Origin of the sequence: Serratia sp. AXJ-M (assembly GCF_046531865.1) — a bacterium.
In the GTDB taxonomy this organism is placed as follows: Bacteria; Pseudomonadota; Gammaproteobacteria; order Enterobacterales; family Enterobacteriaceae; genus Serratia; species Serratia liquefaciens.
This window is the reverse complement of record NZ_CP059394.1, coordinates 2,935,563-2,992,063: the sequence shown is the minus strand read 5'-3', so window position 1 is coordinate 2,992,063 and position 56,501 is coordinate 2,935,563. Positions and strand designations below refer to the sequence as shown.

General features: G+C 54.9%; 56 protein-coding genes and 1 riboswitch (2 of these 57 cut by a window edge). Of the genes, 29 read left to right on the top strand and 27 right to left on the bottom strand.

What is annotated here, in order from left to right:
- A riboswitch (yybP-ykoY riboswitch) is annotated at positions 1-70 on the bottom strand; it reaches 118 nt to the left of the window's first position.
- Positions 71-291: 221 nt separating this feature from the next.
- Genes H0S68_RS14010 through manX form a run of 4 tightly spaced genes read right to left on the bottom strand, consistent with a single transcriptional unit; the run spans position 292 to position 3,490 of the window.
- Positions 292-750, bottom strand: coding sequence for a DUF986 family protein (locus H0S68_RS14010; protein WP_020827301.1), 459 nt, complete (start codon positions 748-750; stop codon positions 292-294).
- Positions 751-804: 54 nt separating this feature from the next.
- Positions 805-1,647, bottom strand: coding sequence for a PTS mannose transporter subunit IID (locus tag H0S68_RS14005; RefSeq protein WP_012145539.1), 843 nt, complete (start codon positions 1,645-1,647; stop codon positions 805-807).
- Positions 1,648-1,662: 15 nt separating this feature from the next.
- Complete coding sequence (locus H0S68_RS14000) at positions 1,663-2,463, bottom strand: PTS mannose/fructose/sorbose transporter subunit IIC (protein ID WP_017893113.1); 801 nt, start codon at positions 2,461-2,463, stop codon at positions 1,663-1,665.
- Positions 2,464-2,518: 55 nt separating this feature from the next.
- Positions 2,519-3,490 (bottom strand): PTS mannose transporter subunit IIAB, encoded by a 972-nt coding sequence (manX, locus tag H0S68_RS13995; RefSeq protein ID WP_046373327.1) that lies wholly within the window; start codon positions 3,488-3,490, stop codon positions 2,519-2,521.
- Positions 3,491-4,065: 575 nt separating this feature from the next.
- Here manX and H0S68_RS13990 point away from each other — a divergent pair.
- Positions 4,066-5,610, top strand: a complete 1,545-nt coding sequence (locus tag H0S68_RS13990) for a TerC family protein (RefSeq protein ID WP_046373328.1) — start codon at positions 4,066-4,068, stop codon at positions 5,608-5,610.
- A gap of 15 nt (positions 5,611-5,625) precedes the next feature.
- Here H0S68_RS13990 and H0S68_RS13985 read toward each other — a convergent pair whose 3' ends face one another.
- The 4 genes from H0S68_RS13985 to pabB all read right to left on the bottom strand — a co-directional run bounded on the left by H0S68_RS13985 (position 5,626) and on the right by pabB (position 11,282).
- Positions 5,626-7,242, bottom strand: a complete 1,617-nt coding sequence (locus H0S68_RS13985; RefSeq protein WP_128864722.1) for an EAL domain-containing protein — start codon at positions 7,240-7,242, stop codon at positions 5,626-5,628.
- A 281-nt stretch (positions 7,243-7,523) separates the two neighbouring features.
- On the bottom strand, positions 7,524-8,888 hold the full coding sequence (sdaA, locus tag H0S68_RS13980) for an L-serine ammonia-lyase (protein WP_041414647.1): 1,365 nt from the start codon (positions 8,886-8,888) through the stop codon (positions 7,524-7,526).
- A 445-nt stretch (positions 8,889-9,333) separates the two neighbouring features.
- A complete protein-coding gene (locus H0S68_RS13975; RefSeq protein WP_046373330.1) occupies positions 9,334-9,912 on the bottom strand; it encodes a CoA pyrophosphatase in 579 nt (192 codons plus the stop codon).
- Positions 9,909-11,282 carry an aminodeoxychorismate synthase component 1 gene (gene pabB / locus H0S68_RS13970; protein WP_259217543.1) on the bottom strand — a complete coding sequence of 458 codons (1,374 nt, stop codon included), beginning with the start codon at positions 11,280-11,282 and terminating at the stop codon, positions 9,909-9,911. The genes H0S68_RS13975 and pabB overlap by 4 nt, the downstream gene beginning before the upstream one ends.
- A 500-nt stretch (positions 11,283-11,782) precedes the next feature.
- Here pabB and H0S68_RS13965 point away from each other — a divergent pair, with 500 nt between their 5' ends.
- Positions 11,783-12,790 carry a glycosyltransferase gene (locus tag H0S68_RS13965; RefSeq protein WP_410528778.1) on the top strand — a complete coding sequence of 336 codons (1,008 nt, stop codon included), beginning with the start codon at positions 11,783-11,785 and terminating at the stop codon, positions 12,788-12,790.
- 63 nt (positions 12,791-12,853) lie between these two features.
- Positions 12,854-13,099: a YoaH family protein gene (locus tag H0S68_RS13960; protein ID WP_020827293.1), complete on the top strand. Its 246-nt coding sequence runs from the start codon at positions 12,854-12,856 to the stop codon at positions 13,097-13,099.
- A gap of 33 nt (positions 13,100-13,132) precedes the next feature.
- Here the strand turns inward: H0S68_RS13960 and purT are convergent, their stop codons facing one another.
- The gene (gene purT, locus H0S68_RS13955; RefSeq protein ID WP_410528777.1) at positions 13,133-14,311 is read right to left on the bottom strand and encodes a formate-dependent phosphoribosylglycinamide formyltransferase; all 1,179 of its coding nucleotides are present in this window, start codon (positions 14,309-14,311) and stop codon (positions 13,133-13,135) included.
- Between the two features lie 241 nt (positions 14,312-14,552).
- Here purT and dbpA point away from each other — a divergent pair, with 241 nt between their 5' ends.
- The 4 genes from dbpA (at position 14,553) to yebF (ending at position 17,125) form a co-directional block, all read left to right on the top strand.
- Entirely contained in the window at positions 14,553-15,935 is a 1,383-nt protein-coding gene (gene dbpA / locus H0S68_RS13950) for an ATP-dependent RNA helicase DbpA (RefSeq protein WP_048760146.1), read from the top strand.
- Positions 15,936-16,023: 88 nt separating this feature from the next.
- Entirely contained in the window at positions 16,024-16,347 is a 324-nt protein-coding gene (locus tag H0S68_RS13945) for a YebG family protein (RefSeq protein WP_115058644.1), read from the top strand.
- Between the two features lie 39 nt (positions 16,348-16,386).
- Positions 16,387-16,695, top strand: a complete 309-nt coding sequence (gene yqfB / locus H0S68_RS13940; protein ID WP_020827289.1) for a N(4)-acetylcytidine aminohydrolase — start codon at positions 16,387-16,389, stop codon at positions 16,693-16,695.
- 70 nt (positions 16,696-16,765) lie between these two features.
- Entirely contained in the window at positions 16,766-17,125 is a 360-nt protein-coding gene (gene yebF / locus H0S68_RS13935) for a protein YebF (RefSeq protein ID WP_197821050.1), read from the top strand.
- An 83-nt stretch (positions 17,126-17,208) separates the two neighbouring features.
- On the opposite strand, the gene H0S68_RS13930 is transcribed toward yebF, so the two are convergent.
- The 5 genes from H0S68_RS13930 to mdtH all read right to left on the bottom strand — a co-directional run bounded on the left by H0S68_RS13930 (position 17,209) and on the right by mdtH (position 21,912).
- Entirely contained in the window at positions 17,209-17,772 is a 564-nt protein-coding gene (locus tag H0S68_RS13930; RefSeq protein WP_020827287.1) for a lipoprotein, read from the bottom strand.
- Positions 17,773-17,926: 154 nt separating this feature from the next.
- A complete protein-coding gene (locus H0S68_RS13925) occupies positions 17,927-19,567 on the bottom strand; it encodes an ABC1 kinase family protein (RefSeq protein ID WP_410528776.1) in 1,641 nt (546 codons plus the stop codon).
- Positions 19,568-19,594: 27 nt separating this feature from the next.
- Positions 19,595-20,242, bottom strand: coding sequence for a glutaredoxin 2 (gene grxB / locus H0S68_RS13920; RefSeq protein ID WP_142815081.1), 648 nt, complete (start codon positions 20,240-20,242; stop codon positions 19,595-19,597).
- Positions 20,243-20,371: 129 nt separating this feature from the next.
- Complete coding sequence (locus H0S68_RS13915; RefSeq protein WP_020827284.1) at positions 20,372-20,620, bottom strand: hypothetical protein; 249 nt, start codon at positions 20,618-20,620, stop codon at positions 20,372-20,374.
- Positions 20,621-20,706: 86 nt separating this feature from the next.
- A complete protein-coding gene (gene mdtH, locus H0S68_RS13910; RefSeq protein WP_128864716.1) occupies positions 20,707-21,912 on the bottom strand; it encodes a multidrug efflux MFS transporter MdtH in 1,206 nt (401 codons plus the stop codon).
- Between the two features lie 345 nt (positions 21,913-22,257).
- On the opposite strand from mdtH, the gene rimJ reads away from it, so the two are divergent.
- The 4 genes from rimJ to murJ all read left to right on the top strand — a co-directional run bounded on the left by rimJ (position 22,258) and on the right by murJ (position 26,066).
- Positions 22,258-22,842 (top strand): ribosomal protein S5-alanine N-acetyltransferase, encoded by a 585-nt coding sequence (gene rimJ, locus H0S68_RS13905; RefSeq protein ID WP_020827282.1) that lies wholly within the window; start codon positions 22,258-22,260, stop codon positions 22,840-22,842.
- Positions 22,843-22,851: 9 nt separating this feature from the next.
- Entirely contained in the window at positions 22,852-23,496 is a 645-nt protein-coding gene (locus H0S68_RS13900; RefSeq protein ID WP_046373339.1) for a YceH family protein, read from the top strand.
- Positions 23,489-24,409, top strand: coding sequence for a Gfo/Idh/MocA family protein (locus H0S68_RS13895; RefSeq protein WP_046373340.1), 921 nt, complete (start codon positions 23,489-23,491; stop codon positions 24,407-24,409). The genes H0S68_RS13900 and H0S68_RS13895 overlap by 8 nt, the downstream gene beginning before the upstream one ends.
- A gap of 121 nt (positions 24,410-24,530) precedes the next feature.
- On the top strand, positions 24,531-26,066 hold the full coding sequence (gene murJ, locus H0S68_RS13890; RefSeq protein ID WP_115058649.1) for a murein biosynthesis integral membrane protein MurJ: 1,536 nt from the start codon (positions 24,531-24,533) through the stop codon (positions 26,064-26,066).
- Positions 26,067-26,137: 71 nt separating this feature from the next.
- Here the strand turns inward: murJ and argS are convergent, their stop codons facing one another.
- On the bottom strand, positions 26,138-27,868 hold the full coding sequence (gene argS, locus H0S68_RS13885; RefSeq protein WP_020827278.1) for an arginine--tRNA ligase: 1,731 nt from the start codon (positions 27,866-27,868) through the stop codon (positions 26,138-26,140).
- 918 nt (positions 27,869-28,786) lie between these two features.
- Here argS and H0S68_RS13880 point away from each other — a divergent pair.
- Complete coding sequence (locus H0S68_RS13880; RefSeq protein ID WP_122079624.1) at positions 28,787-29,350, top strand: VOC family protein; 564 nt, start codon at positions 28,787-28,789, stop codon at positions 29,348-29,350.
- Here H0S68_RS13880 and H0S68_RS13875 read toward each other — a convergent pair.
- The gene (locus tag H0S68_RS13875; RefSeq protein ID WP_410528775.1) at positions 29,347-30,498 is read right to left on the bottom strand and encodes a MalY/PatB family protein; all 1,152 of its coding nucleotides are present in this window, start codon (positions 30,496-30,498) and stop codon (positions 29,347-29,349) included. The genes H0S68_RS13880 and H0S68_RS13875 overlap by 4 nt on opposite strands.
- A 100-nt stretch (positions 30,499-30,598) precedes the next feature.
- Between H0S68_RS13875 and cutC the strand changes: the two genes are divergently transcribed.
- Together cutC and H0S68_RS13865 are read left to right on the top strand one after the other, a co-directional pair.
- On the top strand, positions 30,599-31,357 hold the full coding sequence (cutC, locus tag H0S68_RS13870; RefSeq protein WP_020827274.1) for a copper homeostasis protein CutC: 759 nt from the start codon (positions 30,599-30,601) through the stop codon (positions 31,355-31,357).
- A 356-nt stretch (positions 31,358-31,713) separates the two neighbouring features.
- Entirely contained in the window at positions 31,714-32,211 is a 498-nt protein-coding gene (locus H0S68_RS13865; protein ID WP_232807799.1) for a hypothetical protein, read from the top strand.
- Positions 32,212-32,262: 51 nt separating this feature from the next.
- On the opposite strand, the gene cmoB is transcribed toward H0S68_RS13865, so the two are convergent.
- The 5 genes from cmoB to H0S68_RS13840 form a co-directional block, all read right to left on the bottom strand.
- Positions 32,263-33,234 carry a tRNA 5-methoxyuridine(34)/uridine 5-oxyacetic acid(34) synthase CmoB gene (gene cmoB / locus H0S68_RS13860; protein WP_128864711.1) on the bottom strand — a complete coding sequence of 324 codons (972 nt, stop codon included), beginning with the start codon at positions 33,232-33,234 and terminating at the stop codon, positions 32,263-32,265.
- The gene (gene cmoA / locus H0S68_RS13855) at positions 33,231-33,974 is read right to left on the bottom strand and encodes a carboxy-S-adenosyl-L-methionine synthase CmoA (protein WP_046373343.1); all 744 of its coding nucleotides are present in this window, start codon (positions 33,972-33,974) and stop codon (positions 33,231-33,233) included. Before cmoA ends, cmoB begins: the two co-directional genes overlap by 4 nt.
- 102 nt (positions 33,975-34,076) lie before the next feature.
- On the bottom strand, positions 34,077-34,472 hold the full coding sequence (locus H0S68_RS13850; RefSeq protein WP_020827270.1) for an MAPEG family protein: 396 nt from the start codon (positions 34,470-34,472) through the stop codon (positions 34,077-34,079).
- A gap of 102 nt (positions 34,473-34,574) precedes the next feature.
- Positions 34,575-35,390 carry a DUF72 domain-containing protein gene (locus tag H0S68_RS13845; RefSeq protein ID WP_046373344.1) on the bottom strand — a complete coding sequence of 272 codons (816 nt, stop codon included), beginning with the start codon at positions 35,388-35,390 and terminating at the stop codon, positions 34,575-34,577.
- Between the two features lie 74 nt (positions 35,391-35,464).
- Positions 35,465-36,043, bottom strand: coding sequence for a hydrolase (locus H0S68_RS13840; protein ID WP_116690313.1), 579 nt, complete (start codon positions 36,041-36,043; stop codon positions 35,465-35,467).
- A 202-nt stretch (positions 36,044-36,245) separates the two neighbouring features.
- Between H0S68_RS13840 and H0S68_RS13835 the strand changes: the two genes are divergently transcribed.
- From H0S68_RS13835 to ruvB, 7 genes are all read left to right on the top strand, one after another.
- Positions 36,246-36,473, top strand: coding sequence for an FmdB family zinc ribbon protein (locus H0S68_RS13835; protein ID WP_020827267.1), 228 nt, complete (start codon positions 36,246-36,248; stop codon positions 36,471-36,473).
- A 202-nt stretch (positions 36,474-36,675) separates the two neighbouring features.
- Positions 36,676-38,466: an aspartate--tRNA ligase gene (gene aspS / locus H0S68_RS13830; protein WP_410528774.1), complete on the top strand. Its 1,791-nt coding sequence runs from the start codon at positions 36,676-36,678 to the stop codon at positions 38,464-38,466.
- Positions 38,466-38,912: a dihydroneopterin triphosphate diphosphatase gene (nudB, locus tag H0S68_RS13825; protein WP_020827265.1), complete on the top strand. Its 447-nt coding sequence runs from the start codon at positions 38,466-38,468 to the stop codon at positions 38,910-38,912. The genes aspS and nudB overlap by 1 nt, the downstream gene beginning before the upstream one ends.
- Positions 38,913-38,931: 19 nt before the next feature.
- Positions 38,932-39,675: a YebC/PmpR family DNA-binding transcriptional regulator gene (locus tag H0S68_RS13820; RefSeq protein ID WP_020827264.1), complete on the top strand. Its 744-nt coding sequence runs from the start codon at positions 38,932-38,934 to the stop codon at positions 39,673-39,675.
- Between the two features lie 73 nt (positions 39,676-39,748).
- Complete coding sequence (ruvC, locus tag H0S68_RS13815) at positions 39,749-40,270, top strand: crossover junction endodeoxyribonuclease RuvC (RefSeq protein ID WP_020827263.1); 522 nt, start codon at positions 39,749-39,751, stop codon at positions 40,268-40,270.
- Between the two features lie 259 nt (positions 40,271-40,529).
- Positions 40,530-41,144, top strand: coding sequence for a Holliday junction branch migration protein RuvA (ruvA, locus tag H0S68_RS13810; RefSeq protein ID WP_020827262.1), 615 nt, complete (start codon positions 40,530-40,532; stop codon positions 41,142-41,144).
- Between the two features lie 20 nt (positions 41,145-41,164).
- On the top strand, positions 41,165-42,169 hold the full coding sequence (gene ruvB / locus H0S68_RS13805) for a Holliday junction branch migration DNA helicase RuvB (protein ID WP_020827261.1): 1,005 nt from the start codon (positions 41,165-41,167) through the stop codon (positions 42,167-42,169).
- A 69-nt stretch (positions 42,170-42,238) separates the two neighbouring features.
- Here the strand turns inward: ruvB and znuB are convergent, their stop codons facing one another.
- Both znuB and znuC read right to left on the bottom strand, forming a co-directional pair.
- Entirely contained in the window at positions 42,239-43,024 is a 786-nt protein-coding gene (gene znuB / locus H0S68_RS13800) for a zinc ABC transporter permease subunit ZnuB (protein ID WP_020827260.1), read from the bottom strand.
- A complete protein-coding gene (gene znuC, locus H0S68_RS13795) occupies positions 43,021-43,779 on the bottom strand; it encodes a zinc ABC transporter ATP-binding protein ZnuC (protein ID WP_020827259.1) in 759 nt (252 codons plus the stop codon). The genes znuB and znuC overlap by 4 nt, the downstream gene beginning before the upstream one ends.
- A gap of 78 nt (positions 43,780-43,857) precedes the next feature.
- On the opposite strand from znuC, the gene znuA reads away from it, so the two are divergent.
- From znuA to lpxM, 3 genes are all read left to right on the top strand, one after another.
- Positions 43,858-44,823, top strand: a complete 966-nt coding sequence (gene znuA / locus H0S68_RS13790; protein ID WP_046373347.1) for a zinc ABC transporter substrate-binding protein ZnuA — start codon at positions 43,858-43,860, stop codon at positions 44,821-44,823.
- A gap of 21 nt (positions 44,824-44,844) precedes the next feature.
- Entirely contained in the window at positions 44,845-46,167 is a 1,323-nt protein-coding gene (gene mepM / locus H0S68_RS13785; RefSeq protein ID WP_041414635.1) for a murein DD-endopeptidase MepM, read from the top strand.
- A gap of 149 nt (positions 46,168-46,316) precedes the next feature.
- The gene (gene lpxM, locus H0S68_RS13780; RefSeq protein ID WP_020827256.1) at positions 46,317-47,285 is read left to right on the top strand and encodes a lauroyl-Kdo(2)-lipid IV(A) myristoyltransferase; all 969 of its coding nucleotides are present in this window, start codon (positions 46,317-46,319) and stop codon (positions 47,283-47,285) included.
- Between the two features lie 68 nt (positions 47,286-47,353).
- Here the strand turns inward: lpxM and H0S68_RS13775 are convergent, their stop codons facing one another.
- The 3 genes from H0S68_RS13775 to H0S68_RS13765 all read right to left on the bottom strand — a co-directional run bounded on the left by H0S68_RS13775 (position 47,354) and on the right by H0S68_RS13765 (position 50,849).
- Entirely contained in the window at positions 47,354-48,238 is an 885-nt protein-coding gene (locus tag H0S68_RS13775; RefSeq protein WP_410528773.1) for a leucine-rich repeat domain-containing protein, read from the bottom strand.
- A 107-nt stretch (positions 48,239-48,345) separates the two neighbouring features.
- Positions 48,346-49,788, bottom strand: coding sequence for a pyruvate kinase (gene pyk, locus H0S68_RS13770; RefSeq protein ID WP_020827254.1), 1,443 nt, complete (start codon positions 49,786-49,788; stop codon positions 48,346-48,348).
- Between the two features lie 188 nt (positions 49,789-49,976).
- On the bottom strand, positions 49,977-50,849 hold the full coding sequence (locus H0S68_RS13765; RefSeq protein WP_020827253.1) for a MurR/RpiR family transcriptional regulator: 873 nt from the start codon (positions 50,847-50,849) through the stop codon (positions 49,977-49,979).
- Positions 50,850-51,266: 417 nt separating this feature from the next.
- Between H0S68_RS13765 and zwf the strand changes: the two genes are divergently transcribed.
- From zwf to mdtI, 4 genes are all read left to right on the top strand, one after another.
- Complete coding sequence (gene zwf, locus H0S68_RS13760; protein WP_020827252.1) at positions 51,267-52,742, top strand: glucose-6-phosphate dehydrogenase; 1,476 nt, start codon at positions 51,267-51,269, stop codon at positions 52,740-52,742.
- 154 nt (positions 52,743-52,896) lie between these two features.
- Positions 52,897-53,538 carry a bifunctional 4-hydroxy-2-oxoglutarate aldolase/2-dehydro-3-deoxy-phosphogluconate aldolase gene (locus H0S68_RS13755; protein ID WP_046373349.1) on the top strand — a complete coding sequence of 214 codons (642 nt, stop codon included), beginning with the start codon at positions 52,897-52,899 and terminating at the stop codon, positions 53,536-53,538.
- Between the two features lie 566 nt (positions 53,539-54,104).
- The gene (gene mdtJ, locus H0S68_RS13750; protein WP_046373350.1) at positions 54,105-54,473 is read left to right on the top strand and encodes a multidrug/spermidine efflux SMR transporter subunit MdtJ; all 369 of its coding nucleotides are present in this window, start codon (positions 54,105-54,107) and stop codon (positions 54,471-54,473) included.
- Complete coding sequence (mdtI, locus tag H0S68_RS13745; RefSeq protein ID WP_020827249.1) at positions 54,460-54,789, top strand: multidrug/spermidine efflux SMR transporter subunit MdtI; 330 nt, start codon at positions 54,460-54,462, stop codon at positions 54,787-54,789. The genes mdtJ and mdtI overlap by 14 nt, the downstream gene beginning before the upstream one ends.
- A 50-nt stretch (positions 54,790-54,839) precedes the next feature.
- On the opposite strand, the gene H0S68_RS13740 is transcribed toward mdtI, so the two are convergent.
- The gene (locus H0S68_RS13740) at positions 54,840-55,184 is read right to left on the bottom strand and encodes a RidA family protein (protein ID WP_020827248.1); all 345 of its coding nucleotides are present in this window, start codon (positions 55,182-55,184) and stop codon (positions 54,840-54,842) included.
- Between the two features lie 133 nt (positions 55,185-55,317).
- Here H0S68_RS13740 and H0S68_RS13735 point away from each other — a divergent pair, with 133 nt between their 5' ends.
- Positions 55,318-56,501 carry the 5' portion of an ATP-dependent DNA helicase gene (locus H0S68_RS13735; RefSeq protein WP_046373351.1) on the top strand. It continues 721 nt past the right edge of the window, so 1,184 of the gene's 1,905 nt are visible here — the first part of the coding sequence; the start codon lies at positions 55,318-55,320; its stop codon lies beyond the right edge, outside the window.

Here is a 56,501-nt window from a genome sequence, read left to right as displayed (position 1 = left end):
CGAGTATGTTGATACGGGCGTTTCTGGCGTTTAATTGTCCAGAAACCGGCTACTCCCCAATGACGGCGCAACCATACCATATTATTTCCGTTGGCAACAACCCTTATTCCCCATGGATATTTATTTGGAATTGATAATTATTTTCATTAATGAAATATGCAAGACGGAATATAATGTAGGCGAGTGCAATAATGTTGCATAAATAATAATCAGGTAGCCTTATGCGCTGGTGATTAATTATCCACATTCAGCGCATGGCGAGAACAGAGGTTCTGTTGGGGTTATTTTTAATCACTGATTTTCAACAAAAAAGTGATATATTTTTTCCAGATCGTCTAATTGCGTGACCTGAATCAGCAGTCTGCGCCGCTCCAGATCGATGACCAGAATGCCATCCTCGGATAAATTCATGGCCTTAATGCGGTTATATTCGATAAACGCATTGGCATAAAAGAAACCCTGCGCTTTAAACAACATCTTGGGCCAGCGAATATAGGATATGTAGACGGCGATCAGTGCTAAAGAAATAAGCAGATAGGTGGTTAATGCAGCACCCTGTGTCGTGACATTACGATAAATCAGAATGGCAATCAGACCGACAAAGATCAGACAATCAATCCGGTTACGTCGTTTTAGCTGTACCTTGAGCAGCGTTTTGCCCTTCAGCAGGTTCATCCCGAATTCGTCGTAAATCGCATACACCAGCATCAGCGCGGTGAAAATCAGTAATACGCCATCGGTCAGCGACATCTTTCAACTCCACAAATAAAAAAACCGGGGGTTTCCCCCCGGCTGATAATCGTCTTACAGGCCCAGCAGGCCAACCCAGTAACCAAAGATACCGATGGCGAAGAAGCCGATGATGATCCACAGCGCATTCACTTTCCTGCGCAGCAGCCACATACAGCCAAAGGTCAGCAGTAACGGCACCAGGCCCGGCATCAACTGGTCGAGGATAGTCTGCACCGTGGTCACCGTGGTATGCCCGGTCTGGTCGGTGATTTTAGACACCACCAGCGGGATATTCACGTGCGTCCACTTGTTAACCAATGCCCCCATGACAAACAGGCCGAGAATCGACGCTCCTTCCGTCAGTTTTTGCAGGAAGCCGCCGCCCATGTCGTTAACGATATCCACCCCTTTGCGGTAGCCGTAGGCCACGCCGTAATAGCGGGTCAACAGGCGCACCAGGTTGAACAGGACGAAGAATAAAATCGGACCCAGCAGGCTGCCGCTCATGGCGATACCGGCACCAAGCGCGGCGAATACCGGACGAACGGTCCCCCAGAAAATCGGGTCGCCTACGCCGGCCAGAGGCCCCATCAAGCCGACCTTGATGCCGTTGATTGCCGCATCGTCGATCGGCGCGCCGTTAGCGCGTTGCTCTTCCATTGCCATGGTCACGCCAAGCACCGGCGCCGCCACGTAAGGGTGGGTGTTGAAGAACTCCAGATGGCGTTTAATCGCTTGTTTGCGATCGTCGTTATTTTCCGGGTAAAGGCGACGGATCACCGGCACCATGGAGAAGCAAAAACCCAGCGCCTGCATACGTTCGAAGTTCCATGAACCCTGGAACAGGTTCGAACGCATAAACACACCGCGAATATCGGCTGGCGTGAGTTTCTTTTGAGCTGTTGTATCAACCATTTCTCTCACCTATTCCTAGTCCAGTTCGTTATCGAGGTCGTTGGCGTTAGCCGGGCCGGCTTGCACAACTTGTGACTTGTTGTATTTCGGGCTGAGCTGGATATACAGCACGGCCATCACCACGCCGATAACGCCGAGCGCGACCAGGTTAAAGTTGGTGAAGGCGGCGGTAACGAAGCCGAGGTAGAAGAATGGCATCAGATAACCGGCACGCATCATGTTGATCACCATGGCGTAACCGACCACCACGATCATCCCGCCGGCGATGTTCAGGCCGCTGGTGACGACTTCCGGGATCGAGTTAAGCAGCGCGTGAACGCCAGAAGTGCCGACCGAGATAGCGACGATAACCGCCGGGATAGCGATACGCATCGCCTGCAACAGCAGGGCGGAAATATGCAACCAGGTGATGGCGCGTAAACTGCCGCGTTCTGCCGCGCTGTCCGCAGCGTGCTGGAAGGCGACGGTCAGGGTACGCACGATGATGGTCAGAACTTGTCCGGCTGCCGCCAGCGGGATGGCCAGGGCGATACCGGCACCGACGCTTTGTCCGCCGGCAATAACCAAAATGGTGGAAATAATGGACGCCAATGCCGCATCTGGCGCAACCGCCGCACCGATGTTCATCCAGCCCAGGGCGATCATCTCCAGCGTACCGCCGATGATGATACCGGTTTTCATGTCACCGAGGATAAAACCGATCAGGGTACAGGCGACCAGCGGACGGTGAAATTGAAACTCGTCGAGAACGGAACCCATCCCGGCGATACAGGCAACGATAAATATCAGTACAATCTGAAGAGTGGTAATCTCCATTGCACTTCTCCTATGACCAAAGATCTCTGAGTAAAATAATTACTGGCTGTCGCCATTAATTGAGTTTGTTAATCAGGTCCATCATTTTTAACCGGCTGTCGGACGAGACTTTACGCACTTCCAATTCAATACCGCGCTCGTTTAATTTCTTAAACGCTTCGATATCTTTTTCGTCAACCGACACGGCATTGTTCACCTGCGTTTTGCCCTGGCGGAACGCCATGCCACCGATATTCACCGACTTGATATCCACACCGGCTTCCACCAGGCGCCAGACGTCGGTCGGATTGGTAAACAGCAACATCACGCGATCGCCGGCGTATTTCGGGTTGTTCCACACGCGAATGGCTTTCGCTACGTCAACCACGTGTGCGGTGACGCCCGGCGGGGCAACCTGGGTCAGCAAGGTTTTGCGAACGTGGTCGGCGGCAACTTCGTCGCTGACCACGATAATGCGGCTGACGTCGGTTTCCTTGGTCCAGCGGGTCGCTACCTGGCCGTGGATCAGGCGGTCATCGATACGGGCCAGGCCGATTTTCATATGGTCATTGGGCCCCAGCGGCGCTTGTGGGGCAGCGGGTTTGGCGGCGGGAGAACTCTGCGGTGCCGCGGGCTTAACACTCTCTTCTGCCGGTTTTTTCAGCGCTTTCACGCCCTCACGGCCGGTTTCCAACGCCAGGGCGACCAATTCGTCGAAGCTGGGGTTGTCGTCTCGTGCCATGAAGGTTTCCACCAGCATGGGAATGTTAACCCCGGTGACGACCTCATAATTTTCTTTATCGACGGCGATGCGGCTGGCCGCATTGAACGGGCTGCCGCCCCAGGTATCGACCAGGAACAGGACGCCACCGCTGGTGTCGAGTCCGCTGATTTTCCCGTTGTATTTCTCGATTAACGTTTCGGCATTTTCTCCGGGGACGAAATCTATAAAAGCGACGTTGTCCTGTTCGCCCAATAGCATCTCCGTCGTTTTCAGCAATTGTTCCGCTGCGGTCCCGTGTGTGCCGATGATAATAGCTATTGCCACTCGCTACCTCCTCATTGAACTTCGTGCACGGATTGTGTCGGTCTTTAGTTCATTTGCTTCCTGGCAGTCACTTCCGCGGTTCAGATACATTATGGTAGAAATCTGGAAACCCGCTCTTAACATTTCTCGCGCAGTTTCAAATGCCTGTGCGCGTTGTTCCACGTTAGCGCCATTTATTTTAGTGAGTGAAAAAATAAATTTTGTGACGTTGCTCTGTTATTGAGCGCTCGGATAAGTCCTAACGCAGCGTTTGAGGAATTAAACAACAGAGCTGTTACAAGAGAATGCAGAAGGTAAAAAAGCTTCTTTGCCGGCTAAAAATTTCCTGCTAGAGTATTTCCTCTTTCATATTTAGGAGTGAAGGGCCTCAGCCCACCCTATGGACTGTCACCGAAGTTACTGTTTTTCAAGGTTCCACCCGCCACCTGCTGGCGTTGCAAACATCACACGGCCGCTCGGCCATTCCCCGGTACTACAATCCCGTTATCTTGCTGTTGTTGTCAGCGCTAATCCTGCGTCGGCATTCTCACGCCTGAGCACCGCTCGGCAATCCTGTCTTTTTTTCGGAGTCTGATATGGAATTTTTAATGGACCCCTCAATTTGGGCTGGGTTACTGACACTTGTCGTGTTGGAAATTGTACTGGGTATCGACAACCTGGTGTTTATCGCCATTTTGGCCGATAAGCTGCCGCCGAAGCAGCGTGATAAAGCGCGTATCCTCGGATTGTCGCTGGCGCTGTTTATGCGTCTGGGCCTGTTGTCGGTGATTTCCTGGATGGTTACGCTGACCACGCCGCTGTTTAGCGTCGCGGACTTCAGCTTCTCCGGCCGCGATCTGATCCTGCTGTTCGGTGGTGTTTTCCTGTTGTTCAAGGCCACCATGGAATTGCACGAACGGCTGGAAGGGCAGACGCATCAGGATGGTGCCAACCGCGGTTACGCCAAGTTCTGGGCGGTGGTGGTGCAAATTGTGATCCTTGACGCAGTGTTCTCGCTCGACGCGGTGATTACCGCCGTGGGGATGGTGAACGACCTGCCGGTGATGATGACCGCCGTGGTTATCGCTATGGTGGTGATGTTGGTGGCCTCCAAACCGCTGACTAACTTCGTGAATGCGCACCCGACTATTGTGGTGCTGTGTCTGAGCTTCCTGTTGATGATCGGCTTGAGCCTGATCGCCGAAGGCTTTGGCATGCATATTCCGAAAGGCTATCTGTACGCTGCGATTGGCTTCTCGATCCTGATTGAGCTGTTTAACCAAATCGCGCGACGTAACTTTATCAAGCACCAGGCCCATCGCCCGATGCGTGAACGCACCGCCGAGGCGATTATGCGTCTGATGGGGCAACAGCGTGCGCAGCAGACGGATGAAGCGGCACCGTTGCCGGTGAATGAAACCTTCGCGGAAGAAGAGCGCTATATGATCAGCGGCGTGTTGACGCTGGCCTCGCGTTCACTGCGTAGCGTGATGACACCGCGTACCGAAATTTCATGGGTGGATTGCGATCGTTCCCGTGAAGAGGTGCGCGAACAGCTGTTGGATACTCCACACAGCCTGTTCCCGGTTTGTCGTGACTCGTTGGATGAAATTATCGGCGTGGTGCGTGCCAAGGATCTGCTGGTGGCGGTAGAACGGGGCGAAGACATCGCCGAGTTTGCCGCGCGCACACCGCCGATCGTGGTGCCGGAAACCATGGACGTGATTAATCTGTTGGCAGTGCTGCGTCGCGCCAAGGGGCGACTGGTGGTGGTCACCAATGAGTTCGGCGTCGTGCAGGGGCTGGTGACGCCTTTGGACGTGCTGGAAGCCATTGCCGGTGAGTTCCCCGATGAGGATGAGACGCCGGATATCGTGGTGGAAGCCGACAGCTGGCTGGTAAAAGGCGGTGCCGATATGCACTCGCTGGAGCAGGCGCTAAACTGCGAAGATCTGGTCAGCCCGACGGCAGATTACGCCACCTTGGCTGGGTTCCTGCTGGCCCATTACGGCCAAATGCCGGTGGTGGGGGACGTGGTGGAGCTTAACCGGCTGCGCTTCGAAGTCATTGAGGTGTCAGAGTACCGCATTGAGCTGGTGCGCATCACCAAAGTGGAGCCTCACGACGAGGAACATCAGTAACAGAAGCCGGAGGCATCATGCCTCCGGTTTTTTTTCCAGCCCTGCCTTTTGCTCTTCCCGCTGATTCCCCGTCCGTAACCGCGATTCGTACTGCTGTAGCCACAGCGGGAAAACATGGATTGGCATTGGCTTGGCAAAATAGAAGCCTTGCAGGGCATTCACGTCGTGCGAGCGCAAATATTCAACCTGTTCGGCGGTTTCTACCCCTTCAGCCACCAGTTTCAATTTCAGGCGCTGTGCCAACGTAATAATGGTATCGGTGACCGTGGCGTTAATGGCATCGGTACCGATGGCGGCGGTAAACCCGCGATCGATCTTCAACACGTCCGGGCTGAGTTTTTTCAGGTAGCTGAGCGAGCTGTGCCCGGTGCCAAAGTCATCGATCGCCAGCATAATGCCCATCTCCTTCAGCGTTTTGATTTGCTCATACTGAATTTCTGACAGCGCGGTGCGTTCGGTCAGCTCCAGCATCAGCGACGGCATCGGTTCGGCAGGCAGCCACAGACGGCGAATGTCATCGATGATGGTCACCGCGTTGAAATGCTCCGCGGCGACGTTGATGCTGATATAAAACGACGGACGCGGCGGGAATAACTGCAGATTTTCCACTACGGTGCTTATCAGGTAGCGGGTCAGGGGAATGATTAACCCATGCTGTTCCGCCAACGGGATGAACACGTCGGGGGAGATCCAGCCCTGGCGTTTGTTTTTCCAGCGTAGCAGGGTTTCAACCCCAACGCAGCGACCGGTTTCAGCGTTGATGATCGGCTGACAGTAAACGCGGAATTCGCGATGAGAAATGGCATGTCCTATATGGTACGAAAGGCTCATGCGATTCGCGGTGAGCAGGTACACCACGTAGGCTGCCAGCAGGCTGATCAACAACGACAGCGGAACATGGCGCGGCAGTGCCGCCAGCGCCAGCATGCCGGCCTGAGGACCGAACAGCGAGACAGAGAACGGGTATTGCGTAGATTTCGCGGTATAGCGCAAATCGGTTATCAGGCTATCGCTGCGCAGGATCTCGCGGCGACCGTATTCCAAACTGTAATCTCCGACGTTCAGCACCACCCGCTGCGCATAGGGTTCCTGAGGCTCGAGCAGAAAGTTTGCCAGCAGTTCAATATTAAAGACGTGCAAGACGCCGTTACGGCGATCATTATCCGCCTCTGGCGTCCACATGATCAGGGTGGGGACGCCTTTGGCGACCGACAGCGAAGGGCGCAGCGCCAGCTTCGCGCCATCGTTTGCTATTGCGGGCAAAATAGCGCTGAAAACATACTTGCGGGAACCAAACAGGCTGGAACAGTAAATAACACCATCCTTGACCAGCAGCATTGCCCGAAGCGCCTGGTTTTGCGCGGCGCGAAAGCGCAGTGTGGGCATGACGGTTTCACAAGTGGAGGTCAGCAGGGGCATGGAGCGTTTGGCCTGTTGCTCAGCCGGCAGCAGCAGATTGTTGATCTTGGCGACGGTGCGATTGGCAAGCACCTGTCGATTGTGTTCGATGGTGCCGATTTCCTGATAGTAGCGGGTGTAAAGCGACAACAGTAGAATAGCCAACCCGACCGCCCCGGCTAGCAGCCAACGGTAATAGCGGTATTTGGTCACGGTAAGTTGGGTCATCAACATCGCTAAATCCTTGTTCGGTAAGCCAGCCCAGAATCACCGTCAGGCCAAACAGTCCAAAATGATACTCGGCTAATTCTAGCCTGTCGTTATACAAGAGTGATGGTAACCCAGTAAATTATTTAAATTTGGCGAAACAGAGGGGGAAATTGTGGGTTAACCGCAGGATCGATGTGACGTTGCCGACATATTTTACTGTGACATTGTCACTTAATTGGCGTTAGCGATTTGATTATCAACAAATTCTGGCAAGAAAAACCCCGCCATAAAGGCGGGGTTTGGGGTTAATCGCACTGCACTTTTATTGCCAGACCGCCACGCGAGGTTTCTCGGTATTTAGCGTTCATGTCTTTACCGGTTTCATACATGGTCTCGATCACCTTATCCAGTGACACGCGAGGCTCACTGGTACGGCGCAGCGCCATGCGCGCCGAGTTGATCGCCTTCACCGAAGCAATGGCATTACGCTCGATGCAAGGCACCTGAACCTGACCGGCAACCGGGTCACAGGTTAGCCCCAGGTTGTGCTCCATGCCGATTTCCGCCGCGATGCAAACCTGTTCTGGGCTGCCGCCCAGCAGTTCGGCCAAACCGGCCGCTGCCATGGAACAGGCCACGCCGACTTCGCCCTGGCAGCCCACTTCGGCGCCAGAGATAGACGCGTTCATTTTGTACAGAGCACCGACCGCGCCCGCTGCCATAAAGTAACGGATGTAAATATCCGGGCTGACGGATTCGATAAAGTGGTCATAGTAAGCCAGCACGGCCGGTACGATGCCGCAGGCGCCGTTGGTCGGGGCGGTGACCACGCGGCCACCGGCGGCGTTCTCTTCGTTGACCGCCAGCGCGAACATATTGACCCAGTCAATGACGTTCATCGGATCGCTGGACAATTTGTCGGAAGAGACCAGCAGGCGACGTAATGCGGAAGCACGACGCGGTACGCGCAGCGGACCAGGCAGCACGCCTTCGGTGTTCAGGCCACGGTCGATACAGGCGCGCATGGTCTGCCAGATATTGCCGAAGTAGGTTTCGATCTCCTGCTTGCTGTGCAGCGCCAGTTCGTTCTGCATCACCATGCCGGACAGCGACAGGCCGGTTTCACGACAATGCTCCAGCATTTCACGCGCAAAATTGAACGGGTAAGGAACGCTCAATTCATGCGCATCGGTTTTGCCGAAATTCTCTTCATCGACGATAAAACCACCGCCGATAGAATAGTAAGTCTTGCTGTAAACTTGTTTATCCCCGGCGAAGGCGTGGATTTGCATGCCGTTCTCATGCAGCGGCAGGTTATCGCTGCGGAACACCATGCCGCCGTCACGCGGGAAATCTACCTCATGCAGGCCGCTGGCCAGCATCAGTCTTTGACGTTGTTCTACATCGCGAATAAAACCCGGGATGCTATCGATATCAACGGTATCCGGCATGTTGCCTGCCAGGCCGAGGATGATAGCGATATCGGTATGGTGACCTTTACCGGTCAATGAGAGTGAGCCGTAAACGTCTACGGCAACACGCGTGATAGAAGGCATCAGGCCTTTATTTACCAGATCGTCGACAAACTGTTTGCCGGCTTTCATCGGTCCAACCGTATGAGAGCTGGACGGGCCGATGCCGATCTTAAACATGTCGAAAACGCTAATCACGCTAAAACTCCTTAGAGGCATATTGTTATGGCTGCATCGGTTAAAAACCGTGCAGGGAACAGCGATATTGTAAAAGGGCCGTACGGGTTCGGTTGCCTTTTTCGCATGAAATAAAATAATCCTTGGTGTCAGTCCTGTTTATGATTGCCGCAGGCGCTCGGCCAGTCGAAGAACAGCCGCCACCTAAACTCGGTTAATGGCAATCGCGCCAGCTTCCACTGCTGAACGCGGCCGGCTTAAACCCTGCTGAAATAGTGGTTTATTCCGGACGGCGGTATTTTACAGGTATTTCGTAAGGTTGAAGAGAGGGTTTACAGTTTTTTTAAAACTCTGATAGCCAGAACGGTAGTTGAAAAAGCAAACAAATGAAGTGATGCCGATCGCTTTACCCGTGCCGCTGGTGCAGGTAACCGTTTGGCTTGTGAACGGCGTCACGGAATTGGGGCTAAATGCTGACCTGTTGCGCCAGGCGGCGAATGATTGCCGCGGTCAATCCCCAGACAAATTGACTCTGATACCAGGAGAGATAAATACGGTGCGAATGACCGGCGCGCTGAATATCCAGCGGGTAATAGCGTGAGAGGGTCAGCGCTTCGTGCAAAGGCATTTCGAAAACGTCGGCCACTTCATCTTCATTGGCGCTAAATTGCACGTCGGGTGAGATCAGGCCGACAACCGGAGTGACCTGGAAACCGGTGCTGCTGTCGAGCGGGGCCAGTTGGCCAAGGATAGTCACCGCCTGGGGCGGGATTGCCACTTCCTCCTGGGCTTCACGCAGGGCGGTAATAATCGCTGAGCCGTCTTCGGCATCGGTTTTACCGCCGGGAAATGCCACCTGGCCCGGATGTTTTCGTAGTGAGTCGGCACGGCGGGTGAGCAGCAGCGTGGGCTCGGGCCGGCAGATAATGGGTATCAGCACCGCCGCAGGGCGAACGTTATGCGAAATCTGTGACGCCTGCGGCAATTGCAGCTGGAAGCGGCTGATAAACGCCGCCAGCGAAGTCGGATAAGTCGGTTGGCTCACGAAGCGATAAACTCCCCCAGTTGCGGTAGGATGCGGCCGACTTTATCGAAAGTTTCCTGATATTCCGCCTGTTCCTGGCTGTCGGCTACGATGCCGCCACCGGCCGAACAGTAAATGCGGCCACTTTCGGTGAACAAAGTGCGGATGGTGATGTTGGTGTCCATGGTGCCACAGGCGCTGATATAGCCGATACTGCCGCAGTAGGCGTTACGCCGCTGTGGCTCCAGCTCTTCGATAATTTCCATCGCCCGTACCTTGGGCGCACCGGTAATAGATCCGCCCGGGAAGCAGGCGCGCAACAGCTCAGTTGCTGGTGTGCGTTCGGGCAGGAGGGCGGTGATGGTGCTGACCAGATGATGTACCGCCGGGAAAGGCTCCACCACGAACAGTTCGGGAACTTTGACGCTGCCCGGTTCGGCGACGCGGCCGATATCGTTGCGCAGCAGATCGACAATCATCAGGTTTTCCGCGCGATCTTTGGCGGAATTCGCCAACCGTTGCGCCTGCTGCGCATCTTGCTCCGCATCGGCCAGCCGCGGCAGCGTGCCCTTGATAGGGCGGGTTTGGATCTGCTGGTTCTCCAGCCACAAAAAACGCTCGGGCGAAACGCTCAGTACGGCGTTGTCCGGCAGACGTAAAAAAGCAGAGAAGGGGGCTCGATTGCTGGCGCTCAGTTGCTGAAAGGCTTGCCATTCATCGCCCTGATAATCTGCGGAAAAGCGTTGAGTCAGATTGATTTGATAGCAATCGCCGCTGCGCAAATACTGCTGGATACGTTGGAATTTTTCACCATATTGCTGCCGTGTCATGTTGGCTTGCCAGCGGCTGGTCAAGGTGAAGTCTTGCTGAGGTTCAGATTGCTGGCTGCATAACCACTGCCAGCGTTGTTCAGTATCGCCATAGCTGAGCAGCGTTAGCGTCTTCTTATGGTGATCGGCAATCAGCGCCCAGTCGTAAATGCCAACCGCCATGTCCGGCAAGGTGATATCCGCCTGTGCCATTTGCGGCAGTTTTTCCACTCTGCGGCCCAGATCGTAACCGAATAGCCCCAGAGCGCCGCCCTGGAATGGCAAGTCGGTATTTGCTGCCGGATGTTGGTTTTGTTGTTCCAACTGCTGTTGCAGCAACTGGAAGGGATCTTCCTTCGATTGCCGTACCTCCGAGCCGTGACAGAGCTCTGTGATTTGCCCTCGGGTAGTCAGAGTGACCTTGGGGGCCGCGACCAAAATATCGAAACGGTTATGCGAATGTTCGGCAAAGCCGGAATGCAGCAACATGGCCCAGGGGTGTTGAGCAAGAGGAGCAAACAGCTCCAGCAGGGTGGTGGGGGTGTAGGGCAAAGATTTTAGATTGGGTGCGGTTGCGCTCATGGGCCTCAATAAACCTGACTGACGGGGCGGCTGTTTATGATGGCTATTCTGCCATATTCAGCCGATAGGCGCATGTCCTGGCATGTGTGGACAAAGCACACTTCACATAAACAATGAATCAACAAATTTGCAAATGAAGCATTTTTTGCGACTTCAACTATAATCCAATATGTTAAAAACTGCGTTATCAATTAATGACTCGGATATATCTTATCCATTGGAATCGGGTTTTATAAATTAAATCCTAGTAATTAGTTTTATTGCGTTATTACTTTTGATTGAGATCACAAAAATATCAGGCGAACTTATGACCTTGCCTGATAATACCGGTTCCCGGACGATAAATACCCAAAAAGAGCACGTTTCGTATAAAACTATAAACAGTAACAAGACGCATTTATACCCGTTTTATCGCCGGGCACTGCGTTCTAATTTAATTGCACCCTGATATTTTTAAAAAATAGAGATATTCATTCGTTACTTTTTGCGAAGAGCTGCCTATGCCCCTAATGCTGAGTGTCATCGTCCCGTTACATAACGTGGGTGAACTGTTTGAGCCGTTTTTGGCCTCGCTGTTAGCCCAACAGGAGCGGCGCCTGGAGGTGATCATCGTCAACGACGGATCCACTGACGGCTCTGGTGATATCGCCCACCGCTATGCCCAACGGCATCCTCATATTACCGTTATTGACCAGCTCAATGCGGGCGTATCCTGTGCGCGCAATGCCGGGTTGGCTGTAGCACGCGGAAAATATGTGGCATTTCCTGACGCGGATGATTTACTGACGCCGGAAATGTATGCAACCCTGATTGAAATGGCTGAAGAAAATCAATTGGATGTCATGCAGTGCAACGGTGAACGTTATTTCACCGACCAAGATGAACTGCAACCGATTATTCCGCAAAACCGCTTGGGTGACACCGGCGTTATTAGCGGAGTGAAATGGTTGGAACGCGCGCTCAAATCGAGAAAATTTATTCATGTGGTCTGGCTGGCGGTATATCGCCTTGATTTTATTAAACAGCATCGGTTGTATTTTGAACCGGGTTTGCACCACCAGGATATTCCCTGGACCACCGAGGTGATGTTTAATGCGCAGCGGGTGAAATATCTCAGTAAAACGTTGTATCGCCAGCGAGTGCACGATAAATCGATCAGCAACCGTCGCCGGACAGGCCAGGCCAACGTTGAATATCAACGCCATTATATGAAAATAGTGGAGATGCTGGTGGCGTTGAACCAGCGCTATGCGCGGAAAATCAGTATCCGTCCTGCTTTTCACTGGCAGATCACCCGTGAAGCCTTGGGGATCTGTCACAGCATTCGTCGTGAACCTGAACTGGCTGCCCAGTGCCGGATCACCGATGAGTTCTACCAGCGCGGTATCGATCGCGCGATGTCCACCAACGTGCGCGGCCTTAAGCAGGGTTGGCACGTCATGCTCTGGTTGCATCGCCTGAAACAGTGGCGACACGGCGATCATTGCTCACAACCGGCCGCTGAATAACAGGCGTTGGGATCCGCCGGTTTAAGGGGTATACTCGCCCTCCATTTTACCGGAGAGAAACACATGCTTGCAGGTATGCCGTCGTTAAGCCATCTAGAGCAGCAGGAAGCTGCGGATCGTATCCATCAGTTGATGGAACAAGGCATGAGCAGTGGTGAAGCCATCGCACGGGTTGCGCAGGAAATCCGTGAAAAACATCAGGGTGACCAGGTTAGCGTTATGTTCGATGACGAAGATGACGATGAAGAGTATCAGGAACGCCCGGACGATCAGGGTGATGATGACTCGGAAGAAGACGAAAACTATTGATGTTGCAGGGGCCGGCAAGCCGGCCCCAAAGCCTTAACCTTCAATGACCACCGCAGCAGCAGCCTGCTTGGCCGACTCTACCGCCAACTCGATATTTTCAGCTGTCGCCAACGCGACGCCCATCCGACGTTGACCTTCAATTTCCGGCTTGCCGAACAAACGCAGCTGATTGTGGCCGGTCAGTGCACGATCCAGCCCGCTGAAACGCAGGTCGCTACTGGTAAGCTGTGGCAGGATCACCGCCGAGGCAGAAGGGCCGAACTGACGGATTGCGCCAATCGGCAGACCGAGGAAAGCACGCACGTGCAGTGCAAATTCAGACAGGTCTTGTGAAATCAGTGTCACCATGCCGGTATCGTGTGGGCGCGGTGAAACCTCGCTGAAAATCACTTCGTCGCCACAGACAAACAGCTCGACGCCGAACAGGCCAAATCCACCCAGTGCCTTCACCACGTTTTCCGCAATTGCCTGCGCGCGGCTGAGCGCCAGTTCGCTCATCTGCTGCGGCTGCCAGGACTCACGGTAATCCCCGTCTTCCTGACGGTGTCCGATCGGTGCGCAGAAATGTACGCCATCGACGGCGCTGATGGTCAGCAGAGTGATTTCAAAATCGAACTTCACCAGGCCTTCGACAATCACCCGTCCCCCGCCGGCACGGCCACCCTGTTGGGCGTAATCCCAGGCGGTTTTCAGCTGCTCCGGGCTGCGGATCAGGCTTTGGCCCTTGCCGGAAGAGCTCATGACAGGTTTGATGATGCATGGGTAGCCGATTTGGTCGACGGCCTGACGGAAGGCTTCTTCACCGTCGGCAAAACGGTAGCTGGAGGTCGGCAGGCCGAGCGTTTCTGCCGCCAGGCGACGGATGCCTTCGCGATTCATGGTCAGGCGCGTCGCTTCTGCGCACGGCACCACACGGTGCCCTTGCTGCTCCAGTTCAACCAGCATGCCGGTGGCGATAGCTTCGATCTCCGGCACGATGTAGTTAGGACGTTCCTGTTCAATCACGGCTTTCAGCGCATTGCCGTCCAGCATGTTAATAACGTGGCTGCGATGGGCGACGTGCATGGCCGGGGCATTGGCGTAACGATCTACGGCAATCACCTCCAGCCCCAAACGCTGGCATTCGATGGCAACTTCTTTACCCAGCTCGCCGGAGCCGAGCAGCATAACGCGGGTGGCGGAGGGGCGCAGGGCGGTTCCAATAGTTAACATAGTCTCGTACCTGGATCTGTGGAGAGTAATGCGGTCTGATTATGGGCGAGCAGTATATACGAAAACGTTTGCGTGTGCAGCCGGTGGCACACGCGTTGTCGGTTTCTGGGGTAAAACCCCGACTGATGGCTTTTTTTATGCGTGAAATCCGTAATCCAGACTATCTCTGTTATCATCTGCGGTTGATTCGGTGCTGCCGTGGGCGCGCCGCCATTCCATTTGCCATATAAGAGTTATCGCCGTGAGCACAGTTTCTTTTTCTTCCCTGCCGCTGCCAGCCGAACAGTTGGCCAACCTCAACGAACTGGGGTATGCCGAAATGACGCCGGTGCAGGCTGCCGCATTGCCCGCCATCCTGAAAGGGCAGGACGTACGTGCCAAAGCAAAAACCGGCAGCGGTAAAACGGCGGCGTTCGGCATTGGCCTGCTGGACAAAATCAACGTTTCCCAAGTGGCCGCTCAGGCACTGATCCTGTGCCCGACGCGTGAGCTGGCGGACCAGGTGAGCAAAGAATTGCGTCGTCTGGCGCGCTTCACTCAGAACATCAAAATTCTGACCCTGTGCGGGGGCCAACCGATGGGGCCGCAGCTCGATTCGCTGGTGCACGCGCCGCATATCGTGGTGGGCACGCCGGGGCGTATTCAGGAACACCTGCGCAAGAAAACGCTGGTGCTGGATGAACTGAAGGTGCTGGTGCTGGACGAAGCCGACCGCATGCTGGACATGGGCTTTGCTGACGATATCGACGATGTGATCAGCTACACGCCGCCGCAACGTCAGACGCTGCTGTTCTCTGCAACCTATCCGAGCGGGATCGAACGCATCAGCGCTCGCGTGCAGCGCGAGCCGCTGAATGTGGAAGTGGACGACGGTGAAGAGCAAACCACCATCGAACAACGTTTCTACGAAACGACCCGCGATCAACGCCCGGCGGTATTGGTGTCGGCGATTCGTCATTACCAACCTTCTTCTTGCGTGGTGTTCTGCAACACCAAACGCGATTGCCAGAGCGTGTACGAAGCGCTGGAAGCGCGAGGCATTAATGTCCTGGCGCTGCATGGCGATCTGGAACAGCGCGATCGCGATCAGGTGCTGGTGCGTTTTGCCAACCGCAGCTGCCGGGTGCTGGTAGCAACTGACGTTGCTGCGCGCGGTCTGGATATTAAAGAGCTGGAGTTGGTGGTCAACTACGAGCTGGCGTTCGATCCGGAAGTGCACGTGCACCGCATCGGCCGTACCGGCCGTGCCGGCTTGAGCGGCCTGGCGATCAGCCTGTGTACGCCACAGGAAATGACGCGCGCGCATGCGATTGAAGAGTATCTGCAGATCAGAGTTAACTGGGCCCCGGTGTCCGAGTTAAGCGGGGCGGGAAACACCACGCTGGAAGCCGAAATGGTCACCCTGTGCATCGACGGCGGGCGTAAAGCCAAGATCCGTCCTGGCGATATTCTCGGCGCACTGACCGGCGAGGCCGGGTTGACGGCGGCGGAAGTGGGTAAAATCGACATGTTCCCGGTGCATGCCTACGTGGCGATCCGCAAGGCCAGCGCGCGTAAGGCGCTGCAGCAGCTGCAGCAAGGCAAAATCAAGGGTAAGAACTGCAAGGTGCGGTTGTTGAAATAAGTCGCGTCAGGGGTGCGCTTGCATCCCTGCGTATAATCACCTTATACTGGTTATAAATACAGTATTCTAACCTTTGAGGAATGCACACATGGCGGTTGAAGTTAAATATGTGGTGGTGAGAAACGGTGAGGAAAAGATGACTTTCGCGACCAAGAAAGAAGCCGACGCTTACGACAAAATGCTGGATCTGGCCGACAGCCTGGGTGAGTGGCTGCAGCAGGCTCCGCTTGAGCTGGATGACGAACAGCGAGAAGGCCTGAGCTTCTTCCTGGCGGAAAACAAAGATGCGCTGGGGCAGATTTTGCGCGGCGCGACGCCGACTGAAACACCGAAGAAAGCTGCCAAAGTGAAAACGGAAAAACCTGCTGCTACCCCAAAAGAGGGATCTGCGTCAGAAAAGCAGGCAGCATAATGACTTATGTTGCGGTAATGTGATGAAAAAGGATCTAGAATGAGCCGTGAAATAACTTTCTTCACTCGTTTTGAGCAAGACATTTTGGCCGGGCGCAAGACCATTACCATTCGGGACGCCAGTGAGTCTCACTTTCAACCCGGTGAGGTTTTACGCGTTAGCCGCAATGAAGACGGTGTTTTCTTCTGCATGATTGAAGTGCTGTCGGTTACGCCGGTGCGTTTGGATGCGTTAACCGAGCAGCACGCCCAGCAAGAAAACATGTCGCTCAGCGAACTGAAGCAGGTGATCAAGGAAATCTATCCGGGGCTCGATGAGCTGTTCGTCATCACCTTCGCCAAACGCTGATCTTTTGCCAGACCAGTTGTGAGCCAAGGGCAGGCGCCCGCGGGTAGCGTAAATCACAACTGGAGGGAATATGAAAGCAACGGGACTGAGTTTGGCCGTAGCACTGTTGGCCACGGTAGGTTTTACCACCACGGTGCAGGCGCAGGAACAACGCAGCGCGAAGGTGGCACAATGCGCGGGTCTGCAACCGACAGACGTCGCCGCTCAGGTGAAACGCGATTACCTGCAGAACCGCATTACGCGCTGGGAGTCGGATAAAAAGTTGCTGGGTACCGCTACCCCGATAGCCTGGATCAGTCCGGAGGCGATTACCGGCAAGGACGCGGTATGGCAGGTGCCGTTAACGGTGCGGGGCACCAAGCTGGATAAAACCTACAATGTCACCCTCGACTGCAACGCCGGTAAAATCACCTACAGCGAACCGCAATAATCTCACCGTTTTCCGGCGTATTAACGTCTGAAAAACATCAAGCCCGCGTTAACAGCGGGCTTTTTGTTTTTTTAGTGTCAGCGTCAGTCGGTAAATGGAATAACCAGTTCACCCGGCTTCACTTCCAACCCTTTAGCCAGTTTCTTGGCCATGGCTTCTGTTTTACTGTTATCCGGGTTCAGCACATAGGCCGGCTTTTGATCGAAATAGGATTTCAGCGATTGATTCAGATAAGGGGTCAGGGCCTTCATCACCGTCTGCATTTTCTCCGGCTGCACGCTGTAGTCGGTTAACTCCATGTCTTTGAGGAACACCGCGCCTTGCTCGCGGTCATACACCGGCTGCGCCTTCAGCGTCAGCTTCAGGTCCGCGGTCTGCGGGCCCAGAATGGAAGTGATATTCACTTTCGCATCGCCGGAAAGGGTAACCTTGCCCGGTTCGCTACGCCCAATTTGGCTCTTTAGCTGAGTCAGCACGATATTGGCGTCCAACAGCCCTGGCACGCCGATCTGCTTCTGGTAATCGTTGTGTTTTTGCAGGTAATCATTCACTTCCTGCTCGCTGAGCGTGTACTGGGTCAGCTGATTGCAGCCGACCAATGCGCCGGCGAACAGCAGGGCGGCTGCGCCCATCAGGATCTTTTTCATGTGTGCCTCATAGCTACTGCCAACGAAAATGCTGCAGATTATTGATTTGTCATTATAAACGCTCGCTGTCTGCGAAGGAAACCGTTGATGTCAGCGAGCAGGGTGATAGTGCGCGTGAAATGCCTGGCTACCTATCGGATAACGCTGAAACTGTTCAGCGCCGCAGACGCAGTACCAACAGCAAGACACCACCCAGGCAGGCCAGCGCGCCCAGCGCCGGAAACAGTGGAATACCCCACAACCGCAGGGAAGAGTGCATCAGATAGGGCGCCAGGCCCAACGCGAAGGCGGCGGTGACAATAGCAATGGCCAGCGTGATGGCGGCTCGCTCCAGTGCCTTGCTCAATTGATCAATATTCTTGACGTTGATATCGGCGCTGATTTTCCCGCCTTTGAGACGGCGCATCAGCAGCCGCAAGGTTTGCGGCAACTCTTCACTGGCGTCCAATGCCTCGCCGCCCAATGCCAGCATGCGCCGACGCACCGCCTCCGGGGTATAACGCTTCAGCATCACCTGTTGCAGCATAGGTTTCAGGGTGGCGATGATATCGAAATGGGGATCCAGCCGATGTAGCACGCCGTCGGCCGTGATTAACGCCTTGAACAGCAACACCAGGTCTGGCGGCAGTGCCAACTGATGCTCACGCACCATCACCAACAAATCGGTCAGCGCCTTGCCCAGTGTGAGAGTGGCAGAGGCTTGTTTATCGAGAAAGTTTTGCGCCGCCAACTCCAGATCCAGCAGATCCAAAGGATCGCTGTCCGACCAGGCGATCAAAGTGTTGACGATGCCGGCGGATTCTCGTTCGGCGATGGCCTGCAGCAACAGCAGCAATTGATTACGTCGCCGTTCGGAAAGCTGGCCGACCATACCGAAATCGATAAAGCCGACACGATTATCCGCTAACGCCATTACGTTACCCGGATGCGGATCGGCATGATAAAGACGGTGCTCCAGCACCATTTTCATAAAGGCCTGTGCGCCGCGCTGAGCGAGTAATGGGCCATCTAATCCTGCCGCCGCCAGTTGCTGCGGATTTTCCGGCGCGATACCCGGTAGAAATTCCTGCACCAGCAGGCGCTGAGACGACCATTGCCAGTAAATCTTCGGAATCACCACGTTGGGCTGCTGGGCAAACTGTTGGGCGACCCGTTCGCAGTTGTTACCCTCGTGAGTCAGGTCCAGTTCATGCGTCAGCGCGGTTGCCAGGGCTCTGACCATCTGCCGCGGACGATAACGGGCCAGCGCCGGGCTCTGTTGCTCCACGGTTTCCGCCAGATAGGTCAGCAGGCGCAAGTCGGCTTGAATGGTTTTTGCCAGGCCGGGACGTAACACCTTAATCACCACCGCTTCGCCGCTGTGCAGGCGGGCGCGGTAAATTTGCGCCATCGAGGCGGCGGCCAGCGGGGTTTCGTCAAATTCGGCGAACAGGCTGTGCGGGTCACCCTTCAAGTCTGCCCGGATCTGTGGTGCCAGTTGCTCCCACGAAAGGGTGCTTGCCTGACTGTGCAGACGGTCAAGTTCGTCGGTCCAGCTTGCGTCCAACAGATCTGAACGGGTAGCCAGGATCTGGCCGAACTTAACAAAGGTCGGCCCCAAGGCTTCCAGCGCCGCACGCAGGCGCTGCGGCAATGTTTGACCGTCTTGCCTTTCACTGCTGCCTTCAGCACCGCTTAACAGATTGCTCAGACCCAGCAGACGAATCACATCCTGCAATCCATAACGGATCAGCACGGTGGAGATTTCTTTCAGCCGTGCCCGATCGCGGGCAGTGACCAGCACCATTTTCAACATTTGCGCGCTATATCCTTATCGCGGGGGTTACTGTTCCATATCGAACAGCAGTGGGACGTCACTGCGTTGCGCCATACGGTTGCGATAAGCTTCTACGTTTTCCGGCAGCGTAAGTCCGGCGACGATCGACAGCGAACGCAGCAGGGGGAACAGGTGGATATCATCTTCCGACAGCGTGCCATTCACCGCGTCTGCGGAGACCACCAGGCCGGAAAGTGTTTGCAAGTCGTCCTCCAGTTGGGCAATCAGATCGGCACTGTCGGCAAGGTGCTCGGAAAAATCCCCGATCGAGGCCTGCTTTTTGTCGCTAAAGTACTGGCGTGCACTGTCAGTGGCGAACTCTTCGAAGTCGGCATTGGCAAAGCGCGGCAGCAGTAGGTTGATGCTGTAACCACCGACCCGCTGCAGCCAGTCGGCGATCGCCGGGTTGGTTTTACCGGTCAGCAGCGGCTTGCCGTCGAGGTTATCAACGTAACGCACGATATCCATGCTTTCAGGAAGATAGCTGCCGTCATCCTTTTGTAAAATCGGCGCCATTTTTTTGCCAATCATGCCGACAGGCGTCGCTTCATCGTCGTTGAGCAGGGTGACCAGGCGGACGGGCAGGTTTTTCAGGCCGAAAATCATGCGGGCTTTAACGCAGAATGGGCAATGATCGTAGATAAACAGTTTCATGCTTGCTCCGGTTGTCAGGTTTTAACAGCAATAGTTATCACAGCATACTGAGGCTGTCGCGAAAAGTTCTTGCTGGAAGGTGCGTAATTGTTGTTTGGCCCGTACAGACTGCGCGGGCCAAGGCAGAGATTATTTTTTTGTCGGAACGGAATTAATCACTTCTATCAAATGCATGCGTGCTTCTTCCAAATCGATTTTATCACGCTCGTTGCTGGCGTTGACAATCTGCAGCTGTTTGATGATGTCGCTCTTTAAAGTGGCATTGTCAGCGATGACGTGGGCCAGCGCTTTTTCTACCAATGTTGACCGCGCGTAGATCATGCGCAGGTTCAGTACCATGTGTTCCAACAGCTGCGGTAATTTGTCTTCTTCACTCATCGCCAACTTCTCCCGTTTATGTTTTTACTATCAGGATAGCAGCTGTAGGTAATTCGGCTGATTTTCTGGCAACTTAGAGAAAAATCTCAGCCGCCGGGCAGCGCTTCCGATGCGATGCTGCGTGGATTGAACTGCCAATAAAGGGCGAATAGGGTTATCAGTCCCACGATGCCAAGCAGTATCCAGGGCAGTTCCGGCATGCCAACCGCATGGCCGGTGTCGTACATCCAGCCGCCGCCGGTATAACCCACAGCGCCGCCCAGCGCCAGACCAAGCCGGCTGAATCCCATATAACTGCCGCGTGCGCGCGGATCCGCTAGCGAAGCACTGAGGGTTTCACGCGCTGGTTCGGCGATGATGGAGCCGAGATAGAAACAGCAAATCAGGGTAAATACGCCCTGAAGACTGGAAGCCAGCCCGACCGGGATCAGGCTGAGGGTCATCAGCAACAGCCCGGCCATCAGCCGCTGCTCCAGACGGAAACGTTTTTCGCTCCAGCGCGCGATCGGGTAGAGCAGTGACAGCGACAGTGCGGCCTCAATGGCATACATCCATTTCACCGCCGTCGGTGAACCAGCGATTTCATTGACGACGATCGGCAGCATCAACATCACCTGTACCGACAGCATGTAGTAACCGGTCAGGGTCAGTACATAGGTCAGGAAGCGGCGATCGCGCAGGACACGCATCATGCCTTCCTTCATGGGGGCGCGAACGGTGGATATTCGGTATGCCGGCAGCAACCAGGCATTCCAACCCGCCGCTAGCACAAAAATGCCCGCACCGACCCAGCAGACAAAGTGAAAATCATACTGCAGCAACCAACTGCCGATCAGGGCGCCGATGACCGCACCGGCGCTGTCTTGCATCATCAGCAGCGAGTAAAAACGGCCGCGTTCATGCGGGCGGGTAAGCTTAATCACCAATGCGGTACGCGGCGGATCAAACAGCGTACCGCCGAGGGCGGACAGGGCACAGGAGAACCACAGTATCCAGGGTTGGTCGGCCATCGCCATGGTGGCGAAGCCTGCCGCGCGCATCAGCATGCCGGTGACAATCATCGGTTTGGCGCCGAATCGGTCGGCTATCGCGCCCCCGAAGATCCCCAGGCCTTGCTGGATCAACTGGCGTAAACCCAGCGCTGCGCCGACCACCACCGCCGCCCAGCCAAGCTGATCGACAAAGCGAATCGAAATAAGCGGGAAGACCACAAAAAAGCCTAAAACCACCAACAGATTATCGAGTAATAGAAAATATTTACCCAAGCTCCGCGCTTGCGATACCAGAGACATGCTTCACCACGAGCAATTAAGAGGGAGAGGAGTGCAACCGCTCTAGTGTGTACCCAATCCCGTATTGCCGATAGGGGCGGGATAGATAATATTTTTTTATCGTCAATACGTTACCTGCGCGGCAAAACGGCAGGAAAATAGTCGTAAAATGACTAATCGCCTATTTACTGAGCTGCCGGGATTTTACCTCTGGGGCAGGCTGCGGTTATATTAAATGAGGGTAAGTGCGGTTCTGCGCCGATGGTTGAGAAATAATGGCTCAGAATAGGTTCGTCGCCGGATTATTGTCCAAACGTGCGCCCAATAAATACTTCTTATCGAACCGTTCTGACCGCGGGGGAAATGATGTTTGGCTACCGCTCTGCATCACCAAAAGTACGCCTCACCACCGACCGACTGGTTGTCCGTTTAGTGCATGAACGCGATGCCTACCGGCTGGCGGAATACTATGCCGAAAACCGAAGCTTCCTTAAACCCTGGGAACCGGTTCGGGATGAAAGCCACTGTTATCCTTCCGGCTGGCAAGCGCGGCTGGGGATGATCACTGAAATGCAAAAGCAGGGCAGCGCCTACTATTTTATCCTGCTCGATCCGGAAGAAAATGAAGTGCGCGGCGTGGCCAACTTCAGCAACGTGCTGCGCGGCTCATTCCATGCCTGTTTCCTCGGGTATTCTCTGGCCGAGAAATGGCAGGGCCAGGGGCTGATGTTTGAAGCGTTGCAGTCCTCCATCCGCTATATGCTGCGCCAGCAGCGTATGCACCGCATCATGGCCAACTATATGCCGCACAATCAGCGCAGCGGCGCACTGCTGACCCGTCTGGGATTCGAACGTGAGGGTTATGCCAAGGATTATCTGCTGATCGACGGGCAGTGGCAGGATCACGTACTGACAGCTTTAACCAATAAAGAATGGCTACCGCCACGCTGAGGCAAAATAATGAAATATGAATTAAGCGCTAAAGAAGCCAGGGTGATTGGCTGCATGCTGGAAAAGCAGGTGACCACCCCGGACCAGTATCCTCTTTCTCTCAATGCCATCACCCTGGCCTGCAATCAGAAAACCAACCGTGAACCGGTGATGGAGCTAGCTGAAAACGAAGTTCAGCAGGTTCTCGATCTGCTGTTAAAGAAACACTTTTTGCGCACCCTGAGCGGTTTCGGCAATCGGGTGGTCAAATATGAACAGCGTTTTTGCAATTCAGAGTTTGGTCAGCTCAAGCTGAGCGCCGCTGAATTGGCGGTGATCGCCACTTTACTGCTGCGTGGCGCGCAAACCCCTGGGGAATTGCGTACCCGAACCAACCGCATGCATGAATTTAATGATGTTACCGAAGTGGAGCAGGTGCTGGCGCAACTGAGTGCGCGTGAGGATGGCCCCTTTGTGGTGCGGCTGGCGCGGGAGCCGGGCAAACGTGAAAGCCGGTTTATGCATTTGTTCAGCGGCCAGATTGACGAGGCACCTGCGGAAGCATCAACGGCCAATGACAGCGATTTACACGAGCGAGTGAGTACGCTGGAAAACGAAGTGGCGCAGCTTAAACAGCAAGTGCAGGCGTTATTGGAGCGGGGATCGCATGAGTAAATTACGCGTTGGCGTGGTGGGGTTGGGCGGTATTGCTCAAAAGGCTTATCTGCCGATCCTCACCCAGGCGGCAGACTGGACGTTAGTCGGCGGTTTCTCTCCGAATCAGCAAAAGGCACAACCCATTTGCGACAGCTATCGCATGGCCTGTTTTTCGGAGCTCGACAGCCTGGCGCAGCAGTGTGATGCGGTGTTCGTTCACAGCAGCACCGCCAGCCATTTTCAGGTGATTGGCGAGCTGCTGCGATATGGCGTTCACGTTTATGTCGACAAGCCGCTGGCGGAGACCGTGGAACAGGGCGAACAGCTACTGGCCCTGGCTGAAAAACAGGGCAAGGCGCTGATGGTTGGCTTTAACCGTCGCTTTGCACCGCTGTACCGTCAGTTGAAGCAGGATATGAACCAACCGGCGTCGATTCGTATGGATAAACATCGTGCCGACAGCGTCGGACCCAACGATGCGCGCTTTACCCTGCTGGACGATTACCTGCACGTGGTGGACACCGCACTGTGGTTGGGCGGCGACGCTGGGCAACGGCTTAGCGGTAGTCTGCGCATTAACGATGTCGGTGAGCTGGTTTATGCCGAACACCATTTTGAATGCGGAGAAACGCTGGTGACCACCAGTATGCATCGTCGAGCCGGCAGCCAGCGCGAAAGCGTACAGGCGGTAACGGATGGCGCAATCTATCAAGTAAACGATATGCGTCAGTGGCTGCGGGAAGATTCACAAGGCGTGCTGGAACAGCCGGCACCCGGCTGGCAAACCACGCTGGCGCAGCGCGGTTTTGACGGCGCGATCCGTCATTTCCTTGCCTCCGTCAGTAACCAAACGCTGCCGGAAACTGCCGGAGAGCAGGCGATCGCTGCCCAGCGGGTGATTGAACGCCTGTTGCGAGACGCCAATTTGTAACATAACTCCATGTAACATATGAGAGTAGCTATTCTGCGACGTACGGGTAAACTTAGCCGATAGTTTTACTGACGCCTGCTGATGCAGGCGTCGACATTTACAGGGCACATCAAAAAACCACATGAACCTACTAAAATCACTGGCAGCCGTCAGCTCTATGACGATGTTTTCACGGGTGCTGGGCTTTGCCCGTGACGCCATCGTGGCGCGGGTATTTGGTGCCGGTATGGCAACGGACGCCTTCTTCGTGGCGTTCAAACTGCCTAACCTGCTGCGGCGAATCTTCGCCGAGGGGGCCTTTTCGCAAGCCTTTGTCCCGATCCTGGCCGAATACAAAAGCCAGCAGGGAGAAGAAGCAACGCGTACCTTTATCGCTTACGTTTCCGGACTGCTGACGCTGGTGTTGGCTGTGGTGACGGTGTTGGGGATGCTGGCCGCCCCATGGGTGATTTACATTACCGCGCCGGGCTTTGTCGATTCACCGGACAAGTTTGCGTTGACCTCGTCGCTGCTGCGGGTGACCTTTCCGTATATTCTGCTGATCTCGCTGGCGTCATTGGTGGGGTCAATCCTTAATACCTGGAACCGTTTTTCGATCCCGGCGTTTGCGCCGACGTTGCTTAACGTCAGCATGATTGGGTTCGCGCTGTTTGCCGCACCTTACTTCAATCCACCGGTGATGGCGCTGGCCTGGGCGGTCGTCGTGGGCGGCGTGCTGCAATTGGGCTACCAGCTCCCGCATCTGAAGAAGATCGGCATGCTGGTGCTGCCGCGCCTCAAGCTTGGTGACGCGGGCGTATGGCGAGTGATGCGCCAGATGGGGCCAGCCATTTTCGGCGTCTCGGTCAGCCAGATCTCACTGATCATCAATACCATTTTCGCCTCCTTCCTGGTCTCCGGTTCGGTGTCCTGGATGTACTATGCCGACCGCCTGATGGAATTCCCCTCCGGCGTGCTGGGCGTGGCGCTGGGAACCATCCTGCTGCCGTCGCTGGCGAAAAGTTTTTCCAGCGGCAACCACGATGAATATTCGCGTTTGATGGATTGGGGGCTGCGCCTGTGCTTCCTGCTGGCGCTGCCGAGCGCCATAGCTCTGGGCATTCTGGCCAAGCCGCTGACCGTCTCTTTGTTCCAGTACGGCAAGTTCAACGCCTTCGATGCCGCCATGACCCAGCGTGCGCTGGTGGCCTATTCGGTGGGACTGATGGGATTGATCGTCGTGAAGGTGTTGGCGCCAGGGTTCTATTCGCGTCAGGATATTAAAACGCCGGTTAAGATTGCCATTATCACGTTGATTTTAACCCAGGTGATGAACCTGATGTTTATCGGTCCGTTAAAGCATGCGGGGCTTTCGCTGTCGATTGGTCTGGGAGCCTGTATTAACGCTTCGCTGCTGTATTGGCAGTTGCGCAAGCAGAAGATTTTCCACCCGCAACCGGGTTGGGCTCTGTTCCTGACTAAACTGGTGATTGCGGTGATCGTGATGTCGGTAGTATTGGTCGGGGTGATGTGGCTGATGCCTGCCTGGGATCAGGGCAATATGCTGGCACGTCTGCTGCGTCTGGCAGTGGTAGTGATCGCAGGTATTGTAGCTTACTTCGGCGTATTGGCAGGCTTGGGTTTCCGTCCGCGCGATTTTGCTCGGCGAGTGGCGTAACTGGGCTTTCCCACTTTCAGAATATAAAAAGGGTCGCCTCGGCGACCCTTTCTCGTATTCAGCGTGATGACTTACATACGTTCGACGGTTTCGATACCCAGCGTATCCAGACCGATTTTCAGCGTTTTGGCGGTTAACAGTGCCAGCTTCAGGCGGCTCTGGCGCGCTTCTTCGCTGTCTGCATTCAGGATCTGGCAGTGCTCGTAGAAGCCGGAGAACAGGCCCGCAAGATCGTACAGGTAGCTACACATCACGTGCGGGGTACCTTCGCGCGCCACGGTGGTGATCACTTCTTCAAACTGTAGCAGGCGGGTCGCCAGCGCAATTTCGCGCTCTTCGGTCATCACCAGCGGCAGGGTCAGATTACTTTCGTCGACACCGGCACGTTTGAATACGGAAGCCACACGGGTATAAGCATATTGCATGTAAGGCGCGGTATTGCCTTCAAACGCCAGCATGTTGTCCCAGTCGAAGATATAGTCGGTGGTGCGGCTTTTCGACAGGTCGGCGTATTTAACCGCACCAATGCCTACGGCATTGGCCAGGCTTTGCATCTCTTCCGCTGGCATGTCCGGGTTTTTCTCGGCGATCAGCTTGCCTGCACGATCGACCGCTTCATCCAGCAGATCGGACAGTTTCACCGTGCCGCCTGAACGGGTTTTGAACGGCTTGCCGTCTTTACCCAGCATCATGCCGAACATGTGGTGCTCCAGCGAGAGGCTGTCCGGAATATAGCCGGCTTTGCGCACGATGGTCCAGGCCTGCATCAAATGTTGATGCTGGCGTGAGTCGATGTAGTAGAGCACGCGGTCGGCGCCCAGAGTTTCATAGCGGTATTTTGCACAGGCGATGTCGGTGGTGGTGTACAGGTAGCCGCCATCTTTTTTCTGGATGATGACGCCCATAGGCTCGCCGTCTTTATTCTTGTATTCGTCGAGGAACACCACGGTGGCGCCTTCGCTTTCCACCGCCAGCCCCTTGGCCTTGAGATCGGCCACGATGCCCGGCAGCATCGCGTTGTACAGGCTTTCACCCATTACATCGTCTTCGGTCAGGGTGACGTTCAGGCGGTTATAGGTCAGCTGATTCTGCGCCATGGTGATGTCGACCAGCTTACGCCACATCTTCAGGCAGTATTGATCGCCGCCTTGCAGTTTTACCACGTAGGCACGGGCGCGTTCGGCGAACTCGGCGTCTTCATCATAGTGTTTCTTTGCTTCACGATAGAACTGCTCCAGATCGGACAGGCCCATATCGCTGGCGTTTTCGTTCTGCATTTTTTCCAGATAGGCAATCAGCATGCCGAACTGGGTACCCCAGTCACCCACGTGGTTGGCGCGGATCACTTTATGCCCCAGGAATTCCTGAGTGCGTGCCGCAGCGTCACCGATAATGGTGGAGCGCAGGTGGCCGACGTGCATTTCTTTCGCCACGTTGGGCGCAGAGTAGTCAATCACGATGGTCTGCGGTTTGACGGGCGCAATGCCCAGTTTTGGCGCGCCAAGCACCAAATCAGTTTGCTGCGCGACCCAGTCGCTGTTCAGGAAGATATTGATAAAACCTGGACCGGCAATTTCCACTTTGCTGGCGACGTCGCCGAGATCAAGCAGTTGCACCACTTTTTCCGCCAACTGGCGTGGCGGCATGCCGAGTTTCTTGGCAACGGACATCACGCCATTGGCCTGATAGTCGCCAAACTGCGCTTTTGCGGACTGACGGACCTGCGCTTCGCAATCGGCTGGCGCGCCTGCGGCAATCAGCGCCTGGCTGACTTTATCTGAAAGAAGAACCTGAATATTCACCGGGTTACCTTAATGACGAACGAGGGGCCGTATGCCATGCCCCTGTGGGATTCAAAGGTGGTTTTACTGGCCACGCGTCAACACGCCGACCCACCACAAAACAGCCTGCAATTGTAACCGATCTGATGAGTGACGTCAGCAGTTGGCGCGGGGGAAGGCGAAAGACGGCGTGATAAGGCATTGCATCGTGGCTGGCCCACGAAGGGGCGAGGAGAATGGGTCACGGAGCGGATAATTCAGACGGACAAAAAGAATAAGCTCATGGAAAAATCAAATAGCAAACTTAGTGTTTTTTGTTTCTGCGCCCAGCGTCCAGCGTATTATTGCGACGTGATTTGAAGTGACGGTATATCGCATAGGCGGCAATAATCACTAATAACAGGGATATTATTAAAAGGAACATAAAGGATCGTCTCCGGCTCAATTTTCACTAAAGTAGCCTAATTGATATTTTCACGCAATTACCCACGGGATGTTTAGGAAGATTCTCAGATTGCAAATAAAATAAATTTATATAAAGAATTGTATTTATTGATTTTTTTATTTTCACGTATTTTTTATGGCCTTTTTACTACGCTAGCGTTAACTATTTTTTAAGCATATATGAATACCAGAACAGGTGAATTATCAGGCTTAATAAGTTAGTAATATTCTCAATCCGTCAATCATAAGAAAAAGCTATAAACTTATGCGTTAACTTTCATCTGAAATTGGATCTTGGCTGATGTCAAATGAAGCAGATAATAGCTTCTGCGTTAATACTCCTTTTGTACTTTGGCCGGACTTCACGGGAGGGCATTTTACCCTGCGCATTTTGAGGTTAAAAATTTCAGTTTCCCGGACCGGTCAGGTGGATAGCAACGTCTCAGGCGTGTAAATTACCCCCCTGAAAACCGCTTTTGTTGTTTCGAGGACCCTATGACTAGCTTTCCGGCCATTGCCGAACTTCACGATTTAGCGCTGGATCTGCCGCGTTTTGAGCAGGCGCTGAGCCAGTTTGCTGAAAAACTGCAGCTGGATCTGTCCCAGTTCACTGCAGACCACGTTTCGCTGCGCTGCCATCAAAACACTACCGCTGAACGCTGGCGACTGGGGTTAGAGCAGTGTGGTTCGCTGCTGTCGGAGGCGATGATCAATGGCCGTCCTATTTGCCTGTTTGATCTTCAGCAGCCACTTAAGGTGGGGCCTTGGCAGATCGACTGCGTGGAGTTGCCTTATCCCGGAGACAAGCGCTATCCGCACGAAGGTTGGGAACACGTAGAGCTGGTGCTTAGCGGCGAACCGGCCACGCTTTATGCGCGTGCGTTGGCCCACTTGCCGGATGAAGCGCTGCTGGCTCCGGGCATCAAACTGAAACAAAGCTCACCAAAGGGAGAAGGTGAACGTTTACCGAACCCAACGCTGGCGATCACCGACGGCACCGTGACGATCAAATTCCATCCTTATTCCATCAGGGACATTGTCGCCAGCGAACAGGGTTAATTGGGCTGCAGCGAGCGGGTGGCCAGCAGCATGCGGTCTAGCGCCTGGCTGAGCAGTTCGCGCCGGCAGCCAAAGTTCAAACGAACAAAATGCCGGTTGCCAAAATCCAGGCCCGGGCTTAATCCTACGCCGGCCTGTTCAAAGAAGGCGTGCGGGTTATCGACCGGCAGTTGGCTGCAGTCTATCCAGGCCAGATAGGTGGCTTCGATGGGCTGCAGTGCCAGCCCTGGCATGGCATTAATACGCTCGATCACCCAATCACGGTTTGCGCGTAGATAAACCAACAGTTCGTCCAGCCACTCTTGCCCATGTTGGTAAGCGGCCTGCGCAGCAACCAATGCGAGCACATCCACCTCCGGCACAATACCGCTGCGCGCTCGGACCAGCTTCTTGCGCAGCTCCGGGTTGGGAATAATTGCCATTGAGGCACCAAGACCGGCGATATTGAAGGTTTTCGACGGCGACATCAGCGTGACGCTGCGCTGGGCGGCATCATCATTCAACGTGGCGAAGGGGATGTGTTCACAACCCGGTTCAAGCAACAGATCGCAATGAATTTCATCTGAACAAACAACCAGATTATGGTTTTTGGCAAACTCATGCTGTTGCAACAGCTCCTGTCTGCGGTAGACGGTGCCGCCCGGGTTTTGCGGGTTGCACAGCATCAATAATCTCTCTGCACCGCTGAGCTGTGCTTCGACAGCGCTGAAATCCAATAGCCAGCGCCGGTCCTGCAGCGTCAACGGCACCGGTAGCTGTGTGCGGCCGGCAAATTTCGCTGCTTTACGAAACGGCGGGTAGATTAGCGAGGGGGCCAGAGTGCCTTCTCCCTTGGTGGTAAAAGCCCGCACGCATAAATTCAGGCCGCAAACCAGGCCAGGCAGGAAAACCAGCCATTCAGGATTGATATGCCAGCCGTAGCGCTCTAGCATACGGCGGGTAAAAACCTCAATCAGCTCAGGGGAGGGATGACCGTAGCCGAATACGGCATGAGCGACGCGTTGCTGCAAGGCATCAATAATTGCCGGCGGTGACGGGAAGTCGGTATCGGCAACCCAGAGCGGAATAACGTCGCGGCCGCGATATTTATCCCACTTAACGCTGTCACTGTGACTGCGGTCTACCCATAGATCAAAATTGAATGCCATAGTTACTACCCTGAGCTGGCTTATGCTTACTATGAGCCTAAATGAGAAATTGAAAAATTAACAATGGCCGTCGCAAGTTAGCCGTCATCTGGGGGTGACAATGATTAAACTGGAAGTTTGCTGCTATAGCGTCGATTGCGCGCTGACGGCCGAGCGGGCAGGTGCCGATCGTATAGAGTTATGTGCCAGCCAAAGTGAGGGCGGCTTGACGCCAAGCTATGGCTCTTTACGTCTGGCACGCGACAGGATCGGTGTGCCGGTGCACCCTATTGTTCGTCCACGCGGTGGGGATTTTTGCTATGGCGCGGTGGATTTTGACGTTATCAAGCATGATATTGCCCAGATCCGCGATATGGGCTTTGCCGGTGTGGTGGTGGGCATGCTGGATGAAGAAGGGCATATCGATCTGCCGCGCATGCAAGAAGTGATGCGTTTGAGCGGTAATATGGCGGTGACGTTCCACCGCGCTTTCGACATGTGCCAAAATCCGCTGGTGGCGCTCGATCAACTGACGCAGTTGGGCGTGGCGCGGATACTCACCTCAGGCCAGCAGCAAAATGCGGAATTGGGATTGCCCTTACTGCGCGATCTGGTGCAGGCCAGCCAGGGACCGGTGATTATGGCCGGTGCCGGCGTGCGGCTCAGCAACCTGCACAAGTTTGTCGATATTGGTATTCAGGAGCTGCACAGCTCCTCCGGCCATGCGGTGCCTTCGACCATGCGCTATCGCAAAGCCGGTGTCACCATGTGTTCCGACAGTGAGTTTGACGAGTTCAGCCACTATTGCGTAGACGGCGATATGGTAGAGGCGATGAAAAACTCGTTGGCCCTGGTTGATCCCCTGGCGCAAAGCGCCTAAAACGCATTGCTAACCCGCAAGCCCCGGTTTTCCTGCCGGGGCTTTTTTATTTCCATGATCCCCGAAGACCTTGCCCTGTCAGCGCTGGCACTGATGGCGTCCAATGACGGCGCCATAACAAGTGCAATAACCTCTGTCGTCAGCCAGCTCGCATGGCTGCATAAAACACAGGGATTTGTACGGTTATGGAGGAGTCATGAAGTGTTATTTGATTTTGTTGTTGATGGCCTGTCTTGCATTGTCCGGCTGCGTCGCAGCTTATTACCGCTAAGGAGAGTGGCATGCGTTATCTGATGATTGTATCGCTGATTTGTTGTTTAAGCGCCTGTGCCTCTTTGTATTACAGGTGAATGGCGATGAGACGACTAACCGCTATCGCATTGCTGATGCTGACAGGTTGCGTGTCGGTGTATGGGCCGACAAAAGCCGGTAATCAACCTGCCGAGGGCACGACAGGTGATGCATCCGTTCCTTCGGCAGCCGATGACGGCAGCCTGATCGGTAACCGAAAACCGGATGAACTGTTCACGCGCACCCTGGCCATTTTCAGCGCGAAAGGGATAACCCCAACGTTGACCGACAGTCGACTTGGCGTTATCGGGGCTGCCGGGAGCGAGGCCGAACTGGCGGGGCTTTATCTGGATTGCACCGACCAGGCGACCCCGTCGAATCTGACGGAGGAATATCGAATACTGGTGCAGATTTATAGCGCCGGGGAGGGAAGTCATGTCATGGTGCAGGTTAGCGGGGTTGCCGGGCTGACGGCTGCGGATGGCAATGACAAAGTGAAACCCTTTGAATGCAAATCCAGCGGCGTGCTGGAAAAGGACTTGCTGGAGGCCTGGCGAAAATAACGGGCGTAACGTCATCATCCCGATAGGTACGAGGTGATGACGTTTTTCACTTTAGGGCTTCTTGGCTACCAGTACGGCACGCAAGGGCGCGGGGTAGCCTTCGACGGTTTTGCTCGGGTCTTGTGGATCAAGGAATTCGGCCAGTGACTCACTGGTCATCCAATCGGTACGGCGTTGCTCTTCGGTGCTGGTGACGCACATGTCGGCGATTTTAACGTCGACGAAACCGCACTTCTCCAGCCAGCATTTCAATGCTTCGGCTGACGGAATAAAGTAGACGTTACGCATTTGCGCGTAGCGGTCACCGGGTACCAGAACCTGATGGCGATCGCCTTCCACCACCAGCGTTTCCAATACCAGCTCACCTTCGGAAACCAGCTGGTTTTTCAACTGATACAAATGGTCCAGCGGTGAGCGGCGATGGTACAGCACGCCCATTGAAAATACCGTGTCGAACGCCGCCAGCTCGGGCAACTGCTCAATACCGAGCGGCAACAGGTGGGCGCGTTGATCGCCGCCCAACAGCTTGCGCACCGCTTCGAATTGGCACAGAAACAGCTGCATCGGATCTATGCCTACCGCCAGATGCGCACCCGCGCCAACCATGCGCCACAGGTGATAACCGCTGCCGCAGCCGACGTCGAGAATGGTGCGTCCAGCCAGCGGTGAAATGTGCGGTAATACGCGATCCCACTTCCAGTCGGAATGCCATTCGGTGTCGATATCGATGCCATACAGTGAGAACGGGCCTTTGCGCCACGGCATCATGGTGCGCAGCATCTTTTCAATGCCTTCCAACTGGCCCGGCGACAAAGGGGGTTCCATCTCGGCACGGACGCCGTGCAACAAATCAAGCTGGGTGGGGGTCAGTGCCGGTAAATGTTCAACCGAATTAAACCACTGCTTGAATTTACCGTGTAGTGACTCGCGCTGCCAGGCGCTGAGCTGTGCCGGCAGGGTATCCAGCCAGTGGCTGAGGTTGCTTTTCGCGATGCGTTGATAGAAATCGCCAAACTCAATCATGCTGCGGCTCCCGCTTTCAACGCGATCAGTGAACCGAAGTTAAAGCACTGGAACCAGACTTCCGCATGCTCAAAACCGGCCTGTTTCAGACGGGCTTTGTGGGCGTCCACGGAGTCGGTCAGCATGACGTTTTCCAGCATGCTGCGCTTCTGGCTGATTTCCAGCTCGCTGTAACCGTTGGCACGTTTGAAATCGTGATGCATGTTGAACAGCAATTCGCCGACATCGGCATCTTCAAAGCTGAACTTCTCCGACAGTACCAGTGCGCCGCCTGGGCGCAGACCGCGGTAAACCTGTTCCAGCAGGCGCAGGCGGTCGGCGGGTTCGAGGAATTGCAGGGTAAAGTTCAGGACTACCATCGAGGCGTTTTCGATGTTGATATCAAGGATATCGGCTTCGATAACGTCTACCGGGGTGTCGGCGCGGAAGGCATCAATATGACGGCGGCAGCGCTCGACCATGGCCGGAGAGTTGTCGACGGCGATGATGTTGCAACCCGCCACCTTGATATTCCGCCGCATCGACAGCGTGGCTGCACCCAGCGAACATCCTAGGTCGTAAACCCGACTGTCGGGCTGCACGAAACGCTCGGCCAGCATGCCAATCATGGAAATGATATTGGAATAGCCTGGAACGGAACGCTGGATCATGTCAGGGAACACTTCAGCGACGCGTTCGTCGAAGGTCCAGTCGCCCAATTTGGCGATCGGGGCAGAAAAAAGAGTATCGCGGTTTGGCATAGCGGAAAATCGGTTCAGAATTCGAAGGGGCGTATTCTAACAGATAATGACAAAAAGCGCAGCGGAAGCAGGCGGCGTAGCCGCCTGAGGACGAACAGGGGATTAATGCAGGCTAAAAATAAGATCCCATGGCAGATAGAAAATATTGGCCAGTACCATTAACACCAGCGAAATGTAGGTGGCCGCCATGCCCGATCGACGCCAGCGCACCTCGCGGTTACGCAGACCGTAGTAATGCACCAAACGGCCAGCCATCAGCATCAGACCGCAAATATGGATCATCCATATTTCAGCGCCGTTCATCTCCATGATCACCAACAGCACTGCGGCGATAGGAATGTATTCTACGGCATTGCCGTGAACGCGGATTGCAGTTTGCAGCTCATAAAAACCGCCGTCCCCGTAGGCGACACGGTATTGCATCCTTAACCTAACCACGTCATAAGAGAGTTTGATCAACAACAATGCGCCGAGCACTACATAAAGCGCGCTTACCATTTTTAACTCCATTCCCTAACCAAAACTGGCAGCCAGCATCATAGCCGCCATTGCAATCACTGTCGCGAGGAAAAATCTGATGTAATTGGTCAGATTAATCGGTCAAAACAGCGCATCCTGCTCCGGCCAGTCCGGTGGAGGGGGTAAATTCGGAATAGCCTGATACAGCTGCTGCCAGATTTTCTGTGCCTGCTGGGGGGAATCACCATTATCCGGCGTATGTATAAACAGAAAAGGTTGGTGCTGTTGCTGCCAAACGGGCAATTTCTGCTGCCAGGCGTCGAACCAGCGCAGGTTATCTTGCAGCACATCGCCGCCGATGAAACGTACCAGCGGATTGTTGGCGGTGACCAGAGCATGCACCGGCAGCTTGGGCTTTTTCTGCTGGGCATCGCGCACGGCGGCGCTGTTGGGCAGGGCGTGATGCACCGGCCGGCTGTCGAGGATCACCCGGTTGATACCCCGCTGGTGTAACCCCTGATTCAGCAGCCGCTCTTCCTCGCCTTTGTCGAAAAACGCCGGATGCCGCACTTCCACGCCATAGGTAAACTCTTTCGGCAAAGCGTCGAAGAACTGCCACATCGCCGGTAATTCCGCCGGGCCGAACGCCGCCGGCAATTGCAGCCACAGCTGGCCTATGCGCTGATGCACCGGACCCAGGCAGTGGTAAAATGCCTGCAGATCGGCGGCGCAGTTACGCAGTGCAGCCTGATGGCTGACGGTGGCGGGGAACTTGAAACAGAAGCGAAAATCATCGGTGGTCATATCGCGCCAGCGCTGGACTATTTCCAGTTTGGGTAACGCGTAGAAGGTGGTATTGCCTTCCACGCAGTTAAAATAGCGGCTGTAATCCGCCAGATCGCGCAGCCCGATACGATTCCAGGCCGGGTGTTGCCACTGTGGGAGTCCGATATACATCAAGCTAGCATCTTCCTTAATTTTCCCTGCCAGTCAAAGGTGGGCGCAGCAGGCGGCGCCCCTACAAGTTAGCGTTACTGGTCGAGTGCGGCAACAATTTCGCGGGTGCTGCGAACACGCGCCAACCGCGGGAAGATATTATCGAAAGCAAACTGGTGCATTTCAGCATTTTGCGCACTGCAGAGATCTTCGGCTATCACTAACTCGTAGCCGTGTTCCCAGGCCGCGCGAGCCGTAGATTCCACGCCAATATTGGTGGAGATACCGCCCAGCACCACCGATTTAATGCCACGGCGACGCAGTTGCAAGTCAAGATCGGTGCCGTAAAACGCACCCCATTGGCGCTTGGTCACCAGAATGTCGCGGTCGCTCACCGCCAGGGATGCCGGGAATTCCCACCAGTTGGCAGGCAATCCGCCGGCAGGGGCGGGAGACGGTTTGTCCACCGGCTGTTTCAGCGCTTCGGCGAAAGAGTCGGACCAGCCGACGCGTACCAGGATCACCGGTGCCCCCAGCGAACGGAAATGTGCCGCCAACTGCGCGCCATTGGCCACCACGCTTTCGGCGCTGTGTGGGCCACCGGCGAAGGGCAGGATGCCGTTTTGCAAATCAATTAACACCAGTGCGGTGGTGTGAGCATCAAGTTTCAACATGGAAATATCTCGTGACAAGGTGGATGAAATACGCGCAGCTTAGATAGCGCGCTAAACAAGCATCGATTCAGGCTACGTGAAAAAAGCATCACCGGTTAATGAGAAATTTGTTAATCAATGTGTTACTTCGGGCAAAAACACACCATTTAGTGCTGCAACAAAGCTGTGTTCGCACTTATCTGGCGCATGAATTTCCTTTATAATGATCGCCTTTTTTCAGCTCACTTTACTCCAACGACCTATGCCGATTTATGAATATGCATGTGGTGCTTGCAGCCACCGGTTAGAGAAGTTGCAAAAATTTTCCGATGCGCCGCTGACGGATTGTCCGGCGTGTAGGCAGCCCGCGTTAACCAAGCTGATTTCTTCCACCGGTTTCCAGTTAAAGGGTACCGGTTGGTATGCAACCGACTTCAAACCGGGCAAGTAAATATACCCTATAGCTTTCGAGTTGCAGCCAGGCAGCCAGCTATCTCGCCTCTGGTGCCTACTTGAGTAAGTCACTGGGGTGAGAGAGTGCAGATAACAACGCTGCAACTTGAAAGATGACGGGTATTGAGTTCATCAGAAAACAGCCGCGTGGCAGGCGCCAAAAGCCCGCGCGGCATCGGCTTAAGCCAAAAGGATAGCGTATGCGTACTGAATATTGCGGGCAGTTGAATCTGTCTCACGTGGGCCAGGAAGTCACTTTGTGTGGTTGGGTCAACCGTCGTCGCGATCTGGGCGGCCTGATCTTTATTGATATGCGCGACCGCGAAGGCATCGTGCAGGTGTTCTTCGATCCGGACCAGAAGGCCGCGTTCGACAAGGCGTACGACCTGCGCAATGAATTCTGCATCCAGATCGTCGGCACCGTGCGTGCCCGTCCGGACAGCCAGATCAATAAAGATATGGCTACCGGTGAAGTAGAAGTGTTCGCCCATGCACTGGAGATCATCAACCGCTCCGAGCCACTGCCGCTGGATTCCAACCAGGTCAACACCGAAGAAGCGCGCCTGAAATACCGCTACCTGGATCTGCGTCGCCCGGAAATGGCCGATCGCCTGAAAACCCGTGCCAAAATCACCAGCTTTGTGCGCCGCTTTATGGACAGCCACGGTTTCCTCGATATCGAAACCCCGATGCTGACTAAGGCCACGCCGGAAGGCGCCCGTGACTATCTGGTCCCGAGCCGCGTACATAAAGGCAAGTTTTATGCGTTGCCACAGTCGCCGCAGCTGTTCAAACAGCTGTTGATGATGTCCGGTTTCGACCGCTACTACCAAATCGTCAAATGCTTCCGCGACGAAGACCTGCGTGCCGACCGTCAGCCTGAATTTACCCAGATCGACGTGGAAACCTCTTTCATGACCGCCGATCAGGTGCGTGAAGTGATGGAGAAACTGGCGCGTGAACTGTGGCTGGACGTGAAGGGCGTAGATCTGGGTGATTTCCCAGTCATGACCTTCGAAGAAGCCATGCGTCGCTATGGCTCGGACAAGCCGGACCTGCGTAACCCACTGGAGCTGGTGGACGTTGCCGATCTGGTGAAGGACGTGGAATTCAAGGTGTTCTCCGGCCCGGCTAACGATGCCAAAGGCCGCGTTGCCGCGATCTGTGTACCTGGTGGTGCGCAGCTGACCCGTAAGCTGATCGATGAGTACGGCACTTTCGTTAACATCTATGGTGCCAAAGGCCTGGCCTGGCTGAAGGTCAATGACCGTGCCGCCGGCATGGAAGGCGTACAAAGCCCGATTGCTAAATTCCTCAGCGCAGAAGTGCTGGAAGCAATTCTGGCGCGTACCAACGCGCAGAGCGGCGACATTCTGTTCTTCGGCGCCGACAGCTTCAAGATTGTCACCGATGCGATGGGCGCGCTGCGTCTGAAGCTGGGCCGTGATTTGGAACTGACCAAGCTGGACAGCTGGGCACCGCTGTGGGTCGTGGACTTCCCGATGTTCGAAGAAGACGGCGAAGGTGGACTGGCAGCGATGCACCACCCGTTCACCGCACCGCGCGACATGAGCCCGGAAGAGCTGGCCAACACGCCAATCAATGCCATCGCCAACGCCTACGACATGGTGATTAACGGCTACGAAGTGGGTGGCGGTTCCGTGCGTATTCACCGTAGCGAAATGCAGCAGACGGTATTCAGCATTCTGGGTATTAACGAACACGAGCAACGCGAAAAATTCGGTTTCCTGTTGGACGCGTTGAAGTACGGTACGCCGCCGCACGCCGGTTTGGCTTTCGGTCTGGACCGTCTGGTGATGCTGCTGACCGGCACCGACAACATTCGTGACGTGATCGCCTTCCCTAAAACCACCGCTGCGGCCTGCTTGATGACCGAAGCACCAAGCTTCGCGAACCCGGCGTCGTTGCAGGAGCTGGCAATCAGCGTGGTAAAGAAAGCGACTGACGATTCAAATGTAGAGAACAAGTAATGAACTACAAGCGTCCCGAGTCTATTCTGGTAGTGATTTATGCCAAATCCAGTGGTCGGGTGCTGATGTTACAGCGGCGCGATGATACCGAATTCTGGCAGTCGGTGACCGGCAGCCTGGAGGAAGATGAGTCGCCGCCGCATGCCGCACGGCGTGAGGTCATGGAAGAAGTCGGCATCGATATCGAAGCAGAGAAACTGCCGTTGTTCGATTGCCAGCGCTGTGTGGAGTTTGAACTCTTTGTCCATTTGCGACATCGCTATGCCCCGGGAACCACGCGCAATAAAGAGCACTGGTTCTGTCTGGCTTTGCCTGAAGAGCGCGATCCGGTGATTACCGAGCATCACGCCTACCAGTGGCTTGAGGCGGCGGAAGCCGTGAAGTTGACCAAGTCCTGGAGCAATCAGCAGGCGATTGAAGAGTTTGTGATTAATTCAGTCCAGTAATTTTTTTCGGAGATTTTTTATGGCAGGTCATAGTAAGTGGGCCAACACAAAGCACCGTAAAGCAGCGCAGGATTCCAAGCGCGGTAAAATTTTCACCAAAATTATTCGCGAGCTGGTGACCGCCGCGAAACTGGGCGGTGGCGATCCGGGGGCTAACCCGCGTCTGCGTGCGGCGATCGACAAGGCGCTGTCCAACAACATGACGCGCGACACTCTGAACCGTGCCATCGCGCGTGGGGTAGGCGGTGATGATGATACCAATATGGAAACCATCATTTATGAAGGCTACGGCCCGGGCGGCACTGCCGTCATGATCGAGTGCCTGAGTGACAACCGTAACCGTACCGTGGCGGAAGTGCGTCACGCCTTCACCAAGTGTGGCGGTAACCTCGGCACCGACGGCTCCGTGGCTTACCTGTTCACCAAGAAGGGCGTGATCACTTACGCAGCGGGCCTGGATGAAGACGTGGTGATGGAAGCTGCGCTGGAAGCCGGCGCTGAAGATATCGTCAGCTACGACGATGGCGTTATCGACGTCTTCACCGCCTGGGAAAACCTGGGTGAAGTGAAAGACGCGCTGACCGCTGCCGGTTTCACCGCCGAGTCGGCAGAAGTTTCCATGATCCCATCGACCAAAGCCGATATGGATGAAGAAACCGCGCCTAAGCTGCTGCGCCTGATCGACATGCTGGAAGACTGCGACGACGTGCAGGAGGTTTACCACAACGGTGAGATCTCCGACGAGGTTGCTGCGACGCTGTAATGGGGTTGAAGTACGGCGCTGTCTTGTGGCAGCGCCTGGCGAAGTTAATGCTTAACGCAAGGTGGGTGTAGGGATGACGATCATACTCGGTATCGATCCCGGATCGCGCGTCACCGGTTACGGCCTGATTCGTCAGCAGGGCCGCCAGTTGAGCTATATTGCCAGCGGCTGTATTCGTACCGTAGTGGATGACATGCCGACGCGCTTAAAGCTGATTTATGCGGGCGTCAGTGAAATCATTACCCAGTTTAAACCAGACTTTTTCGCTATTGAACAGGTGTTTATGGCGAAAAACCCGGATTCGGCGCTCAAGCTTGGGCAGGCGCGCGGCGTGGCTATTGTTGCTGCCGTGAACCAGAATTTGGAAGTGTTTGAGTATGCGGCACGTCAGGTTAAACAAACGGTGGTCGGTACCGGCGCGGCCGAAAAAGCACAGGTGCAGCATATGGTGCGCTCGCTGCTTAAGCTGTCGGCCAATCCTCAGGCCGATGCCGCCGATGCGCTGGCGATCGCCATTACCCACTGTCACCTCAGCCAAAACGTGCTGCGGATGAGCGAAGGGCGATTGAACCTGGCGCGTGGACGTTTAAAGTAACGCTTAATCAGTTCCGAGGCTGGATATTCATCCAGCCTTAGTTTGATAACAAACACCCGAAAAGCGTGGTTTTCGGATGTTTGGGGTAAACCTGTAGACATCATCCTTTGTTTTTATTAGCACTCAGATCGCTGATGTTAAATATAGAGGACTTTGTCAGCAGTATGAGGCTGGATATTCATCCAGCCTTTTTTATGTTATAAGCTTTAGCAGCACGGCATGGCAGAAGGTCATGCTCAGGAATTCAGCAGGAGGGTAAATGATAGGTCGTCTCAGAGGTTATATTCTGGAAAAGCAACCGCCACTGGTATTACTGGAGGCAAACGGCGTGGGCTATGAAGTGCATATGCCGATGACCTGCTTTTATGAACTGCCCGAGCTGGGGCAAGAGGCTATCGTGTTTACCCAATTTGTGGTGCGCGAAGATGCCCAACTGCTGTATGGCTTCAACGATAAACAAGAGCGCGCGCTGTTTCGCGAACTGATTAAAGTGAACGGCGTTGGCCCTAAGCTGGCGCTGGCCATTCTGTCCGGCATGTCAGCGCAGCAGTTTGTCAGCGCGGTTGAGCGTGAAGAGATCACGTCGCTGATAAAATTGCCGGGCGTAGGCAAGAAAACCGCAGAGCGCCTGGTGGTCGAAATGAAAGACCGCTTCAAAGGGCTTAATGGCGATCTGTTCAACAGCAGCAGTGAAATCACGCTTCCTGCCACAGCGGCGAAGGCGGCCGAACTGGATGCGGAAGCCGAAGCGGCCTCTGCGCTGGTGGCGCTGGGCTACAAACCGCAGGAGGCCAGTCGCATGGTCAGTAAAATCGCCAAGCCGGGTGCAGATTGCGAAACCCTGATCCGCGACGCGCTGCGTGCCGCGCTGTAAGCGCCGATAAGGGGTAGAGAATGATTGAAGCCGATCGCCTGATTTCTGCCGAGCCGATCAATGAAGAAGAAATTCTTGATCGCGCCATCCGGCCGAAGCTGCTGACGGAGTATGTCGGTCAGCCGCATGTCCGCGAGCAGATGGAAATCTTTATTCAGGCTGCCAAGCAGCGTGGCGACGCTCTGGACCATTTGCTGATCTTCGGCCCGCCCGGGTTGGGGAAAACCACGCTGGCCAACATCGTTGCCAATGAAATGGGCGTTAACCTGCGCACCACCTCCGGGCCGGTGCTGGAAAAGGCGGGCGATCTGGCGGCGATGCTGACCAACCTGGAACCGCACGACGTCCTTTTTATCGATGAAATCCACCGTCTGTCTCCGGTAGTGGAAGAAGTGCTGTATCCGGCGATGGAAGATTACCAACTGGATATCATGATCGGTGAAGGCCCAGCAGCACGCTCGATCAAACTCGATTTGCCGCCGTTCACGCTGGTGGGGGCAACCACCCGCGCCGGTTCCCTGACTTCGCCACTGCGCGATCGCTTCGGCATTGTGCAGCGTCTGGAGTTTTATCAGGTTGCCGATCTGCAGCACATCGTTTCACGCAGCGCTAACTGTCTGGGGCTGGATCTGTCGGACGAGGGCGCACATGAAGTGGCTCGCCGTGCGCGCGGTACACCGCGTATCGCCAACCGTTTGCTGCGTCGGGTACGCGATTTTGCCGAAGTCCGCGCCAATGGCGTGATCAATGGCGAGGTGGCGATGCAGGCGCTGGATATGTTGAACGTTGACGCCGAAGGCTTCGATTACATGGACCGCAAACTGTTGCTGGCGATAATCGACAAGTTCACCGGCGGCCCTGTGGGCCTGGATAACCTGGCGGCAGCGATCGGCGAGGAAAGGGAAACTATCGAGGACGTGATCGAGCCGTTTCTGATCCAGCAAGGTTTCATCCAACGCACGCCGCGCGGGCGCATGGCCACCAATCATGCCTATAAGCACTTTGGCATGGTGCGCGAAGAGTAAATATTACGCCGTAATCCGCATTAAAAAGGGCCGCTAATTGCGGCCCTTTTGCTATCTGGGAGAGGGAGGTCAGGCTTGCTGCTTCCTGGACAAGCTCAGGACGAACAGCACCGCCGCACTCAGTACCACCGATGGGCCGGCCGGGGTATCGTAAAATGCCGAGAAGGCCAATCCACCGGTCACTGCCAGCACACCCACCAGCACCGCGTAGGCGGCCATTTGCTCAGGGGTTCGGGCGAAGCGCCGTGCGGTAGCGGCCGGAATGATCAGCAGTGAGGTGATGATCAGCGCGCCGACGAATTTCATCGCCAGACCAATGGTCAGGGCGGTAACCAGCATCAGTACGGTACGAGCACGGACCAGATTGACCCCGTCAACATGTGCCAGCTCTGGGCTGACGGTCATCGAAAGCAGGTTGCGCCACTGCCACCACAGGATCAACAGTACGACGCTGACCCCAATGGCAATCATCCAGATATCGGTGAAGGTAACCGACAGCAGGTCGCCAAACAGATAGGCCATCAGATCGACCCGCACGTTGGACATCAGCGCCACCACCACCAACCCCAACGACAGCGCACTGTGCGCCATAATACCGAGCAGGGTGTCAACGGAAAGTTGCGGACGACGCTCCAGCCACACCAGCACCAGCGCCAGCACCAGCGTCACGGCAATCACCGCATAGAAAGGATTTACGTCCAGCAGCAGCCCGAAGGCCACACCCAGCAAAGAGGCGTGTGCCAGGGTATCGCCAAAATAGGACATCCGGCGCCAGACCACAAAGGAGCCTAATGGACCGGCGGCGGCGGCCAACAACACCCCGGCCAGCCAGCCGGGTAATAACAGTTCGATCATGCCTCACGGCCCCCGGTTTTCTTCAACACAATTCGTCCTTGCAGGTCGTGACGGTGATTATGGTGGTGACGATAGACCGCCAATTGCTCTGCACCGCGGTTGCCGAACATGGCGATGAATTCAGGATGCATCGAGACCACTTCCGGTGCGCCGGAACAGCAGATGTGTTGGTTGAGGCACAGCACTTCATCGGTTTTCGCCATCACCAGATGCAGGTCATGGGACACCATCAGCACCGCGCAACCCAGTTCTTTGCGCAGTTGGTCGATAAGATCGTACAGCGCCAGTTGGCCGTTGACGTCAACCCCTTGTGTTGGCTCATCCAGCACCAGCAGTTGCGGTTTGTTCAGCAGCGCCCGCGCGAGCAGTACGCGCTGATTCTCGCCGCCTGAGAGTTTTTGCATCGGCTGATCGAGCAGGTGCGCTGCGTGCACGCGTTTCAGCGCGGGCAGAATATCGGCTTTCTTGACGCCGGGTTTCAAGCGCATAAAGCGGCTTACGGTGAGTGGCAGGGTGGCGTCGAGGTGCAGTTTTTGCGGCACATAACCGATACGCAGGCCCGGTTCGCGTTCCAGCGTACCTTCCGTTGGCGCAACCAGCCCGAGTACCACGCGCACCAGCGTGGATTTGCCCGCGCCGTTTGGGCCGAGCAGCGTCAGAATACGGCCCGGTTGAAGGCTGAGCGAAATATTCGACAGCACCTTACGGTTACCAAAGGAGACGGAGATATTTTTTAGCGTTGTCAGTGTGGACATCTCATGATTACATTTTGCAGAACTAACCGAATGTTATAATATCACGCCTCGCTGATGAAAACGACGGGATTACTGATAATGGCACATAAAAATAAATGGCTGCAGCGCACGTTGCTGGCTAGCGCACTGATGATGGCCGGACCGCTGAGCAGCGCCTCTGCGGCGGTAGTGACATCCATTCGCCCACTGGGCTTTATCGCCTCCGCTATCGCCGATGGCGTAACGCCGACCGAGGTGCTGCTGCCGGATGGCGCCTCGCCGCACGATTTCGCCTTGCGACCTTCCGATATCCAACGCCTGCGTGCCGCCGATCTGGTGGTGTGGGTAGGCCCGGATATGGAAGCTTTTCTGACAAAATCCCTAACGCCGGTGTCGGCTAATCGTCAATTGGCCATCAGCGAACTGAGCGGAGTAAAACCGCTGTTGATGAAGGGCGAAGACGACGATCATGAGCATGAACACGACCATGATCATGCAACGGATGCGCATAATCATGCCGATCACGATGAGGGCGATGGGCACCATCATGGCGAATATAACATGCACGTTTGGCTGTCTCCGGAAGTGGCAAAAGTGACCGCGATCGCGATTCACGACAGGTTATTGGAACTTATGCCACAGAATAAGGACAAATTAGACGCAAACCTGCGCCAGTTCGAGAATCTACTGACGCAAACTGACAAAAATGTTGGTAACATGCTCAAGCCTGTGCAAGGCAAAGGATATTTTGTTTTTCATGATGCTTACGGCTATTTTGAGAAACATTTCGGTTTGAGCCCGCTGGGCCATTTCACCGTGAATCCCGAAATCCAACCTGGAGCACAGCGCTTACACCAAATTCGAACACAGTTGGTTGAGCAGAAAGCAGTCTGCGTTTTTGCTGAGCCACAATTCAGGCCGGCCGTAATCAATGCCGTTGCCAAAGGGACCAAAGTGCGTTCTGGAACGCTGGACCCGCTGGGCACCGGCATCGCACTGGGGAAAGACAGCTACGGGAACTTCCTGACTCAGCTGTCAAACCAGTACGTGAGCTGCCTGAAGTAAAGATTATGAGGATAAAATCGAGTGCAGCAGATAGTCCGAACTATCGCTCTGGCGTATAACAATCTGCCACGGCCCCACCGCGTCATGCTGGGGTCGCTGACAGTGGTTACATTGGCCGTTGCCGTCTGGCGGCCTTTTGTTTATCACCCAGAACATAACCCCATCGTTAAAAGCATTGAGTTAGAATCCAGCCAGTTACGATCCTTGCTGCCAGAAGCCAGCGAACCGATCGATCTCGACCAAGCCACCCCCGATGATGACATCCCACAGGATGAGCTGGACCAAAAGGTCGCCGGCGAGGATGGCGTGCATGAATATGTTGTTTCTACCGGTGATACGCTGGGCAGCATTCTGACCCAATACGGCATAGATATGTCGGATGTCACGCTGTTGGCATCGCAAAACCGCGATCTGCGTAATCTGAAAATTGGCCAGCAGCTGTCATGGACGGTGAACGATGCCGGCGATCTGCAGCGTTTGACCTGGGAAGTTTCCCGGCGTGAAACCCGCACCTATGACCGCGTAGGTAACAACTTCAAAGAAACCCAGGAGTCGCAGCAGGGCGAATGGCGCAACAATGTGATCAGCGGTCGTCTGAACGGCAGCTTCGTCAGCAGCGCCGGCGATGCCGGTCTGAGCCGTGCTGAAATCAATGCGGTGATCAAAGCGCTGCAGTGGCAGTTGGATTTCCGCAAACTGCGCAAAGGGGATCAGTTCTCGGTATTGATGTCCCGCGAACATTTTGACGGTAAGAGCGCACAAAGTCAGCTGCTGGGCGTGCGTATGCGCACCGGCGGCAAAGACTATTACGCCATCCGTGCCGAAGACGGTAAATTCTACGATCGTCAGGGCTCGGGCCTGGCGCGCGGCTTCATGCGTTTCCCAACCATGAAGCAGTTCCGCATCTCTTCAAACTTCAACCCACGCCGGGTGAATCCGGTCACCGGGCGCATTGCGCCGCACAAAGGCGTCGACTTCGCGATGCCGGTCGGTACTCCGGTGCTGGCAGTGGGCGACGGTGAAGTGTTGATCGCCAAACGCAGCGGTGCCGCGGGCAACTACGTGGCCATCCGCCATGGTCGCCAGTACACCACGCGTTATATGCACCTGAAAAAGCTGTTGGTTAAGCCAGGCCAGAAGGTGAAACGGGGTGATCGCATCGCGCTATCCGGCAACACCGGGCGCTCAACCGGCCCGCATCTGCACTTCGAAATGTGGACCAACCAGCAGGCGGTCAACCCGCTGACGGCGAAACTGCCGCGTTCAGAAGGGCTAAGCGGTAAAGATCGCAGCGATTATCTGGCGCAGGTGAAAGAAGTGGTGCCTCAGCTGCAGCTGGATTGATCCCTTTGCCCCGGCGCGTTACCGCGCCAGTGATTCCATCGGCCTGATTACGGGCCGATGTTGTTTTATATTGGTGCTTCGCCGTTGTGAATTGCAAAATCACCCTTTGCAATTATGATTAGCCGAACCGCTATGTTAAGAGCTTGTGCATGCAAAACGAGAAAAAATCGAACCTAGAGTTCATTCCGCAATTTCAGAAAGCCTTTTACCATCCGCGCTACTGGGGCGTTTGGCTGGGAACCGGGTTAATGGCCGGTATTTCACTGGTGCCTGCACGTCTGCGCGATCCGGTGCTCGGCGCCGTAGGTAAACTGGCCGGCAAGGTGGCAAAAGGCGCTCGACGCCGTGCGCGCATCAATCTGTTGTACTGCCTGCCTGAGCTGCCCGAAAATGAGCGTGAACATATCATCGACGAGATGTTCGCCACCGCACCGCAATCGATGATCTTGATGGCGGAGCTGGCCTGTACCCAACCTGAGAAAGTGTTGAAGCGCGTTCGCTGGCACGGTGAAGAAGTGCTGGATAAAATCCGTGAAGAAGGGCGTAACGTGATTTTCCTGGTACCACACGGGTGGGCGGTGGATGTTCCGGCGATGCTGATGGCAGCTCGTGGTCAGCCGATGGCGGCGATGTTCCATAACCAAAGCAACCCACTGGTCGATTATCTGTGGAACACCGTACGTCGCAAGTTCGGCGGTCGCATGCACGCGCGCAATGACGGCATCAAGCCGTTTATCAGTTCTGTGCGTCAGGGGTATTGGGGCTATTATTTGCCGGACCAGGATCACGGAGCAGAACACAGCGAATTCGTGGATTTCTTTGCGACCTATAAAGCTACGCTGCCTGCGGTCGGGCGTCTGATGAAGGTCTGTCGTGCGGCCATTGTGCCGCTGTTCCCGGTCTATGACGGCAAAACCAGCATGCTGGATATCCATATACGACCGCCGATGGACGACCTGGCGACGGCCGACGATCGCACCATTGCCCGCCGGATGAATGAAGAAGTGGAGAATCTGGTAGGTCCCAACCCGGAACAGTACACCTGGATCCTCAAGCTGCTGAAAACGCGCAAAGAAGGGGAAATCGAACCCTATTCACGCGACGATTTATACCGCTAAGCTCAGTTTTGGCGTCGGGCCAAGGGCCAGTCATCTGCGGGTGACTGGCCCTTGCTGTTTCTGGCGGTTCAAATATGCACCAGGCAACCTTGGGCAATCAGCGGCTCCAGCACGGCAGGCATTTCGGCAAAGTTGTTCCAGCGCAGATCCAACCGCTGTAACTGGGTTAACTCGGCCAGGCTGTCAGGCAGGGCGCTTAGGCGGTTAGCGCGCAGATCCAACGTGGTCAGTGCCTTAAGCTGACCAAAAGACGTCGGTAGCTGTTGCAGGCGGTTGGTTCTGAGGTTGAGGTGAGTCAGGTTGGCCAGCCGACCCAAAGTGGTTGGCAGCTGGCTGATAGCGTTATTTTCCACATCCAGCACCCTCAGCGCAGAGAGCTGGGCTATTTGCTCTGGTAGTGCAACCAGACGATTATTCATCAGGTGCAGTTCCCGCAGGGCGGTCAACTGGCCGAATGTCTCAGGCAACGAGGCAATCTGGTTATTGTAAAGCCGCAGTTCCTGCAGCGCGTCGAGTTGCACGATTGCCGTAGGCAATTCGCTCAGTTGGTTATCTGTCGCATTCAAATACCGCAGTTTATGTAACCGCCCCAGTTCGAGGGGCAGATCGCGAAAGGCGTTATCGCTGAGGTATAAATAAGTCAGTTCACGCAGCTCACCGATCCCAGCCGGTATCTGGTTGGCCTGGTTATGGCCGCAATCGAGCATGGCCAGCTGTTTCAACAGGCCTATTTCAGTTGGCAGTTCGCTGAGTTGGTTGCAAGAGATGTTCAACACCTGCAGATCGGCATGCTGCAAAATCTGCCGTGGGAATTGCCGAAGCCGATTGTTATACAGACTGATTTTTAGCAGTGAGTTGCCTTGTAGACAGGTATCGTCCAGATTTTCCAGCCCCTGACCGTCCAGATCCAGACTTTGTGCCGTGCGGTTTTGCTGTGGGTGTTGATGAAGCATCGAAGCCTCTCCGTTTGCCATGGTGGCGACAGGCGACGAGTTTAACAGGGGGAAAGGGCGGTGCGGGAAAAAATGCCGACCGCGTTAACGGCCGGCGGCAGGACAGATTACTCGACGCGCAGAATACGGCTGGTGTTGGTGGTGCCAACGGTTTCCATCACGTCACCCTGGGTGACGATCACCAGGTCACCCGAGACCAGGAAGCCTTTATCACGCAGGCGGTTAACCGCGTCATTGGCGGCGATAACACCGTCGTTATGGCTGTCGAAGTACACTGGGGTCACGCCGCGGTAGAGTGCGGTCAGGTTCAGCGTGTGTTCATGGCGCGACATGGCGAAGATAGGCAGGCCGGAGCTGATGCGTGACATCATCAGTGCGGTACGGCCGGATTCGGTCATGGCAATCAGCGCGGTAACACCTTTCAGGTGGTTGGCTGCGTACATTGAAGACATGGCGATAGCCTCTTCAATGTTGTCGAACTGTACGTCCAGGCGGTGCTTGGAGACATTGATGCTTGGGATCTTCTCCGCGCCCAGGCAAACGCGCGCCATTGCGGCTACGGTTTCGGCCGGGTATTGACCCGCGGCGGTTTCGGCAGAAAGCATCACGGCGTCGGTGCCGTCCAGCACGGCGTTCGCCACGTCCATTACCTCGGCGCGGGTCGGCATCGGGTTGGTGATCATCGACTCCATCATCTGGGTCGCGGTGATCACGGCACGGTTCAGGGTGCGAGCACGGCGGATCAGCTTTTTCTGGATGCCGACCAGCTCAGGATCGCCGATTTCGACGCCCAGATCGCCACGGGCGACCATCACTACGTCGGAGGCCAGAATGATGTCATCCATGGCTTCGTCGCTGCAGACGGCTTCGGCACGTTCAACCTTGGAAACGATCTTGGCGTGACAGCCAGCATCGCGCGCCAGACGGCGGGCATAGTTCAGATCTTCGCCGGTGCGCGGGAAGGAAACCGCCAGATAATCGACGCCGATTTTTGCTGCGGTGACGATATCGGCTTTGTCTTTCTCGGTAAGGGCTTCTGCGGACAGGCCGCCACCCAGTTTGTTAATGCCTTTGTTGTTGGACAGCGGGCCGCCAACGGTCACTTCGGTAAAGACTTTCATGCCCTGAACTTCGAGCACTTTCAACTGTACGCGGCCGTCGTCCAGCAGCAGTACGTCGCCCGGCACCACGTCGGCAGGCAGGCCTTTATAGTCGATACCGACCTTTTCTTTATCGCCTTCGCCCTTGGCCATGTTGGCATCGAGCAGGAATTTATCACCGATGTTAAGGAAGATTTTGCCTTCCTTAAAGGTGGAAACACGAATTTTCGGCCCTTGCAGGTCACCCAGAATAGCGACGTGACGTCCCAACTTGGCAGCGATTTCGCGCACTTTGTCGGCGCGAGCCTGATGATCTTCTGCCGTGCCGTGGGAAAAGTTTAGCCGAACTACGTTTGCGCCTGCGGCAATGATCTTTTCCAGATTATTGTCGCGGTCAGTAGCCGGACCCAGGGTGGTAACAATTTTGGTTCTTCTGAGCCGTCTGGACATGTATTACTCCGTTGACTGGTGAAGCAAATTATTGGTGTTGCGATAACGTCGGATAACGAAACCTGGAGTGAAATGTAATTTTACTACACTGATGTTTCACCTGGGTTACCCGCATGAGCGTTTTAACAGGGTACTGCCTCTAATGCCGCCGTCCAGATGATCTTGAACGACAGGTTTTTTCACATCGGTTACGAGTCGAAATTGTTGGGGATAACGACACCCTTATCAAAGCGCGATTCTTTCAACGCTTCCTTGACCCGCTTCAAGTTATCTCTGAATTTGGCCCCTCTGCGCAAGGTAAATCCGGTGGCGAGCACGTCTATGAGCGTTAATTGCGCAATTCGTGACACCATCGGCATATAAACGTCGGTATCTTCGGGAACATCAAGCAACAACGCCAGGGTTGCCTCGTGCGCCAGAGGGGTATCGCGTGAGGTGATGGCGATAACCGTGGCGTCGTTTTCACGCGCCAGCTGCGCCATTTCCACCAGGTTTTTGGTACGACCGGTGTGGGAGATTAACACCACTACGTCCCCTTCGCTGGAATTCATGCAGCCCATACGTTGCATGACGATATCGTCGAAGTAGACCACCGGGATATTAAAGCGAAAAAATTTGTTCATCGCGTCGTGAGCGACCGCCGCAGAGGCCCCCAAACCGAAGAAAGAGATTTTTTTTGCCTGGGTAAGTAGATCAACCGCACGATTGATTGCGGCAATATCCAAATTTGCCTTTACTGTATCCAGACTGGCCATCACCGATTCGAATATTTTACCGGTATAGGCATCGACGCTGTCATCTTCCTCCACGTTACGGTTTACGTACGGAGTGCCATTGGCCAGGCTTTGGGCAAGATGCAGTTTGAAATCGGGGAAGCCTTTGGTATCGAGACGGCGACAAAAACGGTTGACGGTGGGTTCGCTGACGTCTGCCATTCTGGCCAGCGTCGCGATACTGGAGTGGATGGCGGTCTGCGGGGAGGCCAGGATCACCTCAGCGACTTTCCGTTCAGATTTGCTCAGCAGCTCCAGATGACTCTGGATTTTTTCCAGCGTATTCATATAACGAGGGTCACTCATGGTTTATACCCGTCGCATTTCAAGCTACAGCGGGGTGATGGCAGTTGCTATAACTTGAAATCCATAGGGTATGTCGATTTCAATCAAAGGAGAAATCAATGCCGGTTTAATGGAAATATACTACGTGCTGGTAACCGTTGGCAGTGTCGACAGAGGGTATGCAGGCTTTTTTCATCAGAACATGACCTGTGTCTAACTTTCATAATGGTAAAAGAGCATCAAAAAAGACAGAAAATTACAGTTTTTGGCTCGGGCACCTACGTTTAGAGCCGGTAGCGCTTAACACTGCATTTTCTGGGGCTTTTTTTCTACTTTTGATCCGGGTTTACTGGCCGTAGTCAAAGAGAGTACATTAGTAATGTAAGAAAATTACAAATATCCTGCAACGAGGAGATGAACATGGCGGTAACCTCTACAGCCCAGGCGTGTGACCTGGTTATTTTCGGCGCGAAAGGCGATTTGGCGCGTCGTAAGCTGTTGCCTTCCCTGTACCAGTTAGAGAAAGCCGGTCATATCCATCCGGATACCCGCATCATCGGCGTCGGCCGTGCCGAGTGGGATAAAGAAGCCTATATCAAGGTGGTCAAGGAAGCGCTTGGCACCTTTATGAAAGAAAAACTGGATGACGAGCTCTGGGCGACGCTGAGCGCGCGCCTGGATTTCTGCAACCTGGATGTGAACGACAGCAAGAATTTTACCAAATTGGGTAAAATGCTGGACCAGAAACATCGCACCACTATTAACTACTTTGCCATGCCGCCAAGCACCTTTGGCGCGATTTGCAAAGGGTTGGGCGAAGCCAAGTTGAACCACGAACCGGCGCGCGTGGTAATGGAAAAACCGCTGGGCACCGATCTCGCTTCTTCACGCGTGATCAACGATCAGGTCGCGGAATATTTCAACGAGAGCCAGGTTTATCGTATCGACCATTATCTCGGCAAAGAGACGGTACTGAACCTGCTGGCGCTGCGTTTCGCCAACTCGTTGTTCGCCTCCAACTGGGATAACCGCACCATCGACTCCGTACAGATCACCGTAGCGGAAGAGGTGGGTATTGAAGGGCGCTGGGGCTACTTTGACCAGGCCGGTCAGATGCGCGACATGATCCAGAACCACCTGTTGCAAATCCTGACCATGATTGCCATGTCGCCACCGGCGGATCTGACGACTGACCGTATTCGCGACGAGAAAGTGAAGGTACTGCGTTCACTGCGCCGCATCGATCAGACCAATGTACGTGAAACCACGGTGCGTGGTCAGTACACTGCTGGCTTCGTGCAGGGCAAAAAGGTGCCGGGTTATCTGGAAGAGGAAGGGGCGAATAAAAGCAGCAATACTGAAACCTTCGTCTCAATCCGCGTTGATATCGACAACTGGCAGTGGGCCGGCGTGCCATTCTACCTGCGTACCGGTAAGCGTCTGCCGACCAAATGTTCTGAAGTGGTCGTCTACTTCAAGAACCCGCCATTGAACCTGTTCAGCGATTCTTACCAGCAGTTGCCGCAGAACAAATTGACCATTCGTCTGCAGCCGGATGAAGGCATCGAAATTCAGGTGTTGAACAAGGTGCCGGGTCTGGATCACAAGCACCGTCTGCAAACCACCAAGCTGGATCTGAGTTTCTCTGAAACCTTCAACCAGGAGCATGTGGCTGACGCCTATGAGCGTCTGTTACTGGAAACCATGCGTGGCATCCAGGCGCTGTTCGTGCGCCGCGACGAAGTGGAAGAAGCCTGGAAGTGGGTTGACTCCATTATGGACGCGTGGAAAGCGGATAACGAGGCACCTAAGCCGTACCAATCCGGCACCTGGGGCCCTGTCGCTTCAGTAGCGATGATCACCCGCGACGGCCGTTCCTGGAACGAGTTCGAGTAATCACCCTGCCGGCAGCTTATCTGCCGGCATTTTTTTGCCCGCAGTACCGGGGCGCAACATCACTTGGGGTACGGCCGGACGCCTGCGCTTTAATGCGTGGGGCCCTGTGGCAGGGGCGTGCCATTGATAACCCGTAAGTAATGGAGAAGTAACGATGAAAAACTGGAAAACCAGCGCAGAACAGATCCTGACCGCAGGCCCGGTGGTTCCGGTGATAGTGATCAACAAGCTGGAACATGCGGTGCCGCTGGCCAGGGCGCTGGTAGCCGGTGGTGTGCGCGTGCTGGAAGTCACATTGCGCACCGACTGCGCCATGGAGGCAATCCGCGCTATCGCGGCAGAGGTGCCGGAGGCAATTATCGGTGCCGGTACGGTGATTAACCCGCAGCAGTTGCAGGCAGTGACCGAGGCCGGCGCGCAATTCGCTATCAGCCCCGGCCTGACGGACGCGCTGCTGAAGGCCGCAACTGCAGGCACGATTCCATTGATCCCGGGTATTAGCACTGTTTCAGAGCTGATGCTGGGCATGGATCACGGGCTGCGTGAGTTCAAATTCTTCCCGGCGGAAGCCAACGGTGGCGTGAAGGCGTTGCAGGCGATCGGCGGCCCATTCCCGCAGGTGCGTTTCTGCCCGACCGGGGGCATCACGCCAAACAACTACCGTGATTACCTGGCGCTGAAAAGCGTGTTGTGTATCGGCGGTTCCTGGTTGGTTCCGGCCGATGCGTTGGAAAAGGGCGACTACGCTCGCATCACCGAACTGGCACGTACCGCGGTCAGCGGCGCTGCGGCCTAACCCGCGCCGCGTCTGGGTTTGACGATTATTTGCCCGCACCACGCTAAACGAAGGCTCAACGACGTGTTGAGCCTTTTTTTATTTTTAAATTACTTAACTTTCTTATTTTTAAACTTTTTTTTTAATGGTTTTTGTGAAAACGGCGGTTTGCTTTCTTTTTTTGGCTATGGTACAACTATCGCAGTTGAAAATTTTACTTGATGAGGATATTGGGCAAATCGCACTCCGTGTAACAAGATAATGTGCGGCTGAGAATAGAGAATAATTATGATGACAACTAATGGAATTACCCTCAGAACCTCTACTTGCCAGCTTTTCCTGTCTGCCATCCTTGCCAGTGAGCATCACTGGTGCAGCGAGCTATAGCGTCTTTCTCCCTTAACCGGTGCTGGTGACAGGCTCAGTCCTCCGTCATTCCGCGTAGCCGGGCAAACTTCTTTATTACGTTTGGGTCAGTTTATCCCCAGGGATCTCTGCGTCGTCAGCGCCTCGTTGCGCCTGTCTGACGAGATAAATCGGGATAAATATGCCTTAGCGTGCGTTATTCGCCGTTTGGGAGAGAAATTATGATTTATTGGATCTTTTTAGGCTTGGCCATCGTGGCCGAAATTATCGGTACCCTGTCCATGAAATACGCCAGCGTTAGCGGCGGCATGACCGGTCATATTGTGATGTATGTGATGATCACTGCATCATACGTCATGCTGTCATTGGCGATTAAACGCGTTGCCCTTGGCGTTGCTTACGCGCTGTGGGAAGGGATCGGTATCCTGTTTATTACCTTGTTCAGCGTATTGTGGTTCGATGAGCCGATCTCGGCCTTGAAGGTGCTGGGTCTGGTGACGTTGATCGCCGGGATCTTGTTGGTGAAGTCCGGTACCCGCAAACCACGAAAACAGGCCAGCCCGCGAGGTGACAACCATGCAACAGCTTGAGTTGTACCACATTGGGTTCTTGGGACTGGCGATTGTGTTGGAAATTGTCGCCAACATCTTCCTGAAGATGTCAGACGGTTTCCGTAAAATCTGGTTAGGCCTGCTTTCATTGCTGTCGGTGCTGGGGGCGTTCAGTGCTCTGGCACAGGCGGTGAAGGGGATAGACCTGTCGGTGGCTTATGCATTGTGGGGTGGTTTCGGTATTGCCGCGACAATCGCCGCCGGCTGGATCCTGTTCGGTCAGCGCCTGAATGCCAAAGGCTGGATTGGTTTGGTGTTGTTGCTGGCAGGTATGGTGATCATCAAGCTGGCTTAAGCAGCAGATGAAAATAAAACCGCAGGCGTTATCGTCTGCGGTTTTTTCGTTTATACCGCAGCAATAATTTTGATTTCGACCTTGTACTTCGGATTCATCAATTTGGCTTGCACGGTGCAGCGTACCGGCGCGCTACCCGCAACTACCCAGGCATCCCAGGCGGCGTTCATGGCAGCAAAATCGGCATCGTCGGCCAGAAAAATGGTGGCGTCCAGCACCCGGCTTTTATCTGACCCAACGCGCGCCAGGATCACGTCAATTGCTGCCAGGGCGTTCGCGGTTTGGGCGGTAGCGTCATCATCCAGGTTTTCCGGCACGCTGGTGTAATAGACGGTGTCGTTGTGAACGACGGCTTCGGACCAACGTTTGTCTGGATCAATTCGTTCGATATTCATGCAATTATCTCCATATCATCATCGCGTTAAGGGTAACACAGCCATCGGCAGAAATGTGTGACGATAAAGTCGGTGGTAGCCACGCGGCAGGATAGGCATAATTAGCGCTGAATTACATCGGCAGAGAGATAGCGTGGCAGACGATTTCGCAACAGACGGCGCCCTGGCGCAGGCAATCAAGGGTTTCAAACCGCGTGAAGCACAGCGGCAGATGGCGGAAGCGGTCACCGAAGCCATTAATTTCAAGCAGGAACTGGTGGTCGAAGCGGGCACCGGTACCGGCAAAACCTACGCCTATCTGGTGCCGGCACTGCGGGCCGATCGCAAAGTGATTATTTCCACCGGGTCAAAAGCGTTGCAGGATCAGCTTTATGCACGCGATTTGCCCACCGTGGCCAAGGCACTGAAGTACAAAGGCAAGATGGCGCTGCTGAAAGGGCGCTCCAATTACCTGTGTCTGGAACGTCTGGAGCAACAGTCGATGGCGGGCGGCGAGTTGGCCGGGCAAACGCTGATCGATCTGGTCCATCTGCGCAAATGGTCGTCCATGACCAAAGAGGGCGACATCAGCAGTTGCAGCGACGTGGCGGAAGACAGCTTTGTTTGGCCGCTGGTGACCAGCACTAACGACAACTGCCTGGGCAGCGATTGCCCTTTGTATAAAGATTGCTTTGTGGTCAAAGCGCGTCGTCGTGCGATGGATGCCGATGTGGTGGTGGTGAACCACCATCTGTTCCTGGCCGATATGGTGGTGAAGGAGGGCGGCTTTGCCGAACTGATCCCTGAGGCCGATGTGATGATCTTCGATGAAGCGCATCAGATCCCGGATATCGCCAGCCAATATTTCGGTAAGCAACTGACCAGCCGTCAACTGCTGGACCTGGCCAAAGACATTTCCATTGCCTATCGCACCGAAGTGCGCGATGCCGCACAACTGCAAAAAAGCGCCGACCGCCTCAGCCAAAGCACGCAGGATTTTCGTTTGATGTTGGGAGAACCAGGCTTTCGCGGCAACCTGCGTGAGGTGCTGAGCCAGCCCAATGTACAACGCGCCTTGCTGCTGCTCGATGATGCGCTGGAGCTGTGTTATGACGTGGTCAAACTTTCCCTTGGCCGTTCGGCCTTGTTGGACGCGGCTTTTGAACGCGCTACGTTATATCGTGCCCGTCTCAAACGTTTGAAAGAGGTCAATGAACCGGGGTTCAGCTATTGGTATGAGTGCAACTCGCGTCACTTTGTACTGGCGTTGACGCCGCTGACGGTGGCCGATCGTTTCCGTGAGTTGCTGGATGAAAAACCGGGCAGCTGGATTTTCAC

What these genes read in the sequence shown, in the direction of transcription:
- cmoB (WP_128864711.1), bottom strand. Translation starts at nt 33,234, where the DNA reads ATGATTGAGTTTGGCGATTTCTATCAACGCATCGCGAAAAGCAACCTC.
- yebF (WP_197821050.1), top strand. Translation starts at nt 16,766, where the DNA reads ATGAAAGCAACGGGACTGAGTTTGGCCGTAGCACTGTTGGCCACGGTA.
- H0S68_RS13740 (WP_020827248.1), bottom strand. Translation starts at nt 55,184, where the DNA reads ATGAATATCGAACGAATTGATCCAGACAAACGTTGGTCCGAAGCCGTC.
- mdtI (WP_020827249.1), top strand. Translation starts at nt 54,460, where the DNA reads ATGCAACAGCTTGAGTTGTACCACATTGGGTTCTTGGGACTGGCGATT.
- H0S68_RS13840 (WP_116690313.1), bottom strand. Translation starts at nt 36,043, where the DNA reads ATGTTGAAACTTGATGCTCACACCACCGCACTGGTGTTAATTGATTTG.
- H0S68_RS13835 (WP_020827267.1), top strand. Translation starts at nt 36,246, where the DNA reads ATGATCGCCTTTTTTCAGCTCACTTTACTCCAACGACCTATGCCGATT.
- H0S68_RS13895 (WP_046373340.1), top strand. Translation starts at nt 23,489, where the DNA reads ATGAGTAAATTACGCGTTGGCGTGGTGGGGTTGGGCGGTATTGCTCAA.
- cutC (WP_020827274.1), top strand. Translation starts at nt 30,599, where the DNA reads ATGATTAAACTGGAAGTTTGCTGCTATAGCGTCGATTGCGCGCTGACG.
- mdtH (WP_128864716.1), bottom strand. Translation starts at nt 21,912, where the DNA reads ATGTCTCTGGTATCGCAAGCGCGGAGCTTGGGTAAATATTTTCTATTA.
- znuA (WP_046373347.1), top strand. Translation starts at nt 43,858, where the DNA reads ATGGCACATAAAAATAAATGGCTGCAGCGCACGTTGCTGGCTAGCGCA.
- H0S68_RS13845 (WP_046373344.1), bottom strand. Translation starts at nt 35,390, where the DNA reads ATGTATATCGGACTCCCACAGTGGCAACACCCGGCCTGGAATCGTATC.
- lpxM (WP_020827256.1), top strand. Translation starts at nt 46,317, where the DNA reads ATGCAAAACGAGAAAAAATCGAACCTAGAGTTCATTCCGCAATTTCAG.
- ruvB (WP_020827261.1), top strand. Translation starts at nt 41,165, where the DNA reads ATGATTGAAGCCGATCGCCTGATTTCTGCCGAGCCGATCAATGAAGAA.
- purT (WP_410528777.1), bottom strand. Translation starts at nt 14,311, where the DNA reads ATGTTAACTATTGGAACCGCCCTGCGCCCCTCCGCCACCCGCGTTATG.
- H0S68_RS14010 (WP_020827301.1), bottom strand. Translation starts at nt 750, where the DNA reads ATGTCGCTGACCGATGGCGTATTACTGATTTTCACCGCGCTGATGCTG.
- ruvA (WP_020827262.1), top strand. Translation starts at nt 40,530, where the DNA reads ATGATAGGTCGTCTCAGAGGTTATATTCTGGAAAAGCAACCGCCACTG.
- H0S68_RS13850 (WP_020827270.1), bottom strand. Translation starts at nt 34,472, where the DNA reads ATGGTAAGCGCGCTTTATGTAGTGCTCGGCGCATTGTTGTTGATCAAA.
- H0S68_RS13930 (WP_020827287.1), bottom strand. Translation starts at nt 17,772, where the DNA reads ATGAAAAAGATCCTGATGGGCGCAGCCGCCCTGCTGTTCGCCGGCGCA.
- murJ (WP_115058649.1), top strand. Translation starts at nt 24,531, where the DNA reads ATGAACCTACTAAAATCACTGGCAGCCGTCAGCTCTATGACGATGTTT.
- H0S68_RS13875 (WP_410528775.1), bottom strand. Translation starts at nt 30,498, where the DNA reads ATGGCATTCAATTTTGATCTATGGGTAGACCGCAGTCACAGTGACAGC.
- H0S68_RS13820 (WP_020827264.1), top strand. Translation starts at nt 38,932, where the DNA reads ATGGCAGGTCATAGTAAGTGGGCCAACACAAAGCACCGTAAAGCAGCG.
- H0S68_RS13985 (WP_128864722.1), bottom strand. Translation starts at nt 7,242, where the DNA reads ATGTTGATGACCCAACTTACCGTGACCAAATACCGCTATTACCGTTGG.
- H0S68_RS13880 (WP_122079624.1), top strand. Translation starts at nt 28,787, where the DNA reads ATGACTAGCTTTCCGGCCATTGCCGAACTTCACGATTTAGCGCTGGAT.
- H0S68_RS13990 (WP_046373328.1), top strand. Translation starts at nt 4,066, where the DNA reads ATGGAATTTTTAATGGACCCCTCAATTTGGGCTGGGTTACTGACACTT.
- znuB (WP_020827260.1), bottom strand. Translation starts at nt 43,024, where the DNA reads ATGATCGAACTGTTATTACCCGGCTGGCTGGCCGGGGTGTTGTTGGCC.
- H0S68_RS14000 (WP_017893113.1), bottom strand. Translation starts at nt 2,463, where the DNA reads ATGGAGATTACCACTCTTCAGATTGTACTGATATTTATCGTTGCCTGT.
- znuC (WP_020827259.1), bottom strand. Translation starts at nt 43,779, where the DNA reads ATGTCCACACTGACAACGCTAAAAAATATCTCCGTCTCCTTTGGTAAC.
- zwf (WP_020827252.1), top strand. Translation starts at nt 51,267, where the DNA reads ATGGCGGTAACCTCTACAGCCCAGGCGTGTGACCTGGTTATTTTCGGC.
- rimJ (WP_020827282.1), top strand. Translation starts at nt 22,258, where the DNA reads ATGTTTGGCTACCGCTCTGCATCACCAAAAGTACGCCTCACCACCGAC.
- H0S68_RS13965 (WP_410528778.1), top strand. Translation starts at nt 11,783, where the DNA reads ATGCCCCTAATGCTGAGTGTCATCGTCCCGTTACATAACGTGGGTGAA.
- H0S68_RS14005 (WP_012145539.1), bottom strand. Translation starts at nt 1,647, where the DNA reads ATGGTTGATACAACAGCTCAAAAGAAACTCACGCCAGCCGATATTCGC.
- H0S68_RS13925 (WP_410528776.1), bottom strand. Translation starts at nt 19,567, where the DNA reads ATGTTGAAAATGGTGCTGGTCACTGCCCGCGATCGGGCACGGCTGAAA.
- H0S68_RS13765 (WP_020827253.1), bottom strand. Translation starts at nt 50,849, where the DNA reads ATGAATACGCTGGAAAAAATCCAGAGTCATCTGGAGCTGCTGAGCAAA.
- aspS (WP_410528774.1), top strand. Translation starts at nt 36,676, where the DNA reads ATGCGTACTGAATATTGCGGGCAGTTGAATCTGTCTCACGTGGGCCAG.
- H0S68_RS13915 (WP_020827284.1), bottom strand. Translation starts at nt 20,620, where the DNA reads ATGAGTGAAGAAGACAAATTACCGCAGCTGTTGGAACACATGGTACTG.
- H0S68_RS13960 (WP_020827293.1), top strand. Translation starts at nt 12,854, where the DNA reads ATGCTTGCAGGTATGCCGTCGTTAAGCCATCTAGAGCAGCAGGAAGCT.
- H0S68_RS13945 (WP_115058644.1), top strand. Translation starts at nt 16,024, where the DNA reads ATGGCGGTTGAAGTTAAATATGTGGTGGTGAGAAACGGTGAGGAAAAG.
- H0S68_RS13900 (WP_046373339.1), top strand. Translation starts at nt 22,852, where the DNA reads ATGAAATATGAATTAAGCGCTAAAGAAGCCAGGGTGATTGGCTGCATG.
- grxB (WP_142815081.1), bottom strand. Translation starts at nt 20,242, where the DNA reads ATGAAACTGTTTATCTACGATCATTGCCCATTCTGCGTTAAAGCCCGC.
- yqfB (WP_020827289.1), top strand. Translation starts at nt 16,387, where the DNA reads ATGAGCCGTGAAATAACTTTCTTCACTCGTTTTGAGCAAGACATTTTG.
- mdtJ (WP_046373350.1), top strand. Translation starts at nt 54,105, where the DNA reads ATGATTTATTGGATCTTTTTAGGCTTGGCCATCGTGGCCGAAATTATC.
- H0S68_RS13865 (WP_232807799.1), top strand. Translation starts at nt 31,714, where the DNA reads ATGAGACGACTAACCGCTATCGCATTGCTGATGCTGACAGGTTGCGTG.
- pabB (WP_259217543.1), bottom strand. Translation starts at nt 11,282, where the DNA reads ATGAGCGCAACCGCACCCAATCTAAAATCTTTGCCCTACACCCCCACC.
- nudB (WP_020827265.1), top strand. Translation starts at nt 38,466, where the DNA reads ATGAACTACAAGCGTCCCGAGTCTATTCTGGTAGTGATTTATGCCAAA.
- cmoA (WP_046373343.1), bottom strand. Translation starts at nt 33,974, where the DNA reads ATGCCAAACCGCGATACTCTTTTTTCTGCCCCGATCGCCAAATTGGGC.
- pyk (WP_020827254.1), bottom strand. Translation starts at nt 49,788, where the DNA reads ATGTCCAGACGGCTCAGAAGAACCAAAATTGTTACCACCCTGGGTCCG.
- H0S68_RS13755 (WP_046373349.1), top strand. Translation starts at nt 52,897, where the DNA reads ATGAAAAACTGGAAAACCAGCGCAGAACAGATCCTGACCGCAGGCCCG.
- H0S68_RS13775 (WP_410528773.1), bottom strand. Translation starts at nt 48,238, where the DNA reads ATGCTTCATCAACACCCACAGCAAAACCGCACGGCACAAAGTCTGGAT.
- ruvC (WP_020827263.1), top strand. Translation starts at nt 39,749, where the DNA reads ATGACGATCATACTCGGTATCGATCCCGGATCGCGCGTCACCGGTTAC.